This window comes from Deltaproteobacteria bacterium (assembly GCA_005879535.1).
Classification (GTDB): domain Bacteria; phylum Myxococcota; class Myxococcia; order Myxococcales; family 40CM-4-68-19; genus 40CM-4-68-19.
On the sequence record VBKI01000084.1, the window covers coordinates 1 to 56,850 of the forward strand.

At 68.1% G+C, this 56,850-nt stretch carries 51 protein-coding genes, 1 tRNA gene and 1 pseudogene (1 of these 53 only partly in view); 20 read left to right on the forward strand and 33 right to left on the reverse strand.

Features of this window, described 5'->3' with window-relative positions:
- From E6J58_19605 to E6J58_19625, 5 genes are all read left to right on the forward strand, one after another.
- On the forward strand, positions 1-743 hold a 743-nt coding region (locus E6J58_19605; protein TMB33810.1), incomplete at its 5' end, for a serine protein kinase.
- A gap of 141 nt (positions 744-884) precedes the next feature.
- Positions 885-1,544, forward strand: a complete 660-nt coding sequence (locus E6J58_19610; GenBank protein ID TMB33811.1) for a hypothetical protein — start codon at positions 885-887, stop codon at positions 1,542-1,544.
- 242 nt (positions 1,545-1,786) lie between these two features.
- On the forward strand, positions 1,787-2,896 hold the full coding sequence (locus E6J58_19615; protein TMB33812.1) for a DUF444 family protein: 1,110 nt from the start codon (positions 1,787-1,789) through the stop codon (positions 2,894-2,896).
- The gene (locus E6J58_19620) at positions 2,896-5,598 is read left to right on the forward strand and encodes a SpoVR family protein (GenBank protein TMB33813.1); all 2,703 of its coding nucleotides are present in this window, start codon (positions 2,896-2,898) and stop codon (positions 5,596-5,598) included. The genes E6J58_19615 and E6J58_19620 overlap by 1 nt, the downstream gene beginning before the upstream one ends.
- Positions 5,599-5,618: 20 nt before the next feature.
- Positions 5,619-6,095: a hypothetical protein gene (locus E6J58_19625; protein TMB33869.1), complete on the forward strand. Its 477-nt coding sequence runs from the start codon at positions 5,619-5,621 to the stop codon at positions 6,093-6,095.
- A gap of 6 nt (positions 6,096-6,101) precedes the next feature.
- Here E6J58_19625 and E6J58_19630 read toward each other — a convergent pair whose 3' ends face one another.
- The 3 genes and pseudogenes from E6J58_19630 to E6J58_19640 all read right to left on the reverse strand — a co-directional run bounded on the left by E6J58_19630 (position 6,102) and on the right by E6J58_19640 (position 9,728).
- A complete protein-coding gene (locus tag E6J58_19630) occupies positions 6,102-7,142 on the reverse strand; it encodes an ABC transporter permease (protein TMB33814.1) in 1,041 nt (346 codons plus the stop codon).
- Positions 7,139-8,050, reverse strand: coding sequence for an ABC transporter ATP-binding protein (locus E6J58_19635; protein ID TMB33815.1), 912 nt, complete (start codon positions 8,048-8,050; stop codon positions 7,139-7,141). The genes E6J58_19630 and E6J58_19635 overlap by 4 nt, the downstream gene beginning before the upstream one ends.
- A 2-nt stretch (positions 8,051-8,052) precedes the next feature.
- A pseudogene (locus tag E6J58_19640) lies at positions 8,053-9,728 on the reverse strand (DEAD/DEAH box helicase).
- 58 nt (positions 9,729-9,786) lie between these two features.
- Here E6J58_19640 and E6J58_19645 point away from each other — a divergent pair.
- Entirely contained in the window at positions 9,787-10,893 is a 1,107-nt protein-coding gene (locus E6J58_19645; protein TMB33816.1) for a sigma-70 family RNA polymerase sigma factor, read from the forward strand.
- Complete coding sequence (locus tag E6J58_19650) at positions 10,890-11,795, forward strand: hypothetical protein (GenBank protein ID TMB33817.1); 906 nt, start codon at positions 10,890-10,892, stop codon at positions 11,793-11,795. Before E6J58_19645 ends, E6J58_19650 begins: the two co-directional genes overlap by 4 nt.
- 3 nt (positions 11,796-11,798) lie before the next feature.
- Here the strand turns inward: E6J58_19650 and E6J58_19655 are convergent, their stop codons facing one another.
- Positions 11,799-12,527, reverse strand: coding sequence for a hypothetical protein (locus E6J58_19655; GenBank protein ID TMB33818.1), 729 nt, complete (start codon positions 12,525-12,527; stop codon positions 11,799-11,801).
- A gap of 20 nt (positions 12,528-12,547) precedes the next feature.
- Entirely contained in the window at positions 12,548-12,925 is a 378-nt protein-coding gene (locus E6J58_19660) for a hypothetical protein (protein TMB33819.1), read from the reverse strand.
- 108 nt (positions 12,926-13,033) lie between these two features.
- Here E6J58_19660 and E6J58_19665 point away from each other — a divergent pair, with 108 nt between their 5' ends.
- The 3 genes from E6J58_19665 (at position 13,034) to E6J58_19675 (ending at position 17,668) form a co-directional block, all read left to right on the forward strand.
- Complete coding sequence (locus tag E6J58_19665; GenBank protein ID TMB33820.1) at positions 13,034-13,774, forward strand: DUF4159 domain-containing protein; 741 nt, start codon at positions 13,034-13,036, stop codon at positions 13,772-13,774.
- A gap of 74 nt (positions 13,775-13,848) precedes the next feature.
- Entirely contained in the window at positions 13,849-16,041 is a 2,193-nt protein-coding gene (locus tag E6J58_19670; protein ID TMB33821.1) for a hypothetical protein, read from the forward strand.
- A gap of 49 nt (positions 16,042-16,090) precedes the next feature.
- Complete coding sequence (locus tag E6J58_19675) at positions 16,091-17,668, forward strand: tannase/feruloyl esterase family alpha/beta hydrolase (GenBank protein TMB33822.1); 1,578 nt, start codon at positions 16,091-16,093, stop codon at positions 17,666-17,668.
- Positions 17,669-17,671: 3 nt separating this feature from the next.
- On the opposite strand, the gene E6J58_19680 is transcribed toward E6J58_19675, so the two are convergent.
- Genes E6J58_19680 through E6J58_19695 form a run of 4 tightly spaced genes read right to left on the reverse strand, consistent with a single transcriptional unit; the run spans position 17,672 to position 21,542 of the window.
- Entirely contained in the window at positions 17,672-18,193 is a 522-nt protein-coding gene (locus E6J58_19680; protein ID TMB33823.1) for a gamma-glutamylcyclotransferase, read from the reverse strand.
- 13 nt (positions 18,194-18,206) lie between these two features.
- The gene (locus E6J58_19685) at positions 18,207-18,824 is read right to left on the reverse strand and encodes an ABC transporter substrate-binding protein (GenBank protein ID TMB33824.1); all 618 of its coding nucleotides are present in this window, start codon (positions 18,822-18,824) and stop codon (positions 18,207-18,209) included.
- Between the two features lie 51 nt (positions 18,825-18,875).
- A complete protein-coding gene (locus E6J58_19690) occupies positions 18,876-20,225 on the reverse strand; it encodes a TolC family protein (GenBank protein TMB33825.1) in 1,350 nt (449 codons plus the stop codon).
- Positions 20,226-21,542, reverse strand: a complete 1,317-nt coding sequence (locus E6J58_19695) for an inositol-3-phosphate synthase (GenBank protein ID TMB33870.1) — start codon at positions 21,540-21,542, stop codon at positions 20,226-20,228.
- Between the two features lie 157 nt (positions 21,543-21,699).
- Between E6J58_19695 and E6J58_19700 the strand changes: the two genes are divergently transcribed.
- From E6J58_19700 to E6J58_19710, 3 genes are all read left to right on the forward strand, one after another.
- On the forward strand, positions 21,700-21,957 hold the full coding sequence (locus E6J58_19700; protein ID TMB33826.1) for a hypothetical protein: 258 nt from the start codon (positions 21,700-21,702) through the stop codon (positions 21,955-21,957).
- Between the two features lie 109 nt (positions 21,958-22,066).
- Positions 22,067-23,263 (forward strand): hypothetical protein, encoded by a 1,197-nt coding sequence (locus tag E6J58_19705; protein ID TMB33827.1) that lies wholly within the window; start codon positions 22,067-22,069, stop codon positions 23,261-23,263.
- Positions 23,260-24,018, forward strand: coding sequence for a ferritin-like domain-containing protein (locus tag E6J58_19710; protein ID TMB33828.1), 759 nt, complete (start codon positions 23,260-23,262; stop codon positions 24,016-24,018). Before E6J58_19705 ends, E6J58_19710 begins: the two co-directional genes overlap by 4 nt.
- A gap of 3 nt (positions 24,019-24,021) precedes the next feature.
- On the opposite strand, the gene E6J58_19715 is transcribed toward E6J58_19710, so the two are convergent.
- On the reverse strand, positions 24,022-25,080 hold the full coding sequence (locus tag E6J58_19715) for a tartrate dehydrogenase (GenBank protein ID TMB33829.1): 1,059 nt from the start codon (positions 25,078-25,080) through the stop codon (positions 24,022-24,024).
- A gap of 18 nt (positions 25,081-25,098) precedes the next feature.
- A complete protein-coding gene (locus E6J58_19720) occupies positions 25,099-27,603 on the reverse strand; it encodes a U32 family peptidase (GenBank protein TMB33871.1) in 2,505 nt (834 codons plus the stop codon).
- A 191-nt stretch (positions 27,604-27,794) separates the two neighbouring features.
- Between E6J58_19720 and E6J58_19725 the strand changes: the two genes are divergently transcribed.
- Positions 27,795-28,112, forward strand: coding sequence for a hypothetical protein (locus tag E6J58_19725; GenBank protein TMB33830.1), 318 nt, complete (start codon positions 27,795-27,797; stop codon positions 28,110-28,112).
- Here E6J58_19725 and E6J58_19730 read toward each other — a convergent pair.
- The 6 genes from E6J58_19730 to E6J58_19755 all read right to left on the reverse strand — a co-directional run bounded on the left by E6J58_19730 (position 28,109) and on the right by E6J58_19755 (position 35,039).
- A complete protein-coding gene (locus tag E6J58_19730; protein ID TMB33831.1) occupies positions 28,109-31,750 on the reverse strand; it encodes a pyridine nucleotide-disulfide oxidoreductase in 3,642 nt (1,213 codons plus the stop codon). The two genes, E6J58_19725 and E6J58_19730, sit on opposite strands and share 4 nt — an antisense overlap.
- Positions 31,751-31,846: 96 nt before the next feature.
- Positions 31,847-32,083, reverse strand: a complete 237-nt coding sequence (locus E6J58_19735; protein TMB33832.1) for a hypothetical protein — start codon at positions 32,081-32,083, stop codon at positions 31,847-31,849.
- Between the two features lie 27 nt (positions 32,084-32,110).
- Positions 32,111-32,569, reverse strand: coding sequence for a transcriptional repressor (locus E6J58_19740; GenBank protein TMB33833.1), 459 nt, complete (start codon positions 32,567-32,569; stop codon positions 32,111-32,113).
- A complete protein-coding gene (locus E6J58_19745; GenBank protein ID TMB33834.1) occupies positions 32,566-33,132 on the reverse strand; it encodes a DUF3501 family protein in 567 nt (188 codons plus the stop codon). Before E6J58_19745 ends, E6J58_19740 begins: the two co-directional genes overlap by 4 nt.
- Positions 33,132-34,592 (reverse strand): hypothetical protein, encoded by a 1,461-nt coding sequence (locus E6J58_19750; protein TMB33835.1) that lies wholly within the window; start codon positions 34,590-34,592, stop codon positions 33,132-33,134. The genes E6J58_19745 and E6J58_19750 overlap by 1 nt, the downstream gene beginning before the upstream one ends.
- A gap of 18 nt (positions 34,593-34,610) precedes the next feature.
- Positions 34,611-35,039 carry a rubrerythrin gene (locus E6J58_19755; GenBank protein TMB33836.1) on the reverse strand — a complete coding sequence of 143 codons (429 nt, stop codon included), beginning with the start codon at positions 35,037-35,039 and terminating at the stop codon, positions 34,611-34,613.
- A gap of 129 nt (positions 35,040-35,168) precedes the next feature.
- Here E6J58_19755 and E6J58_19760 point away from each other — a divergent pair, with 129 nt between their 5' ends.
- On the forward strand, positions 35,169-36,509 hold the full coding sequence (locus E6J58_19760) for a hypothetical protein (GenBank protein ID TMB33837.1): 1,341 nt from the start codon (positions 35,169-35,171) through the stop codon (positions 36,507-36,509).
- A 187-nt stretch (positions 36,510-36,696) separates the two neighbouring features.
- Here the strand turns inward: E6J58_19760 and E6J58_19765 are convergent, their stop codons facing one another.
- From E6J58_19765 to E6J58_19790, 6 genes are all read right to left on the reverse strand, one after another.
- Positions 36,697-36,996: a hypothetical protein gene (locus tag E6J58_19765; GenBank protein TMB33838.1), complete on the reverse strand. Its 300-nt coding sequence runs from the start codon at positions 36,994-36,996 to the stop codon at positions 36,697-36,699.
- Between the two features lie 128 nt (positions 36,997-37,124).
- Complete coding sequence (locus tag E6J58_19770; GenBank protein ID TMB33839.1) at positions 37,125-38,453, reverse strand: methyltransferase; 1,329 nt, start codon at positions 38,451-38,453, stop codon at positions 37,125-37,127.
- On the reverse strand, positions 38,327-38,800 hold the full coding sequence (locus E6J58_19775; GenBank protein TMB33840.1) for a DUF721 domain-containing protein: 474 nt from the start codon (positions 38,798-38,800) through the stop codon (positions 38,327-38,329). Before E6J58_19775 ends, E6J58_19770 begins: the two co-directional genes overlap by 127 nt.
- Positions 38,797-39,153 carry a hypothetical protein gene (locus tag E6J58_19780; GenBank protein ID TMB33841.1) on the reverse strand — a complete coding sequence of 119 codons (357 nt, stop codon included), beginning with the start codon at positions 39,151-39,153 and terminating at the stop codon, positions 38,797-38,799. Before E6J58_19780 ends, E6J58_19775 begins: the two co-directional genes overlap by 4 nt.
- Entirely contained in the window at positions 39,095-39,979 is an 885-nt protein-coding gene (locus E6J58_19785) for an ATP-binding protein (protein ID TMB33842.1), read from the reverse strand. Before E6J58_19785 ends, E6J58_19780 begins: the two co-directional genes overlap by 59 nt.
- An 11-nt stretch (positions 39,980-39,990) precedes the next feature.
- A complete protein-coding gene (locus E6J58_19790) occupies positions 39,991-40,596 on the reverse strand; it encodes a hypothetical protein (GenBank protein TMB33843.1) in 606 nt (201 codons plus the stop codon).
- 304 nt (positions 40,597-40,900) lie between these two features.
- On the opposite strand from E6J58_19790, the gene E6J58_19795 reads away from it, so the two are divergent.
- Positions 40,901-42,238, forward strand: coding sequence for a HAMP domain-containing histidine kinase (locus tag E6J58_19795; GenBank protein ID TMB33844.1), 1,338 nt, complete (start codon positions 40,901-40,903; stop codon positions 42,236-42,238).
- Here the strand turns inward: E6J58_19795 and E6J58_19800 are convergent.
- Positions 42,216-42,512 (reverse strand): hypothetical protein, encoded by a 297-nt coding sequence (locus tag E6J58_19800; protein TMB33845.1) that lies wholly within the window; start codon positions 42,510-42,512, stop codon positions 42,216-42,218. The genes E6J58_19795 and E6J58_19800 overlap by 23 nt on opposite strands.
- Positions 42,513-42,641: 129 nt before the next feature.
- On the reverse strand, positions 42,642-45,905 hold the full coding sequence (locus E6J58_19805; GenBank protein ID TMB33846.1) for a vitamin B12-dependent ribonucleotide reductase: 3,264 nt from the start codon (positions 45,903-45,905) through the stop codon (positions 42,642-42,644).
- A gap of 349 nt (positions 45,906-46,254) precedes the next feature.
- Here E6J58_19805 and E6J58_19810 point away from each other — a divergent pair, with 349 nt between their 5' ends.
- Positions 46,255-47,235, forward strand: a complete 981-nt coding sequence (locus E6J58_19810; GenBank protein ID TMB33847.1) for a translation initiation factor 2 — start codon at positions 46,255-46,257, stop codon at positions 47,233-47,235.
- Positions 47,236-47,241: 6 nt separating this feature from the next.
- On the opposite strand, the gene E6J58_19815 is transcribed toward E6J58_19810, so the two are convergent.
- The 7 genes from E6J58_19815 to E6J58_19845 all read right to left on the reverse strand — a co-directional run bounded on the left by E6J58_19815 (position 47,242) and on the right by E6J58_19845 (position 53,512).
- Positions 47,242-47,904 carry an MBL fold metallo-hydrolase gene (locus E6J58_19815; GenBank protein ID TMB33848.1) on the reverse strand — a complete coding sequence of 221 codons (663 nt, stop codon included), beginning with the start codon at positions 47,902-47,904 and terminating at the stop codon, positions 47,242-47,244.
- Positions 47,901-48,650 (reverse strand): SDR family NAD(P)-dependent oxidoreductase, encoded by a 750-nt coding sequence (locus E6J58_19820; GenBank protein TMB33849.1) that lies wholly within the window; start codon positions 48,648-48,650, stop codon positions 47,901-47,903. Before E6J58_19820 ends, E6J58_19815 begins: the two co-directional genes overlap by 4 nt.
- A complete protein-coding gene (locus E6J58_19825) occupies positions 48,647-49,807 on the reverse strand; it encodes a Gfo/Idh/MocA family oxidoreductase (GenBank protein TMB33850.1) in 1,161 nt (386 codons plus the stop codon). The genes E6J58_19820 and E6J58_19825 overlap by 4 nt, the downstream gene beginning before the upstream one ends.
- Complete coding sequence (locus tag E6J58_19830) at positions 49,761-51,092, reverse strand: adenylate/guanylate cyclase domain-containing protein (protein ID TMB33851.1); 1,332 nt, start codon at positions 51,090-51,092, stop codon at positions 49,761-49,763. The genes E6J58_19825 and E6J58_19830 overlap by 47 nt, the downstream gene beginning before the upstream one ends.
- Positions 51,089-51,886, reverse strand: coding sequence for an adenylate/guanylate cyclase domain-containing protein (locus E6J58_19835; protein ID TMB33852.1), 798 nt, complete (start codon positions 51,884-51,886; stop codon positions 51,089-51,091). The genes E6J58_19830 and E6J58_19835 overlap by 4 nt, the downstream gene beginning before the upstream one ends.
- Positions 51,883-53,430: a GTP-binding protein gene (locus E6J58_19840; GenBank protein TMB33853.1), complete on the reverse strand. Its 1,548-nt coding sequence runs from the start codon at positions 53,428-53,430 to the stop codon at positions 51,883-51,885. Before E6J58_19840 ends, E6J58_19835 begins: the two co-directional genes overlap by 4 nt.
- Before the next feature lie 9 nt (positions 53,431-53,439).
- A tRNA-Ala gene (locus E6J58_19845) sits at positions 53,440-53,512 on the reverse strand.
- Positions 53,513-53,609: 97 nt separating this feature from the next.
- Between E6J58_19845 and E6J58_19850 the strand changes: the two genes are divergently transcribed.
- Positions 53,610-54,131, forward strand: coding sequence for a restriction endonuclease (locus tag E6J58_19850; protein TMB33854.1), 522 nt, complete (start codon positions 53,610-53,612; stop codon positions 54,129-54,131).
- Positions 54,132-54,196: 65 nt separating this feature from the next.
- Here the strand turns inward: E6J58_19850 and E6J58_19855 are convergent, their stop codons facing one another.
- Positions 54,197-55,306 (reverse strand): hypothetical protein, encoded by a 1,110-nt coding sequence (locus E6J58_19855; protein TMB33855.1) that lies wholly within the window; start codon positions 55,304-55,306, stop codon positions 54,197-54,199.
- 562 nt (positions 55,307-55,868) lie between these two features.
- Here E6J58_19855 and E6J58_19860 point away from each other — a divergent pair.
- Together E6J58_19860 and E6J58_19865 are read left to right on the forward strand one after the other, a co-directional pair.
- Positions 55,869-56,405, forward strand: a complete 537-nt coding sequence (locus E6J58_19860) for a Rieske 2Fe-2S domain-containing protein (protein TMB33856.1) — start codon at positions 55,869-55,871, stop codon at positions 56,403-56,405.
- Positions 56,402-56,850, forward strand: partial view of a DUF4405 domain-containing protein gene (locus tag E6J58_19865; GenBank protein TMB33872.1) — the 5' portion only. 340 nt of this gene lie beyond the right edge of the window; 449 of the gene's 789 nt are visible here — the first part of the coding sequence; the start codon lies at positions 56,402-56,404; its stop codon lies off the right edge, out of view. The genes E6J58_19860 and E6J58_19865 overlap by 4 nt, the downstream gene beginning before the upstream one ends.

Genomic DNA, 56,850 nt, shown 5'->3' on the forward strand with positions numbered 1-56,850 from the left:
ACAACATCAAGGAGCTGCGCAAGGAGGCGAACCGCGAGGGCATGGAAGGGATCAGCCCGCGGTACGTCCAGGACAAGATCTCCAACGCGCTGGTGAGCGACAAGGGAGAGGGCTGCGTCAATCCCTTCATGGTGCTCAACGAGCTGGAGAGCGGGCTCCGGCACCACTCGCTGATCTCCAGCGAGGAAGTGCGCAAGCGCGATCGCGAGCTGCTCTCGGTGGTGAAGGGCGAGTACGAGGACATCGTCAAGAACGAGGTCCAGCGGGCCATCTCCGCGGACGAAGACGCCATCGCCAAGCTCTGCGGCAACTACATCGACAACATCAAGGCGTACACGCAGCGGGAGAAGGTCCGGAACAAGTACACCGGCCAGTACGAAGAGCCGGACGAGCGGCTGATGCGGGCCATCGAGGAGAAGATCGACATTCCCGAGTCGCGCAAGGACGACTTCCGCCGCGAGATCATGAACTACATCGGCGCCCTGGCCATCGAGGGGAAGACCTTCAATTACCGGACCAACGAGCGGCTGCACAAGGCGCTGGAGCTGAAGCTCTTCGAGGACCAGAAAGACTCGATCAAGCTGAAGAACCTCGTCTCCTCGGTGGTGGACAAGGACACGCAGGAGAAGATCGACATCGTCAAGGATCGGATGATCAAGTCCTACGGGTACTGCGAGATCTGCTCCACCGACGTCCTCAACTTCGTGGCGTCGATCTTCGCCCGGGGCGATGCCAAGGACTGACGTTCGCGTCGTCTGGGCAGTGTGATGGGAGGACCTGTAGAGGCATCAGAGTCGCAGGTCCTCGACCGACGAGCCATCCGACGCTGGCTGCCGCGGGTCGGCGTCACCCTTGCGTTGCTGGTCGTTACGCCGACGTGTGCGGTGGAAGCCGCGTACCGGATCGAATTGCTGAATGTTCCGCGCCCGGTGCGACCCCGGCGCGAACTAGCGAAAATGGCTGCGGAAGCACTCTCGCTCGACTTGACGGGCTCGCCGGTCGCCGAGATCCGGCCAATCTGGCCTTGGCACGTTGCCGGCTTCCTCGCGGTGGCGTTCGGCAACGAATTTTTCCCTCTTGGGTCCCGGACCAGTCAGCAAACGCTCAAAAGCAGCAGCCTTCAACGAGCGCGAGCGGTTCCTACAACCACGCTTGTGTATGACACGTTGATTGCCGCCGGGATACCGCCGGACTTTTACCGGCGGTTTGCCCTCCAGATGTGGATTAGCCGCAACTGGACCGGCGCCGAGGCACTCGCCGCGTGGGCGGATTCCAATCGCATGGCCGAACGAGCCCGCCTCCTTTACGGGAAGGAATTGTCCTCACTCGACGCGGTGGAGTTGGCGGGTCTGGTCAGCTTCCTCCGTGCTCCCTTCCGGATGCGAAAGTCAGCCGGGGCCTGGTTCGCCGCACGCCGGGATCTGTTGCAGCGCATGGCCGATACCCAGCTCATCACCGAGTCCGCTCGGGCGGCCGCGGATCGCCTTCCCCTGCCTGCGCCTCCGTTGACCACACCCGCCTCCGATGCTGTAGATGGCCCTTGATTGGGCCTCCCGGCTTCGCCGTCGAGTGTCGAGGCACCTTCCGTAGGCCGAGGCACGCTGAATTTCATTGGCGGATGCTCCCTGCGTGCGTCCGTTCCGGCGAGGGGTCGGTCATGCGCGTGTGTCTTCAATGCATGAAGGACCGGGGCAGGCTTCCCGTCCCGTGAGCTGCTGCGCAACGCTCGGTACAACAACTTTGATCGGCCGCACTTGGGGGCTACACTGACCTGTGGAGGCCCCGGGTGCCGCTGAAGATCAAACAGGACCACAGCCGGTTTCGCGAGATCATCCGCGGGCGGATCAAGGAGAACCTTCGCAAGTACATCCAGAAGGGGGAGATGATCGGGAAGAAGGGGAAGGACCTGATCACCATCCCCGTCCCGTCCATCGACATCCCGCACTTCCGATACGGCCACAAGGACCAGGGCGGCGTCGGCCAAGGCGACGGCCAGCCCGGCACCGTGCTCGCTCCCGGAGCCGTGGAAGGCGACGGCAAGGGCAAGGCGGGGCAGGGCGAAGGACAGCACTCGCTGGAAGTCGATCTCTCGCTCGACGAGCTCGCCGACATCCTGGGCGAGGAGCTGGCGCTCCCGCGCATCCAGAGCAAGGGCAAGAAGAACCTCACCACGCCCAAGGTGAAGTACACGGGCGTGCACACGACCGGCCCCGAATCGCTTCGACACTTCAAGCGCACCTACAAGCAGGCGCTGAAGCGGAGCATCGCGTCCGGGACGTACAACCCGCTGATCCCGATCGTCATTCCGACCCGCGAGGACAAGAGGTACCGGAGCTGGCGGCTCACCGAGCTGCCGCAGTCCAATGCGGTAGTGATCTACATGATGGACGTCTCCGGCTCGATGGGCGACGAGCAGAAGGAGATCGTCCGCATCGAGAGCTTCTGGATCGACACCTGGCTGCGCGCCAACTACAAGGGCCTCGAGACCCGCTACATCATCCACGACGCGGTGGCGCGCGAGGTGGATCGCGAGACGTTCTTCCATACCCGCGAGTCCGGCGGGACGATGATCAGCTCCGCCTACAAGCTCTGCCGCGACATCATGGACGGGGAATACGATTCCGGCTCCTGGAACATCTACCCGTTCCATTTCTCCGACGGCGACAACTGGAGCGCAGACGACACGCGGACCTGCGTCTCGCTGCTCAAGGGCGAGATCCTGCCCAAGGTGAACCAGTTCGCGTACGGGCAGGTGGAGAGCCCCTACGGCAGCGGCCAGTTCATCAAGGATCTGCGCGAGGCCTTCGACGCGGTCGAGAACGTCGCGCTTTCCGAGATCGCCAACAAGGACGCCATCTACAACTCCATCAAGGACTTCCTCGGGAAGGGCTCTTAGTGAACGAGAACAAGGACACCCGCCTTCCACCGCACCTGAGTGACATCCAGCGCGAGATCGAGGGGTACGCGAAGGGGTTCGGGCTCGACTTCTACGAGACCATCTTCGAGGTCCTCGGCTACGACGAGATCAACATGGTGGCCGCCTACGGCGGCTTCCCCAACCGCTACCCGCACTGGCGGTTCGGGATGGAGTACGAGCAGCTCTCCAAGGGATACGAGTACGGCCTCTCGAAGATCTACGAGATGGTGATCAACAACAATCCCTCGTACGCATACCTGCTCGAGTCCAACATGGACGTGGACCAGAAGCTGGTGATGGCCCACGTCTACGGCCACGTCGACTTCTTCAAGAACAACTACTCGTTCCAGCACACCAACCGGAAGATGATGGACGAGATGGCGAACCACGCCACCAGGCTTCGCCGCATCATCGACAAGGTGGGTATCGAGCCGGTGGAGACGTTCATCGACCGGTGCTTCTCGCTGGAGAACCTGATCAATCAGCACGCGCCGCACTTTCCCGCCAAGAGCCGCGACGAGGTGGTCGAGCAGCCGATCGAGGTTCGCGGGTTCAAGACGGACCGCGAGTACATGTCGCACTTCATCAACCCGCAGGCCTTCCTCGACGAGCAGCGCAAGAAGCTCGAGGACGAGCGGGCACAGAAGAAGAAGTTTCCCGAGAAGCCGGAGCGCGACGTGCTGGCGTTCCTGATCGAGCACGCGCCGCTGGAGCGCTGGGAAGCGGACGTGCTCTCCGTGATTCGCGAGGAGGCGTATTACTTCGCGCCGCAAGGGCAGACGAAGATAGCAAACGAAGGCTGGGCATGTATCGAGAAACACTCGCGAATTTTCACTTCGCGAGGTCTGGTGACGATGGGCGAGTTGGTCGACGGACTGGCCGACAAGGTTTCGGACGGCGAGTGCGCGCGACGCGTATGCGACCGCAACATCATAAAGGACCATGCGACCGTCTCGATCCGCACGCGACGTGGCCTCAAGCTCACTGGCTCGAACAATCACCGCATCGTCGCGACCAATGGGTCGTGGGTTCGGCTTGATGAGCTTTCTATCGGCGCGCGAGTCCGGGTTTCGGGAGGCGCCGGCATCTGGCCGCACGACCGCATACCGCTGAGCTGGCGCCCTCCGCGGCGAATGACGCAAAAGGATGTCGCCGATCGCGCCGGCGTGTCACATCAGACCGTTGCTCGTGCGCTCTCGGGTCTGCGTATTCGCAAGAATCCCGAGCGCGTGGCGACCGCGCTGGCGCTCTATTCCAGCGCTGAGAACGTGGCTCTGCAGGAGCAGTTGCCTTCCAAACGTGAAGCGATCGCCGTGCCGGATGAGGTAAGCCCCGACCTGGGCGCATTCCTTGGGTACCTGGTCGGAGACGGCCACATCAGCCGGGTCAAACACCATCTCGGACTCACCACTGCGGACGTCGAGTGCATCGAGCACTTCGCATCTCTGGTCCACGGACTCTTCGGACTGCGTTGCATCGTGAAGTGGGATGATGGCCGGTACCGCGTGCTGGTTCATTCGGAGAATGTTTCTGACCTCCTCGTCGAGGAATTGGGTCTGACTCACGGCCCGAGTGCACGTCACAAGCAGGTCCCAGAGGCCGTTCTTCGGTCCCCAAAGGAAGTCGTCGCTCCGTTCCTTCGCGCGTACTTCGATTGCGATGGCTACGCCGGAAGGCAGGGCGTCATCCTCGGCACCTCCAGCGAGGTGATGAGCGAGCAAGTGCAACTCATCCTGTTGAACTTCGGCATTCTCAGCCGGCGCAGGCCACAGCAGGACGGGTGCTGGCACGTGGTGATCGTGGGCGCATCGGCCGAGAAGTTCCTCAACGAGATTGGCTTCGGTCTGTCCCGCAAGCAGCAGGCGCTCACCGACTACGTCCACCAGCGGAAGTGGTTCAAGGAAGAGAAGTGGGAAGACGAGATCGTCGAGATCACCCACGGTCGCGCGGACGTCTACGACATCTCCGTTGAGGAAACGCACCGCTACGCCGCCTGCGGGTTCATCAACCACAACTCGTACTGGCACTCGACGATCATGACCACCCGCGCCCTCAAGGACAGCGAGATCGTCGACTACGCCGACCACCACTCGGGCACCATGGGCACGCGCCCCGGCGCCATCAATCCGTACAAGCTTGGCATAGAGCTCTGGCGTTTCATCGAGGATCGCTGGAACAAGGGCCGCTTCGGCAAGGAATACGACGAGTGCGACGATCTCCGCGCCCGCCGGGCCTGGGACAAGAAGCTGGGCCTGGGCCGCCAGAAGATCTTCGAGGTCCGCAAGCACTACAACGACGTCACCTTCATCGACGAATTCCTCACCGCTGACTTCGCCGCCGAGCAGAAGCTGTTCGTCTACGGGTTCAACGAGAAGGCGAACCGCTGGGAGATCCTCGACCGCGAGTTCCAGAAGGTGAAGAAGAAGCTGCTCCAGCAGCTGACCAACTTCGGCCAGCCGATCATCGAGGTGATCGACGGCAATTTCGAGAACCGCGGCGAGCTCCTCCTCGCGCACCGCCACGACGGCGTCGATCTGCGCATCGACTACGCGAAGGACACGCTGGTCAACCTGCAGGCGATGTGGCGCCGGCCGGTAGGCATCGTCACCCGCGTCGACGGCAAGGGCGTGCTCATGCGCTTCGACGGCCGCGACCATACCGACCGCAAGGTCGAGCTCTGATGGAAGGGACCGGCCCCGTGATCGAGAAGGGGCTGCGGGGAGGCGTTGCCCGGGCGTTCAGCCTCACCGAGGACGTCGTCTACGCCGGCATGGGTATCCTGCTCGCATTCAGCGCGGCGGCGCTGCTCGTCTCCGGCGCCATCGAGCTCTGGCGCGCCACGATGGAGGGCGCGCCGCTCAAGGCCGTGATTGGGCTGCTCGACAGGACGCTGCTGGTGCTAATGCTCGTCGAGCTGCTCTACACCGTACGCGTCTCCTTCCGGCAGCATGCGCTGTTGCCGGAGCCGTTCCTGATTGTGGGTCTGATCGCGGCGACGCGCAGGATCCTCGTGGTCACGGCGGAGTTCTCGGTGAAGGGCGAGGCACAGCCCGGACGCTTTCGGGAAGGAATGGTGGAGATCGGCTTACTCACCGTGATGGTGGTGGCGCTGGTCGGATCCCTCCTGATGCTCCGCCGCCGCGAGCAAGCGGCAAGGCCTGTCGTCGTCGAGAGCTGATCGCAGTCACCTCCAGCGGAACACGCGCAACGCCGCGAAGAACGTGACCGCCGCGGTCAGCGCCAGAAGCCCGAGCTGCCCGGCGACGGCGACCACACCCGCGCCATCGATCATCACTGCCCTGACCGCGTCATTCAGGGCGGTCAGCGGCAACACCCGCAGGAAGGGCTGTACGGCGTCCGGAAAGCGCGCGGTGGAGAAGAAGACGCCGGAGCCCACGAACATCGGCAGCATCACCAGGTTGATGAGCCCGCTGACCGTCTGCGTATTCTGCGCCCGCGAGGCGACGAGCAAGCCGATCCCCGCGAACGCCAGCGCGCCCACGAGCGAGATCCCGAGCAGCAGAGGGATCGACCCGGCGACGCCCACGCGGAAGACGAGCCAGGCGAATCCCAGCAGGACCGGCAGCTCCAACAAGAGGAACAGCGCGCGCATCACCACGAACGACCAGAGAAACTGCGCGCGCGACATGGGCGTCGCCACCAGCCGCTTGAGCAGCTTCTTCGTCCGCATCTCCGTGACCACGTAACCGATGCCCCACATCCCCGCCGACATGAGGTTCATCCCGAGCAGCCCCGGGATGAGGAAGTCGATGTAGCGCGAGCCCGGCTCGGTCACCGGCTTGTCGATCGTCGCGGGAGACCCAGGTGGATGCAGCGCCGCGTCGGCGAGAGCGCGGGCCAGGCGGCTCTCTGGCCGCGCGGGATCGTAGAGATACGAGATCGGCGGGCCGGGCAGCACGACGAGGTCCACCTTGCCGGTGCGCAGCGCCTCCCGCGCCGCCGGTTCGTCGAGAGGGCGCGAACGGAGCTGCGGGTCGGAACGGAGGGCGCGGTCGAGCTCGGCGGACGCCACCGCGATGGCCGCCGGTTCGGCGGGACGGTTCCGGAACGCGATCCCCAGCGCGATGGAGAGCAGCAAGGGAAAGCCGAATGTCCAGAACACCGCTCCCGGCTCGCGGAAGAAGAGCCGCAGGCGGGCCAGGGTCAGCTCCCACAGGGCGGGGCTGATCGAGGCGGACCTCAAGCCGGCGGTCGGAGCGTTCATTCGCGCAGGCGCCTTCCGGTCAGGTGGACGAAGACGTCCTCGAGCGTCGCATGGTGCGTAGAGAGCCGCGTCAACCCGAGCGGCTCCGCGCGGGCGAGGATGGCCGGGAGCGCGACGTGGAGCTGCTCCACGGTGAGCGCCACGCCATCCGCGCTCCGCCGGGCGCTGCGCACGGAGGGGAGTCCGCTCCAGCCGTCGGTCTGCGTCGGACTCTCGGTAGCGAACTCGACGACCTGCTGGCCTCCGAGAGAAGCGATCAACTCTTGTGGCGTTCCGAGCGCGATCACCTTGCCCTTGTCGACGATGGCGACGCGGTCGCAGAGCCGCTCGGCCTCGTCCATGTAATGCGTCGTGAGCAGCACCGTCCTGCCGCGCGAGCGGAACCCGAGGACGACGTCCCAGAGCTGCCGCCGCGACTGCGGGTCCAGGCCCGTGGTGGGCTCGTCGAGGAAGAGCAGCTCCGGATCGCTGACCAGCGCACAGGCGACGGCGAGGCGCTGCTTCTGCCCGCCCGAGAGCCGTTCCGTCCACGATGCGCGCTTGTCGGACAATCCGACCAGCTCGAGCACTTCGTCGAGCGGGCGCCCGCGCAGATAGAACGAGCGGAACATGCGCAGGTTCTCCTCCACCGTCAGCTTGTCCGGCAGGTGCGTCTCCTGGAGGGAGACGCCCAGCCTCTGCCGGAGCGCGCGCTCGTCGCGCTCCCAGCGCATCCCCAGCACCTCGACGCTGCCTGCGGTGGGCTCGTTGAGGCCTTCGAGGATCTCCACCGTGGTCGTTTTTCCGGCGCCGTTGGGGCCGAGCAGGCCGAAGCACTCGCCGGCGCGCACTTCCAGATCGAGCCCGTCCACGGCAACGAGATCGCCGTACTTCTTCACCAGCCGTTCACAGCGGAGCGCGGACGCCACAGCTACCTGCGCCTCGGACGCGCGACCTCGATGCGGACCGGCTTGTCCTTGAGCGTGTTCCCGCTCGCCGCCACGTATGCGTCGCGCGCTTCGGGGCGGACGAGGACGTAGGCGTAGCGCGGCTTCACCTCCGCCGCGAGGGCGGTGTCGCGGGGCTGGCCGGCAAGCTGTGAAAGCGCCGACATCAAGCTCTCCGCCGTCCACCCCTGCTCGGAACCTTGCTCGACGTAGAGCTTGACCCGATCGCCCGCCGTGTCCGGTGCCGGCTCGCGCGCGCCGTGCGGCGCTGCTTCGAGGCGTGGTTTGCGGGGGTTGCGATCGCGCTTCCGCCGCGCTTCCTTCTGCTCCTTCTGCACCTTCTCGACCTGATGGCTCTCGAGGAGCTTCTCCCCGGCGGCGCGGATCTGCGCCTTCTCCATCCGGTGGTGGGTGAAGAAGTACCGCAGCGCATAGGCGACGAGCACGCGCCCGTCATCGCGCGCCGCCAGGTCCTGCGCCAGCGACAGGAACGCCTCGAAGGCGACGCCGCTCTGCATCGCCTCGCGCAACTCGCGCATGTGCTTGTTGGTCCAGAGGGCGCGCGCCTCGTCCGGCGCGGGCAGGCTCCGCACCTCGAAGACGATCCCGTACTTCTTCTCCAGCGCCGAGAGCGTGTTCAGCTCCGCTCCGGAGACCAGGCTGATGGCGGTGCCCTTCTTGCCGATGCGCCCGGTCCTGCCCACCCGGTGCAGGTACACCGCCGGATCCTCGGGGAGCGAATAGTTCAACACGTGGGAGAGGTCGCTGATGTCGATGCCGCGCGCGGCGATGTCCGTCGCCACCATGAACCGCACCTCGCCGCGCTTCACCTTGGCCACGCGTCGAGCCCGTTGCGGTTCAGCACGTTGGCGATGAGCTCGGTGTCGGTGCGCAGGTTGCAGAAGATGATCGCGCTCTCCGGGTCCTCGCGCTCGATCAGGTAGAGGAGGTTGCGCGGCTTCGGGTACTGGTCGACCAGGTGGTACAGCACGTTGTGGATGTGCTCCACCGTGAAGACGTCTCCCGAAAGCAGGATCGTCTCGGGGTTGCGCAGGTACTTCTGCGCGAGCTGGTCGATGTCCGGCGGAACGGTTGCGGAGAAGAGCAGCGTCTGGCGGTCGGACGGCAGCCGGTCGAGGATGCGCGTGACCTCCTCGTAGAAGCCGGCGGAGAGCATCTCGTCGGCTTCGTCCAGCACTGCGATGCGCGCAGTGTCCAGCTTGAGGTTCCCCCGGCGGATGTGGTCGTAGACCCGCCCGGGCGTTCCCACGATGACCTCTGCTCCCTCCGTCAGCGCGTCGGTCTGGGCGCCCATCCCGGCGCCCCCGTAGATGGCGACGACACGGAGGTCCTTGTACTTGCCCAGCGCTTCGATCTCCTGCGCGACTTGCAGCGCCAGCTCGCGCGTGTTGCAGAGCACCAGGGCCGACGCCTTGCGGGTGGCCGAGGGGATGCGCTCGAGCAACGGAATCCCGAACGCGGCCGTCTTCCCGGTGCCCGTCTTGCTTCGGCAGATCAGGTCGCGGCCGGCGAGGATCGGACCGAACACGGCCACCTGCACCGGCGTGGGGGTGGTGTATCCCCGTTCGGCGATTCCCTTGCGCAGCTCTTCGGAGATTGGAAGATCAGCGAAGCTTGTAGTGGCGACGTAATCGCTCATCGTCTGCTTGAAGAGGAAAAAGTTAGCCTGTATAGCACCGCACCTTCTCGGAATACAGATGAGTCCCAAGGCGAAAGCGCCGAAATCGAAGAGGCCCGGAAAGCCGCCAAAGGCTCGCGCGCCGCGAAAGGCGCGGAACGACCGGCAGGACAAGAAGCCGCAGGAGAAGGGGCCGCTCGAGCCGGAAGTCCTGGAGCCCGAAGCGGTCGAGGCCGAGCCCCCCGACGAAGGGCCGGCTGCAGAGAACACGCTGCCCGTTCCCGTCGAGCGCGACCTCGCGCGCGCCGACGCGCTGCAGAGATACATGGCGGAGGTGGCGAAGCACGCGCTGCTTTCGCGCGAGGAGGAGCACGAGCTGGCGGTGAAGTTCCAGCGCACGCACGACCCGGAGATCGCTTACCGGCTGGTGACCGCGAACCTGCGCCTGGTGGTGAAGATCGCCCACGAGTACCGGCGGGCGGCATTCAGCCTCCTGGACCTCATCCAGGAAGGAAATGTGGGCCTGATGCAAGCCGTACAGAAGTACGATCCCTTTCGCGGCGTGAAGCTCTCGTCGTACGCGGCGTGGTGGATTCGCGCCTACATCCTGCGATACCTGATGGACAACTGGCGCATGGTGAAGCTCGGGACCACGCAGGCGCAGCGCAAGCTCTTCTTCAACCTGCGCAAGGAGCAGGAGAAGCTGCTGGCGCAAGGGTTCGAGGCCGCTCCCAAGCTCCTCGCCGAAAGGCTCGACGTGACCGAGCAGGACGTGCGCGAGATGGACCAGCGGCTGTCGAACGACGAGTTCTCCATCGACGCGCCGGTGGCGGTGGGCGGGCAGGACGAAGGCCGTCAGACGCACGGCGACCGGCTGGTGCAAACGGCGCCTCCGGTCGACGAGCAGCTGGCCGACGAGGAGCTGCGGCGGATCTTCAAGGAGAAGCTGGCCGAGTTCGGCAAGACGCTCACCGCCGACAAGGACAGGTTCCTCTTCGAGAATCGCATCGCTCCGCCCGACGATCGCGAACCGATGACGCTGCAGCAGATCGGCGATCTCTGGGGCGTCACCCGCGAGCGCGCGCGGCAGCTGGAGGCGCGCCTGACGGACAGGCTGCGCGACTACCTTCGCCGCGAGCTGCCCGACTTCGCCCAGCTCTCGGTCACGCCCGCGGAGGAGTCATGAGCCCGGAGCGGGCGGGCCTCAAGCCCATGGCTGCCGTCAAACCCGCGGGAGAGCCACCGCCGTCCAAGGCACCCGCTGCGGCCGCGCGGAGGAGCTTGTCGGCCCGGCATCCATGGCTCGCTCCGCGGATCGCCATTCCCGTCGCCGCCGTCATCGTCGCCGTCCAGCTTCCTTTCCTCCACGCCGTTCTGCGCGGCGCCGCGCCGGTGGCGGTCGCCGTTCCCTACAAGGACAACTTCGACCGGGCGACTCTCGGCGATGCCTGGTGGTCCAACGGTGGTCTCTGGCGCATCGCCGACGGCCGCGTCTACTCTCCGGGCGTCGGCAACAATCCGCTCTGGCTGAAGGCCAGGCTGCCTCCGGACGTGCGCGTCGAATTCGACGTGCGCAGCGAAGGGCCCGACGGCGACATCAAGTGGGAGATGTACGGCGACGGCCGAAACCACTCCACGGGCTACATCTTCCTCTTCGGAGCCTGGCGCAACCGCGAGTCGCGGATCTGCAAGCTCGACGAGCATGCGCTGACGCAGGACGAGGCCCGGGCCCAGCTCGCGGCTACGGCGCGGCCATATCCGCGGCAGCGGGAGCTCATGGAAGCGATCCAGCAGCCCTTCGTCCAGTGGAGCGCGCGCAGGGACCTTACGCAGATGGAAAAGGGCGAGTACTGGCAGCGCGACACGCCGTTTGTCGTGAAGCGCGGCGACCTCAAGGTGGAGCGCGGCCGCACCTACCACGTCGTGGTCACCAAGCACGGCGGGAAGCTTCGGTGGGAGATGGACGGCCAGCTCGCGCTGGAGATGGACGACCCGGCTCCGCTCTCCGGAACGGGCCACGACCGCTTCGGCTTTTCGAGCTGGGCGAACGATACCTACTTCGACAACCTGAGCATCACGCCGCTCTGATGATCACTCCGGTTCGGGCAGTCCTTCTGCCGGGTCGGCGGCGGCGGCGCTTTCCGCTTGTGCCGCGCGCTCGTATACCGGCTGCCGCGCCGCGAGCGCCTTCTTCAGATCCTCGTCGTCCATCTCCCGCGTGCGCCCCTCCAGCTTCCTCCGTCTCCACTTCTCGCGCTGCAGGGCAAGGACGACGAGCGGAATGGCCAACGCCGCGATCAGCCCGAGCACCCAGCGGACGTCGTTCAGTCGCCAGAGGATCGCGCCGCGCTGATGAGGAGCCCAGCCGATGGTCGCGCCGAGGGCGGCGCAGCCCGCCGCGAAGAGCGGGGGGAGCAGGATCTCGATCTTGCGCTGCCGGGTGATCCCCAGGAACAGGCCGATGCTGCCCGCGACCGCCGCGACGGGAACCCAGGGCCCCTTCAGTGCGGCGACGCCGGCCCCCGCCGCAGCCGCGAAGAGTCCTCCGAGCAGCGCCGCCGTTCCCCACGCGTCTGCGACCACGCCGAAGAGCGCGGCGAGCACCGCGGCGATGACGGCCGTGACCGGTGCGACCCACGCATGTCCGACGCCTCGCAGCCCGAAGAACGCGCAAACAAAGACGCCCGCGGAGAGCATGGCCGCGTTCACAGCCCGTTGCCCGCGCGGCCCGAGAACGGTCGCGACCAGCGCCAACCCGAGCAGCACGTAGGCAACCCACGCTGGCGCACGCATCGCCGTGTCGGCGGCAGACTGGAGCATCTCCTGCAGCGCGTGCGTGGCTATTTCCCGTTGGTCGCGAAAAACATCAACATCAGCCCGAGCAGGATGACGAACGCCACCGCGGCGGCGATGGGACCGTGATCGATCTCGGTCCGGTCTAGCAGATCGCCCGCTTCCATCCGCGCCTGCGGCGTCGCGTCCTTGCTCTTCGCCACGCGCTTCGCTTCCGTCCGCGCTCCCTGGTAATCGCCGTCGGCGAACAGCTCGCGCGCCTTGGCCAGCTCCGGCGCCAGGGTTCCGTCCCCCACCCGCTTCGCGTCGGGAATGTAGTCGCGCTTCGGGGCCTCGGTGAACAGCGGCGGCGCCACCGGCGCGTCGTTGGCCGTTCCCGGGACCGTATTGCGCGTGGCGGTGACGGACTGGGTATTCTGTGCCATGTCACTCGAAGGTACCCGAGCATGCCTCTGGTCGCAAGGCGGGAATGCCGGTGAAATTGACCGGTTCTTGCAGTGATCCCGCGCGAATGCGGTTACCCTGCTCCATCGATGGCGAGCCGCCGGACATTGCTCGGACTTGGGCTTCTCCTGGCGGCGCGCCGCGTGCTCGCGTTCGGCGACGCCGCGCGGCTCACCTTCGCCCAGCTCCGCCACGGCGGTAGATGGGACCCGCGGCCCGACGGCCTTTCGCGGCTGTCCTGGGAGATTTCGAAGCGCACCAGCATCGAGACGTCTCCCGCCGTCAAGTCCATCGCCCTCGCCGATCCGGAGCTGTTCCGTTTCCCGTTCGCGGTCCTCTCCTCCGACCAGGCCTTTCCCGCGCCCGCCGACAACGAGATCGCCGAGCTGCGCAGATATCTCAGCTACGGCGGCTTCCTGATGATGGACGACGCGAGCGGTACGCGCGGTGGGGCATTCGAGCAATCCGCCCGCCAGCTCGTCTCGCGCATCGTTCCCGGCGCGCAGCTCGGCCGCGTCGCACGCGACCACGTCCTCTACAAGTCCTTCTACCTCCTCGATGGGCCTGCAGGCCGCGTCGCCACCACGGCCGACCTGGAGGCGCTCGAGCTGGGAGGACGGCTCGCCATCCTCTACTCCGGCAACGACCTGATCGGCGCGCTCGCGCGCGACTCGCTGGGCACCTGGGAATTCGAGATCACGCCGGGCGGTGAGCTGCAGCGCGAGAAGTCCATCCGCCTGGGCGTCAATATCGCCATGTATGCCCTCTGCCTCGACTACAAGGAAGACCAGGTGCACATCCCGTTCATCATGAAGCGGCGGAGGATCTGATCCCGGACACCGCCTACAACGCCTGGCGCATCACGTCTCTCTCCACGCTGCCGGGCTGGCTCCTCGCCTTGGCGATGATCGCGCTGGCCGGCGGAGTCTGGCTGTCGTTCCGCGGCTTTCGCAGCGAGCCTGCCGGCTACCGGCGCGTTGCGCTCCTCTCCTTCCGGCTGACGGCGGCGCTGCTCGTGCTCATCCTGCTTCTCGAGCCGGGCATCGAGCTGCGCGCGGAGAGCCGTGTCCGTGCGCGCGTCGCGCTCCTCTTCGACACCAGCCGGTCGATGAAGTTTCCCGCTTCTCCCGCGGGTCCGACGCGTGCCGAGGAGCTGCGGCGCTGGGCCGCGCAGCACGAGGCGGACCTGGCGCAGCTCGGTTCCCGGTTCCAGGTGGACGTCTACGGATTCGACAAGGAGCTGCAGCCCGCCGACCCGGGCAGGCTTCCGGCCGATCCGCAGGGTCCTTCTACCGACATTCTCGGGGGTCTGATCGCGGCGGCCTCGGGGGGCAGCGGAGGCCGGCCGCTCGCGGGTCTGTTCGTTGCCAGCGACGGGGCGGACAACGCGGAGTTGTCCCAGGGCGTCACGCAGACCGCAGGCGCGGAGCTGCGCCGGCTGAACGTTCCGGTCTTCGCGCTCCCGGTCGGGGCGCAGGCTCTCAAGGACCTGGCGGTGGAGAGGATCGCCGTCGACGACTTCGCCTTCGTGCGCAACCAGGTGACCGTCGACGTCGTGGTCACCGCGCGCGGTTTCGGGTCCACCGACGTGCCGATCGTGCTGCGCCGCGAGGGCCAGGTGGTCGCTCAAAAGACGGTGCACGTCGACGGCAGCCGCACGCGGTACGAGGTCAAGCTGGCGTTCGTTCCCGACCGCACCGGCAAGTTCGCGTTCACCGTCAGCGCTCCGGTCTACGAGGGCGAGGCCATCGCGCAGAACAACTCGCGCTCGTTCGTCCTCAAGGTGATTCGCGACCGCGTGCGCGTCCTGCTGGTGGTCGGCCGGCCCTCGTGGGACGTGCGCTTTCTCCGGCAGCTCTTGAAGAAGAACCCGAACGTGGACCTGATCAGCTTCTTCATCCTCCGGACGCCCGGAGACGATCCGCACAGCTCGCAGGACGAGCTCTCGCTCATTCCCTTCCCCACGCAGGAGATCTTCCAGGAGCAGCTCAAGACGTTCGACCTGGTGATCTTCCAGAACTTCAACCATCGCCCGTACCGGATGTCGCAGTACCTCGACGGAATCGCCGCCTACGTCCGCGACGGCGGCGCATTCGCGATGATCGGCGGCGATCAGAGCTTCTCCGCCGGCGACTACGCCGGAACGCCCATCGAGGACGTGCTGCCGATCACCTTGCTTCCTTCGGGACCGACGGCCGTCGACGAGACGCCGGCGCAGGTGCGCTTGACCGATGCCGGCCGGCGCCATCCCGTCACCGAGCTCGCCACCAGCGGCGCGCAGAACGAGTTGGTCTGGGCCGCGCTGCCCAGGTTGCCCGGCCTGAACACCATCGGCCCGCTCAAGGGCGGCGCACAGACGCTGCTGCAATCGGCAGAGGGGCGGCCCGTGCTCGTCGTCGGAGAAGCCGGGCGCGGCCGGGTGCTGGCGCTGCTCTCCGACTCCTCGTGGTTCTGGAGCTTCGTCGCCGCCGGCGCCCAGCAGGGACCGCGCGCGTACGAAACGTTCTGGCACTCGGCGATCCGCTGGTTGGTGCGCGACCCGGCGCTGACGCCCATGCGGGTGACCGCGGAGCGCCTCTCGTTCGAGCCGGGAAGCGAGCCGCCCGCCCTCGACGTGCAAGTGCGGGGCAGCGATTACGGAGCGGCCGCGGGCGCACAGATCGCGGTGGTGACGTCCTCGGCGACGGACCCTTCGCCGCGTCCGATGGGCGCCGCGCTCGCCGGCCCGGACGGAAGCGCGCGGGTCGTCCTGCCCCCGCTGCCGCCGGGCGCGTACAAGGCGACGGCGACCGCCAAGCGCGGCGACGGCACCGCCATCGGCGAAGCGGAGGACGCGTTCGTGGTGGCACCCGCGTCGCGCGAGCTGGTCGAGGCCGCTCCTCGGCCGGACGTCCTGCAAGCCCTGGCGGCGGCGACCAAGGGGCGCGTGCTCGCTGCCTCCGATGCGCTCGCCACGTTGCCCTGGCGCGACCCCGAGCGCGTCGAGGTCGGACAGCGCACCAGCAAGCCGCTCTGGGACAACTGGAAGGTCCTTGCGCTGCTCTGCCTCGTGGTTGGGGCGGAGTGGACGCTTCGCCGCCGCTGGGGCTACGCGTAGCCGGCGGTCGTGCAAACAATCCGGAAGGCTTCCGCCGGAGGTCTCCCGCATGCAGAAGGCGCTCCTCCTTGCCATCGGGCTCGCCGCATTGCCCGTCCGCGCCCAGCACGCCTGCCCGCAGGACCTGGAAGCGTGGCGCCAGCTGCTCGGCGCGGAGTGGATCGACTGTCATGCCGTCGCCGATCTCACCACCACCAACAATCCGTACACCGATCCGCAGAGCCTGACCGGCATGGGCTATCCGCCGCCTGGTTCCGGCACCTTGAACTCGAAGTACACGGCGCCGACTTCACCGCCGGTGGGTGGAATCCAGATCGACGGCTACTTCCCCGACGCCTGCGACGCCTTCCAGCAGGAGCCCGCCCTGACCGCGAAGAATGGCGCGCCTTTCATCCAGGGGTGCACGCCCCCGCCGACGGTCGGCCAGACCTGCTTTGCCGACTGTCATCACGACGCGCAGTTCGTGATCCGCATTCCCGACGGCTGGGACGGACATCTGCTCACGGCGGGAACCCCGGGCATCCGCGACGCCTTTGCCAGCGACTTCATCCTCTCCGACTACGCCTTGGAGAAGAGCTGGGCGTACGTGTCGCAGGACAAGGGGAACATGGGCGCGAACTTCTTCCGTCAAGGCGGAGGCGCGCCGTGGCAGCCTGGGGCCGCGATTCAGGAGTGGACGTCGCGCATGCGGCAGGCGACCGCGGCCGCTCGCGCGCTGCTGACCTCGATCGCGCCGCAGTATGGCGTCTCTGGCGTCACCCGCTCGTACGCCGCCGGAATCTCCAACGGTGGCTACCAGACGCGGCGCGCGATCGAGACTGACGGCAACGGCAAGGACCGCCTCTACGACGGCGGAGTCGACTGGGAGGGCACGCTGTTCCTCTCCTCGCTTCCCGCGGCGATCCAGACGCAGACGCCGACGACCGGCTTCAACTTGTTCACCTACCTGCCGACCTCGCTCGCGCAGTACCCGGGCGACATCCTCGGCGTGCCCGCGGCTGTCGACGCGCTCGCGGCGGTTGGCTTCAATCCGGAATCCCAGCCCCTCTGGGCCTATCACTGGGGCATCTACTGGGGCCTGACGCAGAAGATCTACCGGTTGGAGTTCGATCCCGAGTTCACCGCGTACACCTGCTCGGGCGTCGGGACGCCGTGCGTGATGCCGCCCGCGCAGGCGGTTGGCCCCACCGACCCCGACGCGTCCTACGACTACCGCCAGCGCGTTCTGCAGAATCCTGCGCTCGCGCAGCGGGTCCAGGCGGTCGCCAACACGGGCGATCTGCAGCATCCGCTCATCACGCTTCACGGCGATCAGGACGCGCTCTTGCCCATCGCCACCGACTCCGACCTGTACGTGCAGCTCGTTGCACAGAAACGCCGCTCGCAGCGGCATCGCTACTACGTCGTGCGGGGCGGGAACCACGTCGACCCGCAATACGACGATCATGCCGGAGTGGATGCGTACGGCGACACCGTGCTGCGGCCGATCCTGCCGTGTGCGCGCGCCGCCGTCGATGCGCTCACCGCGTGGGTGGAGAAGGGCGTCTCGCCCCCTGCGAGCCACACCATCGCGAGGCCACAGGGCGCGACTCCGGATCAGCTCGCCAACGAGTGCTCGCTGCAGTAACCGCTACCGCTTCTGCTCGACCTTCAGGCCGACCCGACCCGGAGGCGGCTGCGGGGTCCCAGCGGCCTGCCGGCGCAGGAGCTCGACCCAGCTCTCCGGCAGCCCGCGCTCCTGGGCGCCCTCGATCAGGTACTCGAGGAGCCTTCCGCTGGCGGGTCCTTCCTCGCCCCGCTTCTCCGGCCGCGCGACGTACGCCTTCGCTGCGATGCGCTTTCCCTCCGCCTCGACGAAGACGTCGATCTCCTCGGAGAGGCCGGTCGAGACGCCTTCCTTGCGCAGCACTGCTTCCTTTGCCGGCAGCGGGATCTCGAACAGGACGCCGTGGACCTCGCCGTCCTTGTCCTCGGCCAGGTTGGCGACCCGGCCGCCCCAGAACCGGCTCTCGACGTCGAACGCGAGGCGGTACCCGCGCAGAACCGCAGCGACGCCGCGCGCGAACAGGCGCGCATCGACGCCGTGCTCCGCCGCCCATTCGCCGATGTGTCGTTTCGACAGAGCGGAGCCGTAGGCGAAGTACCGGTGCATGACCGACAGTCTACTACCCGGAGGCCGGCTTCGTCTCCTCGGCCTCGAGCGCCTTGCGCTTGCGGTCCAGCGCGGCAATCACGTCGTTGAGGGTCTTCTTGGCAAGAATCTTCGCGACCTGCTCGCGGTACGTCTCGACCAGCGACACCCCCTCGGTGATCACGTCCACCGCCCGCCACCCCTTCGGGCGCTTCTCCATCACGTAGTCGATCGCCGCGGTGTCCTCGCCGGAGTTGACCTTGGTGTGCACCACGGTCTTGCCGCCCTGCACGTCCTCGCCGGTGACCTCGCTGCGGATGCGATCGACGTCGGTGCTCTTGCCCTGGCGCATCTTCGCCAGGTAGTTCGCCTCCATCGCTCCCTTCAGCGCGGCGGTGTAGCGGCTGCGATCGGCGGGCTTGATCTCGTCCCACTTCTTGCCCAGCGTCGACCTGGCGAGCGCGTCGAAGTCGATCAGCTCGCTCACCGCCTTGCGCGCCTGCTCGCGGGCCCGTGTGCGCGCCTGCCCTTCGGACTTGAACCAGGTGCTGAGCGCCGACCGCACCTTGTCCTGCGTTCTCTGTACGGCCGCGCTGGCGGAGCCGGGGGGCACGGCGGCGACGATGAGGGCGATGGCGAGCGACGTCACGATGGCCTCCTCCGACCTTCGACGGGCTCCAAATCTAAACCTTCAATGCCTGGCTCAGGGTCCGAGCGGAGCCCCGACCGCCTTTTCCAGCGCTGCCCAGGCGAGTTGCGCGTCGTAGAGCGCCTTCAGCCGCTCGCCGTCGGCGCGCGTGTAGAGCAGCGTTCCTTCGAGAAGCTCCCGGGCGTCCCCTAGTCCCGAGTCGAAGGCGACTCCGGCCTGCGTCGAGAGTTGCTTTCCGATGTCCGTCTCCTTCGAGTACCGCTGCACGCGGACGCGCGCTTCCGCCAGGTCGCCGAAGGCCTGTTGCATCTCGAGGCGCACGAGCTGCTGCGATCCCAACTGCATCGCGACCGCCTCCTGCAGATCGGCTTGCGCCTGGCGGAGGCGGGCGAGCTTCTGCGGCACGTCGAAGGTGCCCTGCATACCTAGCGCGATGTAACCCGATGACTCGTGGTACGGGTTGTAGACGAATGGCGACGACGGATTGCTCGCGTTGGTCGTCTCGGTGAGCCGGAACCCGCCCACCAAGCCAACGTCCGGCCACATCCGCGCCTTTTCAAGGTCGACGAGAGCCTGCCGCGCCCCGACGCCCTCGTTCGCGGCGCGCGTCTCCGGGCGCTGTTGCAGCGCGCGGCGCAGAAGCTCGTCCGGATTCGGAGTCTGCGGAGCGTCGGGAAGATCCTGCTGCGCGATGGCCAGTTCTTCCGCCGGCTGTGCGCCGACCAGTAGCCGCAGCCCCGTCAGCGCCAAGTCGCGGTTCTTCAACGCCGAGGCGTGCTGCGCCTCGATCTCCTCAGCGAGGTAATCAAGCTTCATGGCATCGGCGCGACTGATCTGCTCGCTCTTCGCCGCCAGCAGCTTCTGCGCCGTCTTCTGCGCGTCCTTGACCCGGTCGCGGACCTTCTGGACCGCCGTGTCCGCGTTGCGCGCGGTCTGGTAACCCCAGTACGCGCGCGCGACGTCGTAGACGGACTGGTCGCGCGCCCGCTGCACCAGCGCTTCGTTGGCGTTGACGAGGTGGCCCGCCGCCGACTTGCCCGCGGTCCACTTCCCGAATGTCCAGAGCGGCAGGATGGCCTGCACCTCCGCGTGCGCCGTGATGCCCTGCTCGCCGTGGAACCAGCCGCCAGTGCTGCCCGGGGTCAGGTTGCCGGGATCAGTTGCGTTGTCCGAGTCGCGGGCGAGCCGCCGCTCCGGCGTGGGACCGGCGACGTACGCCGTGGTCTGGAAGTTGGGAAAGAACGCCCAAGCCGCTTCGTCGCGCTTCCCCCGCGCGTTCTCCAGCTGCGCCACGGCCTGCATCGCGCGGGGATCGTTCTTGCGCGCGCGCTCCTGGAGCTCGCGCAGCGTCAGCCCCCTGGGAGCCGCTGCCTGCGCGACCAGCAGGACCATGAGCGAGATCATCTACTCGTTCGTGTAGTCCGAGCCGAGGTAGTTGATCAACTCTTCGCCCACCAGGTATCGCAGGTTGTTCTCTAGCCGGACCTTCTGCACGAAGAGATCGTGCTCGGGGTACACGCTCGCGGCGTGCTGCGGGCTCTTGAAGTAGAAGCTGAGCCACTCCTGGATGCCCTTCATCCCGGCGCGGGCGGCCAGGTCACCGAAGAGAGCGAGGTCGAGCACGATGGGCGCCGCGAGAATCGAGTCGCGGCAGAGGAAGTTCACCTTGATCTGCATCGGGTAGCCCATCCACCCGACGATGTCGATGTTGTCCCAGCCCTCTTTGTTGTCGCCGCGCGGCTTGTAGTAATGGATCGACACCTTGTGTTGCAGGTCCTTGTAGAGCTCCGGGTAGCGCTCCGGCTCGAGGATCTGCTCCAGCACGGAGAGCTTCGAGACTTCCTTGGTCTTGAAGTTCGCCGGATCGTCCAGCACCTCGCCGTCGCGATTGCCGAGGATGTTGGTCGAGAACCAACCCTCCATCCCCAGCATGCGCGCCTTGAGACCCGGGGCGATGATGGTCTTCATCAGCGTCTGACCGGTCTTGAAGTCCTTGCCGCCGACGGCGACTCCGCGCTTCTCGGCCAGCTCGACCAGGGCGGGAAAGTCGCAGGACATGTTCGGGGCGCCGTTCAGGTACGGCACGCCAGCCGAGATCGCCGCGTACGCATAGATCTGCGACGGGTAGATGTTCGGATGGTCCGCGTCCAGCGCCTTCTCGAACGCGGCGATGCTCTGATGCTCGGATCCGGCCTCCTGGTACGCCTCGGTCGACGCGCACCACACCATCACCGCGCGGGTGCACTTGTTCTTGTCCATGAAGCCGCGGATGTCCTGGATGAGCTGGTTCGCGAGCTCGCGCTTCGTGCCGCGCTTGACGTTCGCGCCTTCCAGCCGCTTCACCACGTTCTTGTCGAACACCGCCGGCATGGGCCGGATCTTCGAAAGCGTCGGCTGCAGTTGCGCGAGATGCTCGGGCGAGAGCACCTTCGCCTTCACCGCCGCCGTGTACGCGTCGTCCGGAATCGGGTCCCAGCCGCCGAACACCAGATCCTGCAGGCGCGCGAGCGGGACCAGGTCCTTGATCATCGCCCAGCGCTTCTCGCTGCGCTTGCCGAGGCGGACGTGCGCCATCTGGGTCAGCGATCCGATGGGCTTGCCCAGTCCCGCCTTGACGGCCTCGACGCCGGCGATGAATGTCGTGGCCACGGCGCCCATGCCCGGCAAGAGGACCGCGAGCTTGCCGTCCGCAGGGGCCACCTTCGACTTGAACTGATCCATCCGCTTCATCTCCGGAGCAGGGCCGCGCCGCTTGGCGCGGTGCGGCGCACCATAAGGGCGCGACGCGAGGGTGTAAAGGGCTTTCTCGCCCGTCTGTGGGCCGGTCTCGCGATCGGGACCGATGCATCCGGCGCGCGGCCACGGCATCATGCGTGCCATGGCAAAGAAAAAGCTGCCGCGCATCGAAGTCGGGTTCCAGGCGTTCGAAAAAGGAGCCGAAGAGGAGTTCGGCGCCGTGCGGCAGGTGCGCCCGCAGGAGCTCGTCATCTACATCGAAGACGCCGGCGATACCGTGATTCCGCTGTCGGCGGTCAGCGAGGTCATCGAGGGGAAGGTCATCGTCGACCCGCAGAAGCTCGACGATGGCGTCCGCCGCGCGATCGCCGCCGCGCACCGCGACGAAGACTACCCGTAGAAGCCCGCCCGCTCCGCGTCCCGCCGGGTGAAGCGCAGGGCGTCGGGTTGCGCGCGCCGATCGGCGTCCACACGGTACGGGCCCGCTGCATTCCCACAGGAGCCCACCCGTGACCCTCGACCTCGTCAAGGAACGTGGCATCCCGCTCGACGACCAATCCTTGAGCTGGAAGGAGATGGTCGGCCGTCCCTACAGCAAGCTCGACGTCGACGCCTTCACGCGCGTCCGCGTCATCCTCATGAACGGAATCGAGAGCGAGCAGCTCCGGTTCCTGCATGTCGCCGCGCGCATGAACCGCGAGCTGCGCGAGCCGCTGGCGCGGATCCGGCGGATCGAGCAGCAACAGCAGACGCTGGTGAACTGGCTCCATCCAGCGGACCAGTCGCCCCTCGAGACCACGCTGGGCTACGAGCAGGTCGCCATCGAGCTCACCGCCGACATCGCGCAGAAGGAACCGGATCCGTATCTGGCGCAGACGCACCGATTCGGGCTCCTCGAAGACTTCGACCATCTGTACCGATACGCAGCGCTCTACGACCGCCTGGAAGGCGGCGATGCGAACAACATCACGCAGTCGTACACGGACATTCGACCCGGCCGGCCGACGATGGTCGAGCACCGGCATCCGCTCGACGACCTGCGCAGGCCGTACGATCCGGCCACGGCGCATCCCCTCTCCAAGCTGCACGCCTATACCCTGGTCGCGGCCGAGCACCAGACGCACGACTACTACATGCACGTCGGGCCGCTCTTCAGCGACCCGATCGCCCGTCAGCTCTACGCCGAGATCGCCTCGATCGAGGAGCAGCACGTCACCCAGTACGAGTCGCTGATTCCTCCCGAGGAGAGCTGGCTCACCAAGTGGCTCCTCCATGAGGCCACCGAGGTCTACACCTACTGGAGCTGCCTCGGACAGGAGACCCATCCGCGGATCAAGCTGATCTGGGAGCGGATGCTGCAGTTCGAGCTGGGGCAGCTGCGCTTCGTCCGCGAGCTCTTCGAGTCGCGGGAGCGGCGCGATGCAAGTGAAGTGATCCCCAACCAGCTTCCCTCCCCGATCCGCTGGACGGAGCACCGCGCGTTCATCCGCGAGACGTTGAAGCAGGAGGTCAACCTGCGTGCTTCCGGGGCGGACTACGTGCAGGCTGCGGAGGAGCCGCGGCGGAGCCTCGAGCGGCGCGAGCGGCTGAACAAGGACGGCAGTCCTTCCGAAGCGGTCGCCAACGGCTACGTCTGGCGTCCCGGAACGGAGCTGTCGCCTCGGGCGCGCGACCTGGCGCAGTCCCAGCAAAGGAGCCTGCAATGAGCGACGCATTCGACACGGGCATGAACCGAACGGGGATCGCGACCTCGCCGATCGAAGCTCCGAAGACCATCCAGGGAGCGGTGGAGGGTAGGGGTCCGGCCGTGGACGGAGCGGCCGCGGCGCTGATGCGGTCCACTTGCGCCCGGGAAGCCGAGCCCATCGGTACGGTCCCGCCGCCGGCTTCGCTCAAGGGCGCGGCGAAGACCGTGCTCAAGGCGCTGCAGGGAGAGAAGGCCAGCGTGTTCATCGACAAGCTCGGCGAGCGCCTCGCGTTCGAACGGATCGGCGCGCGGCTCTACGAGGTCGTGCTGATCAAGGCGGAAGCGTACCCCACGTGGCCCGGGGGGCCGAGCCGGGAGGAGTTGCTGGAAATCCAGCGCGACGAGCTCTCTCACTTCGGCCTCTTGCAGAGTTGCATCGAGAAGCTGGGCGCGGATCCCACCGCCATGACGCCATCCGCCGACATCGCCGCGAATCTCTCGAAGGGCATTCCCCAGGTCCTGGCGGATCCGCGCACCGATTTGCGCCAGTGTCTCGAAGGCCTCCTCGTGGCAGAGCTCGCCGACAACGCCTGCTGGGAGTCGCTGATCGAGCTCGCGCAGGAGGCGGGACAGGACGAGATGGTGCGCGCCTTCGAGGCCGCCCTGCAGCGCGAAGAGCTGCACCTCGGCCGCGTCAAGGGATGGCTCAAGCAGGGCGTCGCTGCGGCCCTCGGCGCGAAACGATCGCCGGACCAACCCGCGGCGCGGCACTGATCGTCAGCGAACCGCTTCCGCGATGGCCTTTCCCATCTCGGAGGTGCTCGCCTTCCCGCCCATGTCGCGGGTGCGCGGGCCTTCGCGGATGACGGTCTCGATCGCCCGCACTACGGCGTCGCCGGCCTGCTTGTGGCCGAGGTGCTCGAGCATCATCGCGCCCGACCAGATCTGCCCGACCGGATTCGCGATTCCCTGGCCGGCGATGTCGGGTGCGGAGCCATGCACGGGCTCGAACATCGACGGGTACTCGCCCTCGGGATTGAGGTTGGCGGATGGGGCGATCCCGATGGTTCCGGTCACCCCCGGTCCCAGGTCGGAGAGGATGTCGCCGAACAGGTTGGAGCCGACCACCACGTCGAAGCGATCCGGCCTTTGCACGAAATGCGCGCAGAGGATGTCGATGTGGAACTGGTCGACGCGCACGTCGGGGTAGTGCGCCGACATCGCTTTCACCCTCTCGTCCCAGAACGGCATCGTGATGGCGATCCCGTTCGACTTCGTCGCCGAGGTGAGGTGCTTCTTCGGGCGCGAGCGGGCCAGCTCGAAGGCGTAGCGCAGGATCCGGTCGACGCCCCTGCGGGTGAACACGGATTCCTGGATCACCGTCTCGTTCTCGGTACCCTCGAACATCCGGCCGCCGACCGACGAGTACTCGCCCTCGTTGTTCTCGCGCACCACCCAGAAGTCGATGTCGCCAGGTTTGCGATCGCGCAGCGGGGAAGGGACGCCGTCCATCAGCCGGACCGGACGGACGTTCGCGTACTGGTGGAAGCTGCGACGGATGGGGATGAGCAGACCCCAGAGGGAGACGTGATCGGGCACGCCCGGGAACCCGACCGCTCCGAGGAAGATCGCATCGTGCTTGCGGATCTGCGCGATGCCGTCCTCCGGCATCATCTTCCCATGCTTCTGGTACCACTCGCAGCTCCAGGGAAACTGGTCCCAGCGGAACTCGATGCCGTACTTCGACGCGGCGGCGTCCAGCACGCGAATGCCCTCGGGCACGACCTCGTTGCCGATCCCGTCTCCGGGAATGACCGCGATGCGATGCTTCGCCATCTGTCTCTCCCTCTGGCTTCAAACGTGCGGCTGGGTGACGACCACCAGCGTTCCCGCCGAGACGCCATACTTCTCGAGCGCCCCGACCTGCGCGATCACCTGCGGGCCGGTCCGTTTGCCGGCCAGCAGCGCCGCGTAGGCGCGCAGCACCCGCTCGGTCTCCGCCTCGCTCTCGCGGACGAGCTCGACCCGGAACCGGCGCACTCCCGCGGCGAGGAGCTGCGGCAGACATGCAGCGGCGCTTTGCGCCCGCGCGTTGAATACGGTGTTCCGGCATCCTACGTCGACGATCACCGGGTGCTCCATGCCGAGGCCGTCGCGGAGGCGGATCAGGTGCTTCTCACAAGGACGGCCGCAGTCGCGGTAGTCGTGACCGTTGGAGAGCAGGTGCGAGTAGACGCAGTGCTCGTTGTGAAACAGCGGCAGATGCTGATGGATGGTCACTTCCAGGCGCTCCGCCGGAACGCCGGAGGCGAGATCGAGAAGCTGGGCGAGATCGAGATCGTACGCCGGCGTCAGCGTCGACAGTCCCAGCCCGAGCAGGGTCCGCGCGGTCAGCGCGTTGGTGGCGTTCAGGGAGAAGTCACCGTGCACCGTTTCGGTGTGCGGATTGCGGCGGAAGTGCTCGACCGCGCCGAGATGGCGGGCGAGGATGCCGTCCGGGCGCAGCCGTTCGAATCGGCGGTCGTAGCCCTCCTCACCCGGCTTCTGCACGCGTGGGGTGGCGACGATGACCTTGGCGCCCCTGGCGCGCGCCCGTTCTACGGCCACGCCCAGGCCGACCAGCTCCATGAAATCGAGTTGCAGCTCGTCGAAACCGAGGCGCAGCGCGACCTCAACCTGGCCGAGGGTGCGGAGCAAGGGGATCAGCTTCGGGGCACCAGAAGAGCCGTTTGCGGAAAGCGGTGCGACCACGGCGTCCGGATCCAGTCCGGTCCGCACGTGGCGCGCCGGTTGCGGCGGCGGGCTGCCCACGAGAGCTTGCACGACGGCGCGGCGCAACCGCTTCAGCTCCGACGGCGGCATCGCGAGCGCGCCCTCCAGCTCGAGCTCGAGGCGGCGCAGCTCGAACCCGGTCTCGCCGAATGCACAGAGCTTCTCGCGCACGAGCCCCTCGTGGAGGGGGTTGACTCGCGCGAGCTGCAGAGGCATCGCGCTCTCGACGCGGGCGGCGCGGCCGAGATCGTCGCGAGCGGTGACGATCAGCGCGGTCCCTGCCGCTCCGCGTACGCTCAGCGTGAGGCCGACTTTTCTTTCCCGAGCCGCGACGCGCTTCATCTTCCGCGTCACTTCGGCGTCCTTGGCCTTCCAGACGACGTCGCCGGCCTTCACCAGTCGCAGATCGAGAGAACCCTGGTCGGGGCCGCCGAAGAGCATCCGCAGCAGTCCAGGCGCCACCACGTCGCACGCATGCAGTCCGCCGCGAGGCTCGTCGTCCTCCGGCTTTCCCTGGTCGAAAAGGATGCGATCGCCGGCCTTCAGCTCCGGTGCGTCCGGTTCCGCACGCACGACCACGCGACCCGCCCGGGCGTGGACCTCCTCGACGCGCCCGACGAGCACGCCGCGGTGCCCGGGATAGAGGCCGTGCACCAGCGCCTGGTGGTCGGAGCCGCGGAAAAAGCCGTGCGAGAAGCTGCGCGAGAAGCTGTAGCGAAGCTCCTCCTCGTCCCTCTTCTGCAGCGGATATGGGCGGTGCTCGAGGGCGGCATCGAGGGCGCGGCGGTACTTGTCCACCGCGTTCGCGACGTACTCCGGCCCCTTCATCCGGCCTTCGATCTTGAAGCAGCAGACTCCAGCGTCGATCAGCTGGGGAAGTAGATCGTACGCGGCGAGATCCCGAGGCGAGAGCAGGTACTTGAGCTGCTCGTCGCCGCGCGCCGTCTCCACCTTGCCGTCGACGACGAGGTCGTACGGCATCCGGCAGCTCTGGGCGCATTGGCCGCGATTCGCGCTCCGGTGCTGGAGCGCCTCGCTCGTCAGGCACTGGCCGCTCCAGCTCACGCAGAGCGCTCCGTGGACGAAGCATTCGAGCTCGAGGTCGGTGCCCATGGCCATCGTCCGGATCTCATCGATGGACAGCTCGCGCGGAAGGACCACGCGGGTGACGCCGAGCGACTTCGCGATCGCCGCCGCTTCCGCCGACGAGACCGTCATCTGGGTCGAAGCGTGGAGCGGCAGCTCCGGGCAGACCTCGTGCGCGAGACGCGCGATGCCGAGATCCTGGACGAGGATCGCGTCGGCGCCGGCGCGGGCGATGTCCGCGAGGGCCGCCTCCGCCACGGGCAGCTCGCGATCGAACACCAAAGTGTTGAACGTGACGAAGCCCTTCACGCCCCGCGCGCGCAAAAAATCGAAGATGCGCGGGAGGTCCGCGACGGCGAAGTTGTCGGCGCGGGCGCGAGCGTTGAAGCCGCCGCGCAGCCCGAAGTAGACGGCGTCGGCCCCGGCCGCCACCGCCGCTCGCAGGCTCTCTTCGTCGCCGGCGGGTGCGAGCAACTCGGGTCTTGGAGGTGCTTTCGTCATCTGCGCGGGGGCCTTTCTTCTCATCGCGCGAGTGCCATGGAACAACCCAAACATCAAGCCGGCAGGCGGGCTTGCGCGGTGCGGCTTGCCTGCCCGGCTGCTTGCTGGGAAACAGGACGGGGACGGAAACCGGCGCTCTTCTCCAGCAATGGTTATGGTTTTTCAGAGGCGCCAGCCGGCGCGGGTGGAACATGGCGGATGTTGAAAACGAGAACGAAGAGACCCTGACTTGTGGTGTTTGCCGCAAGGTGGGTCAGTTCACCGCGCCCGTGTCCGTGATCCTCGTGTTCGCGCCCGCAATGGCGAAGCCGTATCCGCTGATCCCTGCCGAGGACTACCGCGTCTGCAGCGCCTGCGACGCGATCTTCACGCTGGTGAATCGCGCCGTGGATGCGCATCCGACGACGCGCGCCGCGGGGCCGTGGTCGCGTGCCATCGTCGTCTTCAGCGACGGACATGGCGTGGACGTCAAGGCCAAGCGCCAAGGCCAGCAAGTCGCCCTCGCTTAAACCCTGCGCAGGTTGGTTTGCTCGAGCAGGTAGTCCAGCCAGAGCGCGGAGAGCTTTTCGTGGAGGGAGTTTCCGCGCAGGCGCATGCGGAGGTTGTCCCAGTCCATCAGGTCCATGGGCTGGTCCTGATCGAAGCAGGAGAAGACGAAGGATTCCTTGCCGGTTTGCGGGTCGCGGTGCTTGCACAGGCACTGCGCGCAGATCTCCTTCATCATGCACTGCATCGGCGAGTTGATCGACGCGATCCCCACGTGGTCGGCCGGCAATAGCGTCTTGACCTCGTTGTGCCGGGCCCGTGCTACCGCCGCCATCATCCGGTCCGAGCCGATGGCGATGATCCGGCGGACGTTGGTGAACGGGATCGGCGGGTCGCCCAGGGCGCCGGTGGCGTAGGCCACCATCGCTTCCACCATGTTGCCGGAGAAGGCGCGGTCCTGCGCGCGACGGGCCTTGGGAGGCTTGCTCCCCTTGTCGACGGACCAGACGACGACGTCGGTGGCTTCCTCGATCTCGTCGCGCTTGAACACGTCCTGCGCGTGGCGGTAGCCGGCGAAGTACACCACGCGGCAGCCGTTGGCGCGCAGGGCCTTCGAGATGCTGAACAGGACCGCGTTGCCCAAGCCGCCGCCGCAGAGCACGACGTCCTCGCCCTTCGGGATGGTTGAAGGCGCTCCGGTCGGGCCCATCACCACCACCGGCTCGCCGGGCCTGAGGGCCGCGACCAACCGCGAAGACGATCCCATCTCCAGCACGATCAACGAGAGAAGGCCTCGCGCGCGGTCGACCCAGGCGCCGGTGAGCGCAAGGCCTTCCATCTGCAGCCGGGTCCCGTCCACTACGGGCGCCAGGGTCTCGAAGTCCTGCAGCCGGTAGAACTGGCCCGGCTGGAACCCGCGCGCAGCCGCCGGAGCGCGGACGATCACTTCCACGATGGTCGGCGTCAGGCGCTTGATCTCGTGCACCCGGGCCCGCAGATCGCTGTCGAGGCGCGCGGTCAGCGCGGCCCAGACCGGCTGCGCGCTTCCGTCCGCGCGCTCGAGCTGGTGCGCGAAGAGCCGGGCGATGTGCGGATAGCCGTCCTTCGCCGACGCCATCGCCTTCACCACGCTGCCCGCGTAGGCGGGATGGTTGTCGCCGAAGAAGCTGACGTAGCGTCCGCCGCTCGAATGGCTGGTGAAGAACCCGATCGCGCCGGTCAGGTCGTCGGTCACTTCGGCGGGAACGAGCTTTCCATTCTCGATCCGGAACGAGCTGAAGGCCGAGTGCTCCGGGTCCACCTCGAATCGGCCTGGCGCCTCCTTCTCCACGGTGGTGTTCGGGCCCGTGCCCGCCGCGACGCAGACCGTCCGCGCAGGAAGCGTCACCTCCGCGCCGGAGCGCAGCGTGAACTTGACCGCCTCGACCGCGCCGTGGGAGTCGGGTACGGCCTCGACCGGCGAGAGTCCCTCGGCGAAGGCGATGCCTTCCTCGAGGGCCTTGATCACCTCCTCGTGGTTCAGCCGGTACGCGGGAGAATCGTTCAGCGTCTTGCGGTACGCGATGGTGACGCCGCCCCACGCCTTCACCAGCCTCGCAAAGTCGGGCTCGTCGTTCGCCGCGGCGGCGCGCTCGCGCTCGCGCCGGACCTCGCGGCCGTGCTCCAGCGCTTCGGCGTAGATGTGCCGCTCTTCCGGATCGAGCACGGAGAAGACCATCTCCTCGCCGGCCGACTCGCAGAGCTTCTCGTGCCGATCGAGGAGCTTCTCCACCTGGATGGGGTAGTACGCCGCGAGCTCGGTGGCCGCGTCGATCGCCGTCAAGCCTCCGCCGATGACCACGGCCGGCAGCCTTACTTGAAGACTCGCCAGCGACCCCTTCTTGAACGCGCCCGTCAGCTGCAGCGCCATGAGGAAGTCGCTCGCCTTGCGCACCCCGCGGATCAGGTTGTTCTTCAGCCCGATGACCGTGGGCTTGCCGGCGCCGGCAGCGAGGGCGATGTGGTGGAACCCGTACCGATCGAACGCGTCCTCCAGCGTGACGGTGCCGCCGAACCGCGTCCCGCCGTAGAGGCGGAAGTGCGTCCGTCGCGCCAGGTTCAGGTGCAGGATGTCGAGGAACGTCTTGTCCCAGCGCACGGTGATGCCGTACTCGGAGACGCCGCCGAATCCGGACGTCACCCGCTCGTCGAGCGCCGTACCGAACGCGTCGTCGATCCGCTCGATGGGACCGGCGATCAGGTGCTCCGCGATCGGCTCGATCTTGAGCCCGTCGATGCCGACGACGCCGAACCCCTCGTTCAGGAGATGGTGCGCGAGCGTGTAGCCGGCGGGGCCCATGCCGACCACCAGCACGTTCACGCCGGAGTAGGGCCGCGGGTGCTGCCGCTCGAACCGCAGCGGGTTCCACCGGGTGAGCAGGCTCCAGATCTCGAATCCCCAGCGGATGCGCAGGACGTCGCTCAGGACGCGCGTCTCGATCTGCGGAATGTTCACCGGATCCTGCTTCTGGTACACGCAGGCCTTCATGCAGTCGTTGCAGATGCGGTGCCCCGTCCCTGGCGCCATCGGATTGTCGATGCAGACCAGCGCCAGCGCGGAGAGGAAATCGCCCTCCCGGGCCGCGGTGTGCATTTCGGAGATGCGCTCCTCGAGCGGGCACCCGGTCAGCGGCGTTCCCAGCGGGTTCTTGCGGTAGCGGGGTGAATCCTTCTCCGCGAAACCCTTCGCGCAGGAGTCCTTCTCGCGCTCGTGACAGTAGATGCAGTAGTCGATCTCGCTGCGGACCTCGCGGGCGGACATGCGCGGGTCGGTGAGGCGGAACCCATCCCGCCGGCGCTGGTGCTCCTCATGGCCGGCGAGGATCTCGGGCCGGTCGGCGCGCGGCCGCCGCAGCGGGACCAGCTGCTGGAAGTCGAGCGGGCGAGGAAGTCGGAGGAACACCCAATCCGGCCGCTCCTCTTGCAGCGAGAGCGCGTAGAGCCAGCGGTCGAACAAGTCGAGCAGCTTGCGCGCGAGTCCGACGTCCTCGCCCGCGTATTTCGCGCCGGGCAGCCCCGCGTCGGCGAGGCCGCGGTGCAGTGCGCCGCAGAGGTCATGCCAGGCGAGGAGCTGCGGCGACCCAGGCTGCGCGCTCTCCACCTCGAGCAGCGTCTCGATGACGATCGCGACCAGGAGCTCCGCGTCGTTCCTGGCGAACGACGCGCGCGGATCGCGGCAGGCCGCGGCGGCGAGCAGCGGGCGGACTTCCGCATCGAGAGCGGAGAAATCGGAGGCTCGAGGCCGGTCCTTGGGCCCTTTCCTGAACACCCGCCGCTGGACGAAGTCGCGCTTGACCCGGAAGAGCGGTGCTTCGCGGCCGGCGGCCTCGCGCAGCCTCTTCAGATCCCTTTCTACGCCGAAGAGCCGTCCGAGAAACCGCGACACCTGCGCGCCGGTCTCGAGGAGCAGGGCACTCTCCTCGGGCCCGCGCAGCGGCACGCTTCCCTCGCGATGCGCCCGGTAGCGTGCGAACAGGGCGGAGTCCGCTTCCTGCAGGAAGTCGTCGAACGCGCGTGTCAGGTCGGCCAGGCGTCTGGTGTCGTGCAGGTCGGCAGAACGGAACCCCGGGATCCCGAGCTGCAGGTCCGGGGTCTCAGGATTTGCGAACAGGGCTCTTTCCATCGGGCGAAGCGATCTTGCCAGAACCCGTCGCTCGGTCGCATCGGGAAAGTGGCCACACTCCGCCGCCGCGTACCCGATGTGCTCTGGCCGCTTACATCAGCGCTTCTGCGGCTGGCACCGCGTGGCCGCTGCGATGTCCGTGACCGCGACCCGCTCGTGGGTCCGAAACACGGCGTAGTCCTCGTGGTTCTCCGTCACCACGTCGGTGACCACGTCGATGAACCTTTCGCCGTCGCGCAGCGCGACTGCCACCGGCCGATGCACGAGGACCGCTTCTTCCAGGACGTCGATGAAGCTGCAGCGCCCGACGGAGTCCTGGCAGATGACGGCCACGCTTCGAAGATAAGCGATCCGACCCGTTCACGCCCGCGGGCGGCGTCCCTGGCAGTCGGGGCAGAGGCCCTCCGCCTGCACGCGGACGGCGCGGACGTCGAACCCTTGCGCGTCGCGCACCCGGAGGCGGTCCAGCTCGCTGTCGTGGAGGTCGCGCACCTTCTTGCAGGAGGTGCAGACCAGGTGGTGGTGCGGATGTCCTGCCCCGCTGCCAGGCAGCGCGGATTCGTACCGGGCTTGCTCGTGCAACGGATTCACGTCGACGACGGCGCCGATGGCCTTGAGCGCCTCCAGGTTCTTGTAGACCGTGGCGAGCGAGAGCGTGGGAATCCGCCGTTGCACGGCCTTGTGCAGCTGCTCGGCGCTCGGGTGCTCCCGCGAGGAGGCGAGCGCCTCGAAGATCGCAAGCCGCTGGTGCGTCACGGAGAGCCCGTGCGTCCGGCAGTACTGGGCGAACGTCTCGACGTCGTTCCGCTGCTTCTTCACGTCAGATCCTGGGCCAGCGAACGCCGCACCGCATCGGGCAGCGTGGCGCGATGGCCATACGAGGGATGGTCAATCACCAGAGCGGCCGGTCCGCGCAAGAGCGCGGGGGCGTCGGGCACCTTGAAGCGCACGTACTGCACCGACGAGACGCGCCCTGGCTCCTCGCGATTCGGCTCCAGCTCACCCTTCACGCGGGTGTCGCCGACCTCCAGCCAGACGTGGTCGCGCAGCCCGAAGAGCCGGGCAAGCCGCTCCTTCACGTCGGCGTCGCTGCCGGTCAGCTCGATCATCAGCGTCGCCGACAACTCGCCGGCGCCGGGCAGCATGCTGTTGAACCCCTCCACCTCCTCGGCCACCTGGGCGGCGTCGGTGATGCGCTCGATCCGGAGGATCTCCTGCACCTGGAACTTCACGGTGATCCGATTCTCGAAGACGAACGTCATCTCCGGACCGACCTGGACGCGCCGATCCTTCTTGGCGGCGATCACCTCCTTGCGGAAGCGGTCGCGTACGCCTTCGTAGACGGGAAGGGGCCAGAGATCCTTCGGATTCAGCGGTTGCATCAGGTGGGTTTCGCTCCGGGCAGGTCGCCCTGTTTCGGGTTGTCGGTCCGCGGCGAGCGCAGCGGCTCGCCGGCATAGGCGGCGCTCAGGATCCGCACCGGGTGGTACGAAGGCCGCCCCGTCTTCTGCTTCAACTGCAGTCCCGCCAGAGGGCAGTCGCTGGAGACGACTTCCGGCTCGGCGTTCTCCACCCGCTGCGCGGCGCCCTCGGCCACCTTCAGGCTGTCGGCAAAGAACTCGCTCTTCATCCCCCATGTCCCGTCCATGCCGCAGCAGCGGTCGACGAGCGTCACGTCGCCTCCGGCCCACTTGAGCAGGTCCCGGCCGCGGTAGCCGAAGTTCTGCACGCGGTTGTGGCAGGCGACGTGAAAGGCGACCTTTCCGACCGCGCCCGGCGGCGGCTTCGGCAGCTTCTTCGCGCGCGCCTGCTGCAGGACGAAATCGCTCAGATCCATCACTGCGGCCGCCACCTCGCGCCCCTCGGCCGTGGGCACCAACTCGGGATACTCGGTGCGCAGCATCAGGGTGCAGGACGGACCCGGCGTTACGATCTTGCGGCCGGCGCGGACGGAGGGAAGCAGCGATTCCACGTTCCGGCGGGCGAGCGTGCGCGCTCCTTCCAGATCGCCGCCATCGATCTTCGGCATTCCGCAGCAGACCTGTTCGGGGCACTCGACGTCGCAACCTGCCCTCTCCAGGACGTCGACGGCCGCCTTGGCGATGGCCGGATCGTTGTAGTTCACGTAGCAGGTCGCGAAGAGGGCCACCGGCGTCTCGCCGGAAGCGACGGGCGCGCGGCGCGCCCACCAGGTGGCGAACGTCTCCTCGGCGTAGGTGGGGAGCTGACGCTCCCTGGCGATGCCGATGGTCTTGTCCATCAGCATCCGGTTGAAGGCATTGTGCGCGGCGGCGTTCGCGAGCGGCGCGATCTTCGTCATCACGCTTCCGACCAGGTCGGTCGCGCCGAGGAAACGCTCGCGGAGCGCGATGCCCTCGTCCTTTGCCCAGAGCATCTTCGCCCGCAGCATCAGTTTGGGAAAATCGACGGCGAACTCGTGCGGCGGCACATACGGGCACTTCGGGAAACAGAGCTTGCACTCGTAGCAGAGCTCCACCACCCGCCGGTGGTCCTTGTCCCCGAGAAGGTTCACCGGGTTCTCGGTGGACACCGTCACGTGCTTGAGGAGCTCCGCGGCCTCGTGCTCCTCGATGATCTTGCCACCCTCGATGTGCTTGCCTTCCGCCTCCTCGCGATGCGGATCGAGCTCGTCGACGCGCCGGAAGAGGACGTCGAACGAGGGGCAGAGGTTGAAGCACAACCGGCAGCCGTTGCAGATCTCGAACACGCGATGGAGCTCGGACTCCATGTGCGTGCCGTCCCAGAACTGTGGGTTGTCGTACGCCATCCCGTGGGGGTCGGCGGCGGGCCAGTCCTGCTGGCCGGCGATCGGCAGCCTCATCCGGTGCCCCTCGAGGACTTATCCCTCGGCCTTGACCTGCTGCAGGCCCTTGGCGAAGCGCCCGGCGTGAGCCTTCTCGGCCTTGGCGAGCGTCTCGAACCACTCGGCGATCTCGGCGAAGCCTTCCTCCCGCGCCTGCTTGGCGAATCCCGGGTACATCTGCGTGTACTCGTACGTCTCACCCGCCACGGCAGCCTTCAGGTTCTTCTCGGTGTCGCCGATAGGCTCTCCGGTCGCCGGATCGCCGACCTCCTGCAGGTACTCGAGATGGCCGTGGGCGTGGCCGGTCTCGCCTTCGGCGGTGTCCCGGAAGAGACCGGCGAGGTCCGGACGGCCTTCGACGTCGGCCTGCTTGGCGAAGTAGATATAGCGGCGGTTCGCCTGGCTCTCGCCGGCGAAAGCGGCCTTGAGGTTCTCGTGCGTCTTGCTGTTCCTCAAATTGGGCATGCGTGGATCCCTCTGTGCAGGAGAAGTTGTGGAGTTGGAGAATCATTCTCCAAAAAGGATTCGCACCGTCAAGGCAAAATCGTTCTTGAAGGTGGACCGTAGCGTCCGCCTGGTTACACACTGATCGCGATGGCGGACGAGAGCGCGAACCGACGCCTCAAGATCGAAGCCCATGACGCGAGCCGCGTCGAGTGGTCGATGTACATTCCGCTGCCCCGGGATCGGGAGATCAGCGAGGCCGAGGTTTCCTTCCGGCTCGAGTTTCCCGAGAACGTCTACGTCCCGCACGACGGATGGGAACAGCTGCAGATCCTCGCCCGCCTCTCCAGCCCCGACGAGGAATCCGCAGCTCCCGAGCCCCTCACCGTCGACGGCCTGCGCCGCTCGGCGCTGGGCGTCGCCCGCCGCCTCAAGCTCTTGCGCGAGAGCATCCCCCGCGCGGCTGTGGCGCACTCGCTCAATCCGATACCCGTCGCGCCGTCGCTCGCCGGGGAGCTGGAGCACATCCTCGACCAGGCCGTCGGCACCCTCGGGCATGCGCGCGCCATCTTCGGTCCGCGGGCTGACGACCCGCCCGAGCTCGGCCGCGAGCGGGCTCTCGCCGACGAGTTCCTCTCCGGCCAGCTCCTGGAGCTGCTCACCGTCGCCGAGGAAACCTGCGCCCGCATGCTCGCGCCGGCCGGCCTGCCCGGCTATCGGGCGGTGGCGCAGAAGCTGCGTGGGCGGGTGGCGGACACCCTCTCCGCCGAGCTCCACGAGCGGGAGCGGAGGGGCGAGATGCTCCCCGACGGCGAGGACGTGGAGGCGCTCGCGCTCTTCCTCGACCGCGCGGCCCAGCTCAAGAAGCATTTCCAGGAAGTGCTCTTCCTCGAGCCCGAGACGAAGATGATCGACGAAGCGGTGCGCAATTGGGTGGGACTCTCGGGCGCCGCGACTGCCTTCATCATCTACTTCGGGCTGCAGGCGCTCCAGACCAGCGCCGCCGCGGGCCTCGGGCTCTGGACGCTGATGACCGTGGGCGCGGTCGCCTACGCTCTCAAGGACCGGGCCAAGGAGCTGACGCGGCAGTGGCTGGCCGGGAAGCTCTCCCATCTCTACGCCAACCGCGTCCTGGCGCTGCGGGAACCGCAGAAGTTCGACCGCAGCCGCAACGTCGTGCTGCGGGCGCGCGAATCGCTGGCGCAGGCGCGCGTCGCCCGCCCCGACCCGCTCAACCCGGGCGGCGGCGCGGTGCAACGGCTGGTGACGCTCGACTACAGGCAGCGGGCGCGGGTGACGCGCCTCAAGGGTCCTTCGGCGCCGGCGTTCGAGCGGCTCAAGATCGTCTTCCGCTACGATCTCGCGCCCATCCTCACTCGCCTCGATGACTCGGTGAAGCGGGTGCCGGTCCCCGCCGGCGAGGGCGTCAGGTTCGCGGACGCCCCCAGGNNNNTTCAACTCCCGCGGGGGTGGAGAAGCGCGAAGCGCTGATCGTGCTCAACCGCCGCGGGATCGCGCGCATCGTTCCCGAGGGGACCGCCCAGCCGGTGCCGCCCGCCGAGCTCGAGCTCCCGGAGCTCGACGACAACGGAGTGGAGCTGCTGCCGCAGGCCTGAACGCAGAGGGCGCCGGTCCGTCGTGGACCCGCGCCCTCGCATGAACGTCCTGTGCGCACGAGCTATGACAGGTTGTCGTTCACCAGTTTCGTCATCTCGAACATCGAAACGGTCCTCTTTCCCCCGAACACCTCGCGGAGCTGCTCGTCCGCGTTGATGTTCCGCTTCTCCTTCTTGTCCTGCAGGTTGTTCCTCTTCACGTACTGCCAGAGCTTCTTCACCACTTCGGTGCGCGGCAGCGGTTTGTCCCCCACGATTTTCGCGAGCGCCGCGCTGGGCTGCATGGCCTTCATGAAGGCGGCGTTGGGCTTGCGTGCGGTCTTCTTGGCGGACTTCTTCGAGGCGGCTTTCTTGGCGGCCATCCGGTGTTTCCTCCCATGGGGGAGCGGTCTCCCCTCGAAAAACCAGCGCACTCTGACAGAACCGGATCGGCTCCGTCCAGCGATTTCTCCCTCTGGAAGGAACGAATCTTCCCCTTGGCGCGGCCGCGTCAGCGAGCCCTCGGCCGCGAGATCCGCAGCAGGGAGGCGCCCTCGCGGCGCAACAGGAGCGTCAGCGCGGCGTTTTTCGGGGCCGCCCGCGGAAGCCACTCCCGCTCCTGCTTCTCGCTGGCGAGGATCAAAGCTTCGCCGCCCGGCGCGAGGAGACGGGCGCCGTCCCCCAGCTCGCGCGCAGCGACGGAAGGACCCGCCGAGGCGGACAGCTCACCCACTACCAGAGGGAAGCTCTCCGGCAGAAGGCCGTCTGCGGGGAGCAGCGTCTCGCGGACGGCAACGTCGAGGCGCAGGCGGCGGGCGTTTCGCCGCAGGAATGCGGTGTCGAGCAGATCGCGGTCCTGGGCGAGCACCTCGCAGGACGTGTAGCGAGACTTAAGGTGAAGTGGGAGAGCTCCATACCCGGCGCGGAACGCCAGCGCTCGGGCCGGCGCGGTGCGCGGCAGCGACTCCGCGAGAAGGGAGAGAAGACGGAAGTGAACGGGATCTTCCGAAGCGTCGTACGGCCGGGAGAGCCGCAGCCCCGCGAATTCCGTCTCGTCCCGCGCGTAGACCTCTTCGTCGGCAAGGTCGATGGCCGCCGGGGCGGCAGGCAGCGCAAAGACGTCGTGCCTCGCGCCCCTTCCCACGTGGACGAGCCCGGTGAGCCCAAGCGCGAGCACGACCGCGGACAGATCGCGGATGATCACGGCGCGAACTTCGGCGCCGAGCGCGCGGCCTCCCTCGAGCAGGTAGCGGATCGCGCGCGGGCCGATGCGCGCCGGGACGTTGCACAGCACCCAATCGAATCGTTCGCGGGCGAGCTCGCGGTAGCCGAGCCCGGGCCGCACTTCGACGTTCTGGAGGCCGAGCTCGCTCGCGTTGTGCGCGGCGGCCGCCACCGCGAGCAGGTCCCGGTCGACCAGGACGCATCGGGTCGACGGCCAGCGGGCCGCGACCGGAAGGCCGAGCGCGCCATATCCGCAGCCGAGATCGAGCAAAGACGCCGGCGGATCGGCAGGCAGATGCCGCAAGAGCAGCAGGGTGCCTTCGTCGACGGCCTGCGAGGCGAAGACGTCCCATGGAACGTCCAGCGCAAGCCGCGGAAAGCCGGGCGCCGCCGCAACCACCCTCCCCCGCGCGTAGGGGCCGAGCGCCTTGCGCGCGAGAGCGCTCGGCGCGGGCAGCACCGCAGGGCCGCCGGCGCGCCGCCTCTTCTTCACGGACGCCTTCGATGTGCTGCCTCCGCCGCTCTCAGCAGCGCCTCGCGCAGGTCGGGTTCGAGACGCGACGGCCCCAGGACGCGCGAGGGCTCCGCGGCAGCTCGTACGAGCGGCGCGGCACAGACTCCGGCGCGCCGGCGTGCCTGGTCGAGGGCGCCCTCATGGGCGAGCCCGAACTGGAGCGCGCGCACGGTGTTCTTGCCGAGCTTCCGGTTCAGTCTTTCGAGGAGCATCACCCGCGCCGCGTCGAGCTGGTCGCGCCAGCGGTGGTCCTGCACGAGAACGTGCAACGTGCCGCCGCAGAGGACGGTGGGCTGCGCCCGCGCCGCGATCTGTCTTCCGACGGCGCTCTCCCAGAGCTCCGGGCCCACCCCGCGGGGCAGCCGCCTCGCCATGCCCGCCTCCCGCAGCGCCCGGTGCAGGATGCCGGAGAGCTGTTCAGACCTTCCGCAGGGCGCGAACTGCGTCACCTGCGTCTCCGCAGAAGAGCCAGCCGCATGGCGGCGACGATCTCCTCGATCACGTAGGGGCGCTCGACCACCGGAACGGCGGCCGGCTCGGACGCCTCGCCGCGACGGCGCGAGAGGATCAGCGCCAGTCTCCGCGACGCCGACCGCTCGCGCATCTCGGCCAGGGCTTCGTCCTCCAGCGAAGGCCAGTTGCGATCCTCGAGCAGCACCACGTCGGCGCGATCGAGCGCGCGGAGCGCCTGCGAAGGAGCGTGCGCAATGCCGACCCACGCCGGCAACAGCCGCTTCAGTCGCTCAGCTTCGTGCAGGTCGCGTCCGACGAGCAAGAGTCTCCGCTGCGCTGCGTGCGTCATGCTGGTCCTTCCGCTGGTCCGGTCCATCGACATCGATGAAATCGCACACTTCGTGGAGCCGGCTGAAAATCCGCGGTCCCACGCGTTGCTCGAGATTTTCGGCGCTCTGTCCGTCCGCCTTGAACTGCCAGTCGAGAGTGCCCGGGCGCGGATAGTTCGTCGCGAGCAACGTGGGGCGCCTGGCGTTGTAGCGAACGCTGAGGACCTCGTCGAGGACGCCCTGCTCGAACTCGCGGTTCTTGCCGCCCTTGCCGATCTCGTCGATGGCCAGTACGTCCACGGCACGCAGCGGCTCGAGCCACTCGCGCGAGGAGAGACCGCGCGAGAAGCCGTCGCGGATGTCGGAAAGGAGCAGGAAGAATTCTTCGTAGCGACCGCGAACGGACTTCTTCGCCGCCAGCTCGCGCAGAATCGCCGCGAGGAGATGCGTCTTTCCGCTTCCTGGAGGCCCGCAGAAAAGGAGCGCGCGTTGGCCCGCGGCCGCCGGGACGAATTCGTCCACGAAACGACGTGCACGAGCGAGCGCGATCTTCTGATCCGGGCTGATTCCCGCATAACCAGCCAGTGTCCGATTGAGGAACTTGGGCGGCAGCCGGAGCCCGGTGAGCAGCGCGAGCCGCCGGGGATCGGCGCCGCAGGCGCAGCCGCGCAGCACGTCGTACCCGCGGTCGTCGCGCGCATAGAGGCGGCCCTGGCCATGGCAGGACGGGCATCCGGCCGTACACGAGCAGGCCGCGGCCACCGCCTTGTCCTCGCGCTGCTGGAAGCTGAAGCCTTCTCCGCCACAGAGGGCGCAGACCGGCTTTGCCGCTGCGGGTTCCGCCATCGATGCTGCTCCTAGAGGAGGAACGCGCGCGGCGGCACGCCGAGGCGCTCACTGGATGCAGACAGAAGCATGAGCTGCAGGCTGCGCTGATAGCGGCGCCGGGTCATCGCCGGCGGACGCGGAGCGATGCGCGAGCGGAGCGCGGATCCGGCCTGCAGCGCCGCCGCGCGGGGCAGCTCGCGCAGCGCCGCCTTCAGCGCGGCCACCGCGGCGGTCCAGTAGCCGTCTCCGCCTTCCTGCGCGAGGAGATGCTCGGCGCGCTCCGCAAGGGAGTGCCACGCGGCGCGCGCGGCGAGGCCGGGCGCCTGCGCCGCGGCGCGCAGCTGGCCGCTGAGACCCTCGGTCGCCGGAGCCGGGGGCTTGCGGCGCGCCGAGATCCGCTGCAGCGCCGGAGCGATCACCTGGAGCGAGAGCGCCGTATCCACTGCGCCGCGCACGGTGGAGCGCGTCCGCAGCCGCGCGGCCTTGCGGACCTCCCCCAGCACCGCGGCGAGAGGAACTTCGGCGGCGTACCAGCCGAGGGCGAGCTGCGCATCGGCAGGCGACAGGAGCAGGCCGCGCCCCCGGACCCTTGCGAGCTCTTCCGCGATGGCCTCGACGTATTGTCTGGCAGTCAAGCCGTTTACCCCTCTCGGTCGCCGTGCCAGGTTGCAGGAGGGGTCCGACACCGCCGCAGCAAAAGCGGTCATCCCCTCGCTGCGCTGGCGTGCTAGCACTGCCGCTAACCACGCGTCAAGACTCAGGAAACGTGCCGGAAGGAGCACAGCTTTTCCACAGCGTGCGGGGACCGTTCGGGCGCGTAACGCAAGCTGCTTTTGGCGCCGTCCACAGCCGGTGATCAAGTCCGCCCCCGGGCCTGTGGAAGGGGGAGGGGGAAAGCTTGGCCAAACGCCCCTGCCTGGTTGAGAATCGACCTCCCGGATGCTTACCGACGACGCCAGCCGCGGTCGCCTCCTCACCGAGTCGAGCACGCGCGCGTTCTCCGGCCTTCGCACCCGCGCGATGGAAACGCTCGCCCGCATCCGCGCCATCGCGCTCGCGGCGTTCGGTCTCGTCGCCGTCACCTTCTCCATCGCCGGCGATCCGGAATCGCGCGCCGAGCTCTGGCCGCTGCTCGGGTACGCGTTGAGCGGATACCTGCTCTTGCGCTGGCGACGGGGCGGCGGCTGGCGCGAGCACTTGACGATGGCCTCGCCGATGTTCGACGTGGCCTTCATGTTCCTGCTGCTCTGGACCATCGGCCCGCGAGCGGACAGCCAGATCTTCAATGCCGGTTGGACCGTCGGCGTGTTTGCGCTGCTGGTCGCCTTGTCCGCGCTCTCGCTGCGGTCGCCGCTGATCTCCGCCACCGCGGCGCTGGCGTTCGGATTGCTCGCCGCGCTCCAGGTCCGCGCAGGAGTCGCCTGGGCGAGCATCGCCATGAGCGGAGTCGTGCTCGCGCTCGTCGCCATGGTTTCCGCCGCCGTCGTGCGCGAGCTGGACCGCCTGGTCGCGCGGCTCGTCGTCAACGAGGTCAGCCACGAAGAGCTGCGGCGCGCGCAGGGCGAAGCGGAGACGCTCACCCATCTTCTCGTGCACGACATGAAGGGGCCGCTCACCGGCCTCATCGGTCTGGCCGAGGTGGTGGCGAGCGAGATCAAGGGACCGCTGCAAGCCGACGTGAAGATGATCGAGCAGCAGGGACGCCGGCTGCAGGCGATGGTGGGCGACCTGCTCGCCATCGCCAAGCTCGAGCGCGGCGTGCTCACTTCCGCGCCGGAGACCGTCGACCTCTCGGCGCTGCTCATCTCGCTGGCCAACGCGTACGCCGCCAGCGCGCGCAACGCCGGCGCGCAGATCAGCGCCCGGGTGGAGCCGGGACTGTGCGCGATGCTTCACCGTGAAATGGTCCACCGCTTCTTCGACAACCTGGTGCTGAACGCTCTCGACTTCGTGCGCCCGGGCGGACGCATCGAGGTGGCCGCCTCGCAGGATGGGCCCGAGTTGACGCTGGCGGTGCGCAACACCGGCGAACCGGTGCCACCGGAAGCGCGAGGCAGGTTGTTCCAGAAAGGCGTCGTCCAGCGTGGGTCGCGGCAGAAGCACAACCTCGGGCTGGGCCTCTACCTCTGCCGCCTGGTCGCGGTGGCGCACGACGGCTCGATTGCGCTGCGCGACGAGCCGGGATGGGCGACATCGTTCGTCGCGCGCCTGCCGGTCGAGGCGCGGCGGGCGGCGCTCGATCTGAGGGCGCCGATCAGCCGCGTTGGGAACGCCTGAACAGCGGGATCACCTTGGCGAGGGCGCCTTCCTCGTCAGGGGCGGCGCTCGGCATCCGGTCGCCCACGTCGTCGTGCAGGGAGAGGTATCCCTCGCGCTGGCAAAGCGTAGCGATGGCCTCGACGAGCTCGCGGCGAACGTCGCGCGGCAGCGCCTCGAGGTAGCCGAGCATCTCGATTCCCTCTGGCGAGATGCCGTACTCCGGCTTCCAGCCCCTTCCGTCCATCCTCGCCCCCGTGTAGGGAAAGGTCGGCACGGGCAAAAGAGGGCGCATCCCTGCCGAGGTACTGGCGAGGGAGCAGGCGGCTGCCAGTAAAAGAGCGGCGGACCCTTGAGGATCCGCCGCCCGGCGCTCGTCAGCGTAAGGGGGGTTACGCGTTTGCGAGCAGCCCAATCGATTTGATTACGAGCAACCCATGGAGTTGCCGCAATTCAGGCATTTGTAACAGGTGCCGTTGCGCACGGTGATATGTCCGCAGGTGTCGCAGAACGGCGCATCGCCGGAGAGCTTGCCGAGCAGCTCGTCCTGGGCCCGCGCCGCCGCGCGCGCTGGATCTGGCGGGTCCGACTTCTGCGCCGCCTTCGCCGCCCTGGCCGGGCTCGCGGCAGCCGGCGGCATCGGGTCCGCCGTCTGCGCGCTCTTCGGCGTCTCCGCGGCTTCCTCCGGCGTGACGTGCGCCAGGTCGTCGCGCTTCAGGTACTCGACGCCGAGCGCGCGGAACACGTAGTCGATCACCGAGGTGGCGAACTTGACCCGGTCGTGGCCCTGCACCGGACCCTGCGGCTCGAAGCGGGTGAACACGAACTGCTCCACCAGCACGTCCAGCGGCACCCCGTACTGCAGGGCGATGGAGACGAGCATCGCGAAGCAGTTCATCACGCTGCGCAGCGCCGCCCCCTCCTTGTGCATGTCGATGAAGATCTCGCCCAGCTCTCCACTCTCGTACTCGCCGGTCCGCAGGAACACCTTGTTCCCACCGACCTTGGCCTCCTGCGTGATCCCGTGCCGCTTGGGGGGCAGCCGGCGCCGCACGCTGGCCGCGAGCTGCACTGGCGCGGGCGCGGTCTTCGCCTGGAAGGCGGCTTCCGCCATGCGCTCGGTCTGCTCCACCGTCAGGTCGGGGATCAGCTTGCGCAGGGCCTGCGCCATCTCCTTTGCGTCCTTCGGCAAAGGGAGCTTCGCGGCGACGTCTCCGGCGCTGAGCGGCTGCGACAGCTTCGAGCCGTCGCGGTAGAGCGCGATGGCTTTGAGTCCGAGGCGCCAGGACTCCCAGTGGATGCGCTCGACCTCCTCGACCGTCCCGTCGTGCGGGAGGTTGATGGTCTTGCTGATGGCGCCGGAGAGGAACGGCTGCACCGCGGCCATCATCCGGACGTGGCCCATCGGCTCGATGTAGCGGGTTCCCAATGGCCCGCACCGGTTCGCGCAGTCGAAGACGGGATGATCTTCCGCCTTCAGGAAGGGGGCGCCTTCGACGGTCTGCCGGCCGCAGACGATCAGCGTGGCCTTGTCGATCTGCTCGTCGGTGTAGCCGAGCTTTGCGAGCAGCTGTTTGCCCTTGCTGCCGGCGTCGAGGCCGAGGCGCTGCAGCGCCGCCGCCCCGAGAACGTGCGAGGCGAACGCCGCGCGCAGGTCGAATACGGACTCGAGCGACTTCTCCACCCTGGCGACCTCCGCCGGCAGAAGGCCGCGCGCCTCCAACTCTGCGGGCGCGAACTCCGGTACGCTCTTGAGCGTCGCCGTGCCGCGGACGTAGTCGACGATGGCCTGCACCTGCGCCGGAGCGTAGCCGAGCTTCTTCAGCGCTCGCGGCACGGACTGGTTCACGATCTTGAAGCTGCCGCCGCCCGCCAGCTTCTTGAACTTGATCAGCGCGAAGTCGGGCTCGACGCCGGTGGTGTCGCAATCCATCAAGAGCCCGATGGTGCCCGTCGGCGCGAGCACCGTCGCCTGCGCGTTGCGATAGCCGTGCTGCTCGCCGAGCTGCACGGCGCGGTTCCAGGCGTCGTGCGCCGCATCCATCAACTCGCGCGGCGCGAGGGCGTGATCGATGTTCGCCACCGAATCGCGATGCAGGCGCATCACCTCCAGCATGCTCTCGCGATTCAGCGCGTATCCCTGGAACGGCCCTTTCGCGGCCGCCATCTCCGCGGACAGGGCATACGCTTCGCCGGTCATGATGGCGGTGATCGATGCGGCCACTGCGCGGCCTGCGTCGGAGTCGTAAGGCAGGCCCTCGACCATCAGCAGCGTCCCCAGGTTTGCGTACCCGAGCCCGAGCGGCCGGAACTGGTGGCTGCGCTCCGCGATCCGCTTGGTGGGATAGCTGGCGAGATCGACCGCGATCTCCTGCGCAAGGAAGAAGATGCGGCAGGCGTGCCTGTATGCCTCGACGTCGAACCTCCCCGTCTTCTCGTCGAGGAACTTGAGCAGGTTGAGGCTGGCGAGGTTGCAGGCGGTGTCGTCGAGGAAGACGAACTCGCTGCATGGGTTGGAGGCGTAGATCCGGTCGGTGGCCTTGCAGGTGTGCCATTTGTTGATCGTGTCGTCGAACTGCAGCCCCGGATCGGCGCACTTCCATGCCGCCTCGGCCATCTCCCGCCAGAGCTCTCGCGCGGAGAGGCGCTCGACCACCTCTTGCGTGGTGCGGGTGGTCGTCTCCCAGACCGCGTCCTTGCTCACGGCCTCGACGAACCGATCGCTGACGCGGACGGAGTTGTTCGCGTTCTGGCCCGAGACGGTGCGGTAGGCGTCGCCGTTGAAGTCCGCGGAGTAGCCTGCAGCGATCAGCGCCGCGACCTTCTTCTCCTCGCGCGCCTTCCACTGGATGAACTCGCGGATCTCGGGGTGGTCGACGTTCAGCACCACCATCTTCGCCGCGCGTCGGGTGATTCCGCCCGACTTGGTGGCGCCGGCGGCCTTGTCGAGCACCTCGAGGAAGCTCATCAGGCCCGAGCTGGTGCCCCCGCCGGAGAGCCGCTCCATCTTGCCGCGCAGCTTCGAGAAGTTCGTCCCGCTGCCGGAGCCGTACTTGAAGACCCGCGCCTCGTCGTGAACCAGGCTGAAGATGGAGTCGAGATCGTCTTTGCAGCTCTGGATGAAGCAGGCGGAGACCTGGGGCCGCGTGTACGCGTCCTCGGTCATGTACGCCCGCCCGCTGGCGAGATCCACGGCGTAGTTTCCGCCGCTGCCCTTGATCCGGTACTCGTGCCAGAGCCCGCAGTTGAACCACACCGGGCTGTTGAAGGCGCCGATCTGGTGCACCAGCATGTAGGTGAGCTCGGCCTCGAACGCCTCGGCGTCGGCGGCGGAGGCGAAATAGCCGCCCATCTCCTCGCCGGCGGTGCGCAGCGTATGCGCGACCCTGCGCACGAGCTGGCGCACCGATTCCTCGGCGCCGCTGCCCGTCGGAACTCCGGCCTTGCGGAAATACTTGGAGACCGCGACGTCGGTGGCGAGCTGCGACCAGCCGGCCGGAACTTCCGCGTCGTCCATCTTGAAGACGACTTCGCCGTCGGCGCCCGAGATCTTCGCCGGGCGCCGCGTCCACTCGACCGCGTCGAGCACCTCCATTGCGGTCATCGCATCCTTCGTGACGCGACGCGTCACGGCCAGTCCCTTGGCCTTGCGGGAGGGTCTCGGACCCTCCGAGCGGGGAGCGGTCATGGACGCACCTGCAGGCAGGGCGGACAAGGCTGCGGGATCATTCTTGCCGGGCTTCGCCATCGATGTTTTCCCCTCCAGTTCCACAGTCGCGGTCGCGATGCGGAAGTGTGGGCAGAGTGCGGCAAACGGGACTCGCTTGTCAATCGCGGACCACTACGTATTGTGGTGACGCGATGCACAATGCGCAATGCTTAGTAGGTTTCCCACAGCTTGTGGATCGCTTTCACACAGGCCCAAGAGACCGGATGCCGGATCGTTTCACGCGCTTCGCACAGCGCCGCGCCGTCCTTCCCTTGTGTCCAAGTTGTGGTAGGAAGGCGCCCCCTTTCGCAAAGCACCGGGTGTTCACATGAAGACTCTGACCGAGTTCAGCGGGACCCTGATCCGCATGGCCGCGAAGGCGGAAGCGGAAGCCCGCAAGAGCCTGCCAAAGGAGCTGACCCGCGTCGCGCCGGCGCCCGCGGTCTCCGAGGGCGTGACCGCAAAGCCGAACGAGAACGCCTCCGCCGTGCTGACCGATCCCGGTGCAGACAGCACGACCGGCGCGGCCGCGCTCGGTCTCGCGGAACAGGCTGCCGGTCAGAGCGACGCCGTGATCGGCACCGCCGACGAGCCGCACATCGAAAAGCCCGGCGAGGCGGGCACGACCGAGGACCTGATGCAGCCCGGTGCGGCCGCCGAGGAAGCGCGCGAAGAGGCCGCCGCCGACCAAGACCTTTCCGGGCAAGGGGAACCGGATTTGAAGAACACGCCCGGAGGCGCGAAGCCTTCCGAGGTCGAGGCCGACGAGGAAGGCCAGCCCAAGGCGGAGCTCGAGGCGGAGACCAGCGCCGTCAAGGAGCTTCTCGACAAGGCGGTCGGCGAGGCGACGGGCACCACCGGCGAGCGGCTGGATCGGCTGCGCGAGGCGGTGAAAGCCACCGGCCGACAGGCGGAGCGCGTCCGACTGGTGCGCGTCTTCGGCGCCGACGAGCAGGTCCAGGGCGCGAAGAGGATCGGCGACCACCAGTACGTCGTCGACTTGATGCCGCAGTCGATGAAGCAGAGCTTCGAGCGCGACGAGCGCGGCGGCCGCCGCGGACCCCGCAGGCCCTCCGGCGGCGGCAAGAAGGGCGCGGAGGGATCGCTCGAGGGCAGCTTCTCGATGGAATCGGTGATGCAGGACCGCCGCAACGAGCGCGGCCCCGGCGGTACCGGCCGCGGCCGAGGACCGGGCGGACGCGGCGGCCCCGGGGGTGGACGCGGCGGCCGATCCGGCGGCGGCGGCGGACGGCCCGGCGGCGGGCGTGGGCCCGGGGGCCCCAAGCCGGGCGGCGTCACCAAGCACTGAGCGCAGTCAGGAGAGTGGGGCGCTGTTGTACGCCAGCGCCTCGGCCATCCGCGCAGGCTTCGACGGGCGCGGCTCGCGCATCGCGGCGACGAACTTCTCGCGGCCCATGAGGATGCGCCCGTTGGTGCGCCGCTCCTCGCCGATGGAGGACGAGGCCCGCCGGTTGTAATCGTGGCCGGGCCAGATCTCGGTGGCGTCGGGCAGCGTGAGCAGCCGCTGGACCGAGGCCCACTCCTGCTCGGCTTCGCCCGTCGGCAGATCGGTGCGGCCGGTCGCGCCGATGAGAAGGGTGTCCGCGGAGAGCACCCGTCCCGGCAAGAGGAATACCAGCGAGTCGGCGGTATGCCCGGGCGAAGCCCAGACGGCGACGGCGAGATTTCCGACGCGGAGCACGCTGCCTTCGCCGAGCGGCACCCGCACGGCGGCCGCCGGCGCGCCGGCCGTCTTCGCTCCCGTCTTCCGGGAAAGCTCCTTCGATGCCGAGAGATGGTCGGCGTGCGTGTGCGTGTCGGCAGCGTAGGCGAGGCGGAGCCGGAGAGCGCCGAGCCGGCGGAGATAATCGTCGGCGCGCTCGAGCACCGGATCGACGATCATCGCCTCGCCCGAATCCACGACGAGGTAGCTGCGGCACTCGGAGTCGACGCCGTTCAGCTCCTCGAAGACCGTCATGAGCGGTGGACCTTGGTCAAGGAGGCCTGCGCGGTCGGCGTCAGCACCAGCTCGGAGATGTTGACGTGCGCCGGGCGCGTCGCGGCCCAGACGATGGCGTCGGCGACGTCGTCCGCGCTGAGCGGGGTCATTCCCTGGTACACGGCCTTCGCTTTCTGGTCGTCGCCGAGCCTCACGTTGGAGAACTCCGTCTCGGCCAGGCCGGGATCGATCTCGGTGACCCGGATGTTGGTCCCGCTCAGCTCCAGGCGCAGCGTCTCCGAGATCACCCGCACCGAATGCTTGCTGGCGGCGTAGACCGCGCCGCCTTCGTACACGCCGCGCGCGGCATACGATCCGAGGTTGATGATGTGCCCCCTGCGGGCGGCGATCATGCGCGGGAGGAAGGCGCGCGTGACTCGCACGAGGCCGATCACGTTGGTCTCCACCATCCCGAGCAGATCCTCCTCCGTGACCTTCTCGACCGGATCGCGGCCGAGGGCGAGGCCCGCGTTGTTGAGCAGGATCTCCGGCGTCTCCGCCGCCGCGCAGAAGACGTCGATGCTCTCCTTCGAGCGCACGTCGAGCGGCCGCGCCTCGGCGCTGGGCGCGCCGCACTCGCGGCATTTCCGGGCCACTTCCCGCAGCCGCTCCACCCGGCGCGCGCCGAGATGGAGAGGATGCCCGAGGGCAGCGAAGCGCAGCGCGGTGGCCGCGCCGAAGCCCGAGCTGGCGCCGGTGATCACCACCAGCCCCTTGTCGCTCATAGCGAGGTCACGTCGACGGAGAGCGGCAGCTCGCGGCTGCCCTCCGCGCTCGACCGGTAGCAGGTCTCGATGATCTGGATGCAGGCCACGGCCTCGCGCAGCTCGCGGTTGACGAAGTCTCCCCCGCGCATCGCCGTCTTGAACTGGTCGAACATCGAGTTGAACCAGCGGGTGTGCGAGGCGTCCATCCAGTCGCTCTCGATCATGCCCTTCTCCACCGCGGGCTTTGCGCCCCCCTTGCCCGTCGTGAGCTCCCAGTCGTCGTCGTCGATCACCAGCGCCCCGTCCGAGCCCTGCAGCGAATAGACCACCTTCCGGACGCCCGCAGTCCAGGTGAGAAAGGTGTGCGCGAATCCGTTGGGGAAGGTGAGGACAGCGTTGAGGTTGTCCTCGGTGTCCCACTGCCGGTCGAGTGTCAGCGTCTTGGCGGTGACGTGGGTGGGGAGCGAACCGAGCCACGCGAAGGTCAGGTAGAAGCTGTGCGATCCGTGGTCCATGGCGATGCCGCCGCCTGCGAGCTTGCGGTCGCGCCGCCAGTCCGTCTTCCATTCGGGGACGCCCTTGGCGTGCGTGGTGCGGAAGGTGTTCAGCGTGACTGCGCGCACGGTGCCGATGCGGCCCGACTGGACGACCTGCTGGGCGAACTTCACCACCGGCGCGTGCTTGTAGTTGTGCGCGGGAAACACCACCCGCCGGTGCGCGCGGGCGGCGTCGACCAGCGACCGCGCCTCGGCCATGCTGGCGGTGAGCGGCTTCTCGCAGAGCACGTGCACGCCGCGCTCCAGCGCCAGAAGCGCGATCTCCGCGTGCGCATGCGGCGGAGTAGCCACGTCGATGAAGTCGAGCTGCGTCTCCCTGGCGAGCAGGGCGCGGAAGTCCGGATAGAGACGCGCTTGCGGAGCGGCGGCGCGCGCCGCCTCCAGGCGCGCCGGGCAGACGTCGGCGATGGCGACGATCTCGACGTCGGACCGCTGCCGATACGCCGGATGATGGCCCTTCCCGGAGATGAACCCGAAGCCGGCGATCGCACCTTTGAGCATCCACTTACCTCCCGGTTCGCGCGCGCGTGTACCAGACAAAGGAGTTGTGGAAAAGGCCCTTGGCCACCGGTCAGCGGACTTCGGCGACCTTGGCGTTCTGGCGTCGCCGGAGCGCATCGCGCGCTTCGGCGGACCCGCACGCGCGCGCCTCCGCGGCGCCCGCAAGAAGGGCTCCGGCTTCCCCGCCGGTGACGAGCGCCAGCCGGCGCACCGCCGTTCTCCTCGCCGCGCAACTGGCGTGCGGATCGAGCAGGTCGGCGCGGGCCACGGTGAGGCGATCCTCGTCGGTGGCTGCGCCGCTCACCTCGAGGACGTGCAGCGCATCGTCGCGAGACCTCGCCCGCTCCGAGGAAAGCAGCTCTCGCAGAGCGGGCGCGGCGGCGCGGCCCATCTGTTCCCCGAGGAGCTTCAACAGCGGCGGGCGCCAGACCGGAGGAAACGCTTCCGAGTCGAGGAGGTCGGCGAGCGCCGCGATCGCGCCAGCGTCGAGGGAACGCGGATCGCGCTTGGCGGCGGCCGCGAAATCGGCGAAGGCCGGGCCGAGCTGACCCAAGGCGTGCTCCGCCTTCCCGCGCACGATCTGCACTTCCGGATCGTTCGCGCGCGGCGAATCGGCCAGCCGGTCGAGCTCCGCGAGCGCCGCCATCGGCTCGCGCGACTCCAGCAGCGCGGCCGCGCGCGCCAGCGGATCGTTCTCCGCGGCGCCGGAAACGTGCTCGCCGGCGGCAGCCGCCACCAGCAGCAGGCCCGCAGCAGTCCAGACCGCGCGCTTGCGGGCGAAGTCGAGTAGGGACTCCGCCGCCATCCGCAGGCGAACGGCGCGGGCCGGATCGGGAAGCCTGCGCAGGCGCGCCAGCGCGCGCCCTCCGTACGGAGCGATCGGGTCGGTGCCGCGCATCGCGCGGCGGAGCCGGATCCTGCCGCCGCCGTGGAGCGGGACCTCCCCGACCACCTCCGTCGCCGCTTCCGTCTTGTTCATCGACAGGTACACGGCATCGGTGAGGACGACTTCGCCGGCTTCCGCCCGCGCTTCCGCCTCCAGCGCGAGCTGCATGGCCTCCCCGTGCACGTCGCCGCGCGAGCGCCGGACCTCGCCCTGGCTGAGCGCGATGCGGATCTCGATCCGGTCGCCGGGCAGGGCGCGGGCGTTCCAGGCAGCGAGGCGATCCTGCATCGCCATGGCGCAGAGGACCGCGTCGGTGGGAGAGAGGAAGGCGGCGACGAGCGCGTCCCCCAGACCCTTCACCTTGTGCCCGTGGTATCCGCGGACCACCGGCAGCAGCAAGGCGTCGTGGAGCGCGAGCATCCGCGCGTTCTCCTCGCGCGTCTGCCGGCTGGTGCGCTCGGTGAAGCCCTTCATGTCCGAGAGCAGCAGGACGAGGTTCTTCTCCGCCCGCTTCACGGTAGCGCTCCGAGCCGTGCCAGCGCGAAGAACGCCGTTGCCACCGCCATCATCGCCGCCAGGCCCGCGCCGATGAACACGCGCAGCTTGTCGGGCAGCGTCGGCAGCGCCTCTTCCGCCTGCCGCGCCGCGGCCTGCGCGGCCGCCCGCAGATGGCGGGAGACTTCGCCCCGGGCCTCCGTTCCGTCCGGCGAGGGCAGAGGGCCGAGCTCCGGCAGCGGGGAGAGCGCTGTGACCAGCCGGAAGACGCGGATCGCCTCGGGCACGCCCTTCAGCCACCGCTCTCCGGCGTCCTCCGCCTTGATCTCCGCCCGGTTCATCGACAGCCAGGCCGACTCGCCGATCAGCACCTCGCCGGGGCCGGCCACCGCCTCGATGCGGGAAGCAATGTTCACCGGCTCACCAAAGACGTCGCCGCCGGTCATCCGCACCTCGCCGAGGTGGACGGCGACCCTCGCCTGGAGCTGGCGCTCGGGCGGGACCGATGCATCGAAGCGGCGCACCCGCTCCATCAGCGCCGCCGCACAGAGCACCGCCTTGGTGGGCGAGTCGAAGGCGACCAGGAACGTGCCGCCGATCTGCTTGACGCGGCGCCCCCCGAATCGGCGGAAGGCGGGATCCACCAGCGCGGCGTGCAACCGCAGCATCCTTTGGGATTCTTCCCAGGTGAGCGCGCCGAGCCGCTCCGCGTATCCGCAGAGGCCGGCGAAGACGATGGCGAGGTTCTGCGACTTCACGTCGGAGAAGGTAGGGAGTGGTGGCCATTGCGGAACCCCGTGCAGCAGCGGACCTATTTACGTTTCGACAGCGGAGCGACCGGCGCGGTCGGCGCCCACGTCCAGGAGGGATGCCGACCCGTCGCGTAGCTCAGATTCCATTCGCTCTTGAACAGTGCGATGGGGTTCTGGTCGCGATCCTCGACGCAAAGCGCGTCGACCTCCGCCTCGAACCGCGCCGCGTCGAAGCCCGGCCCGCTCACCCAGCGCGCCACCTGGTACGGCAGCCTCTCCATCATCAGATCCGCCCCGTATTCGTGCAAAAGGCGATATTGCAGGACCTCGAGCTGCAGCGCGCCGACGGCGCCGACGATCGGGTCGCGCATGCCTCCGCCGCGGGCGTGGAAGATCTGGATGGCCCCTTCCTGCGAGAGCTGCTCGAGGCCCTTCTCGAACTGCTTGCGCTTGAGCGCGTCCTTTGCCCGCACACGGGCGAAGATCTCTGGAGAGAAGCGCGGCAGCTCCGCGTACTCGAAGGCCGGACCTTCGGAGAGCGTGTCGCCGATGCGCAGCGTTCCGGTATCGAACAGCCCGATCACGTCGCCGGGCCAGGCCTCCTCGATCACCTGCCGGTCCGCGCCGAAGAGCTGGTGCGGCATCGAGAGGCGGACCGGCTTCTCCTCGCGGGGGAGGCGCGCATCCATGCCGCGGTAGAACCGGCCGGAGCACACCCGCAAGAACGCGAGCCGGTCCCGGTGCGCGGGGTCCATGTTCGCCTGGATCTTGAAGACGAATCCGGAGAAGCGCGGCTCCATGGGATCGACCGCCGCGCCGTCGACGCGAATCCGCGGGCCGGGTGCGGGAGCCAGGCGCACGAACGCGTCGAGGAACTCGTCCACCCCGACCTCGGTCATCGCCGACCCGAAGAAGGCCGGCGACAGCTCGCCACGCAGCACCTTGGCGTGATCGAAGGGATCGCCCGCGGCCTCCAGGAGCTCGATCTCCTCGCGGACCTTCCCGGGCACATCCCCGCCGACGACCTGGCGCTGCCAGGTCGGATCGAAGAGCTCCGCCACGCCCTTGAAGTCCTGGCCCTGCCCGAGCGGCCAGGTGATGGGGCAGGTCCGGATGCCCAGCACCTCCTCTACCTCGTGGAGGTTGTCGAACGGCTCGCGGCCGAGCCGGTCGAGCTTGTTCACGAACGTGAAGATCGGGATTCCGCGCCGGCGGCAGACCTGGAAGAGCTTGCGGGTCTGGGCCTCGACTCCCTTGGCGCTGTCGATCAGCATCACCGCGGCATCGGCGGCAGCGAGCGTCCGGTAGGTGTCTTCGGAGAAGTCCTGGTGGCCCGGCGTGTCGAGCAGGTTGATGCGGAAGCCGCGGTGCTCGAACTGCAGCACCGAGCTCGTCACCGAGATCCCGCGCTGCCGCTCCAGCTCCATCCAGTCGGAGGTGACATGCCTCTGGGCGCCGCGCGCCTTCACCGCTCCGGCGAGGTGGATGGCGCCGCCGTGGAGGAGCAGCTTCTCGGTGAGCGTCGTCTTCCCGGCGTCCGGATGGGAGATGATTGCAAACGTCCGGCGACGCGCCGTTTCCGCTTTGAGCTTCTCTTCAGGCTGCATGTACTGGAATGGACCTGACCGGGATCGAACCGGTGACCTCTAGAGTGCGATTCTAGCGCTCTCCCAGCTGAGCTACAGGCCCGCAGTCCGGCGGCGAGGGACGGGGCTTGTACCGTTGGCGCCCAGCCCTGTCAAGGACAGCTTGACTCGCGGGCAGCGGCAGGAGCAGACGGAAGCGCATGGGGATCCTCATCGTCGCGGTCGTCGCTACGGCGGTGGGATTTCTCCTCATCCTCCTCATCGGCCGCGGGCAGCCCGTCTCGCCGGCGGCGCCGGAGAACCTGGCGCGCGAAGGCCACGGCGCGATGGCGTGGGTGCGCGGGTTCGGCATCGAGGGCTTCCAGCGGCTGCTGCTGACCCTGTTCACCGAGATGGGGTTCCATCCGGAGCGGAGCGAGCGGGGCTCGGGCACGGTCGATCTGTTCGCCAACGATCCGACGCCGATCCGCGGCGGACGGCTGTACGTCCATGGGCTGCTCGGTCAGCCGGGGGTGCCCACCGACGCGGACGAGGTGCGCAACATGATCGACACGGCGCGCGCGGAGTTCGTCGGCAAGGGCGTGCTGGTGACGCTGGGGACGTTCACCTCCGACGCGCGCGACGCGGCGAAAGGGAACCCCATCGATCTCTTGGACGGCGACGAGCTGGGCCGGCTGGTCCGCAAGCACATGCCGCAGGCCTTCGCGCAGCGAAAAATTTAAAAAAAATAAAAACCCCGGCGGGCCGCAACGGCCGCCCGCCGGGGAGTGGAAGAACGGGACCCGGACTACTGGTCGAACGACATGACCTGCAGGTGCGAGGCCTGCCAGTCAGCGGTCGGGTCGTACGAGAACGACATCGGCGTCCGGTACTGCAGCACGATGATGTGCTCGCCGGCCGCGAGCATCGTGTAGAACGTGCCCGAGGTGCTCGCGTAGACCGTGTTGCCCACCACCTGCTGCGATCCCTGCATGACCTTTCCATCGATCAGCAGCCGCGTGACGATGGCGCCGTTGGGCGGCACCGACAGCGTCCAGGCGATCGCCGCCGGGCCCGCGTTGGCAGTTGTCAGCGGGAGCGTGAGACCCGGGACCGGGCGCCAGGTGTTGTCCGGCGTGCTGTTCCAGGTCGCCGAGTTCACCGAGGTGATGTTGGGCACGCTGGCAGGACCCGCGGGGCCTTCGGGACCCTGCGGACCCGTGGGACCCGTCGCCCCCGTCGCGCCCGTCGCGCCCGTGGCGCCCGTGGCGCCAGCCGGACCTTGCGGGCCCTCAGGACCCTGCGGACCGGTGGCGCCCTGCGGGCCCTGCGGGCCAGCGGGACCCTGCGCACCCTGCGGACCAGCGGGACCCGCGGGGCCGGGAGGACCGTCATGACCCATCGGGCCGGCCGGGCCCTCGACGCCGATCGGACCTTGCGGGCCGGACGCGCCAGTGGCGCCAGCGGGACCCTGCGGGCCGGCCGCGCCGGTGGCGCCAGCGGGACCCTGCGGGCCTACGGCGCCAGCGACGCCTGCCGGGCCCTGCGGACCGGCAGCGCCGGCGGGACCAGCAGGGCCTTGCGGACCGGTGGCGCCAGGCGCACCCGCGGGGCCAGCCGGACCCATCAGGCCTACCGCACCCGCCGGGCCCATCGGACCTGCGTCGCCAGGGCTGCCTGCCGGACCCTGCGGGCCAGCGGGGCCTGCCTCGTTCCAGTACAGGGACGTCTCACCCGAGCGGCATGATTCGCCAGAGGCGACCACCCGCGGGTTGCCCTGTCTGTCGAGGCAGGCATAGATGACGCCATCCGGGCCGACGACGGGTGGCGGCCTCAGGCGTGCTGCAAACGCCGTCGAGGGCGCAAGGAGCGCCAGCCCGACGAAGAGCGCCCAGGACCGGATTAGGTTGGTCAGCATTTTCACCCTCACTGTGGAACTGCGGCCATGCTGGCAAGGGCTCGCACGGTGCGTCAATGACACCCGCGGGTCTCAAGTGAGGCTGCCGGGGCGCCGCTGAGGGCGTGGTGTGGAGGGTGATCGAAGCTGGAGAAATGCGGGCGCGTGTGCGCTGTCGCACAAAATTCAGTCGCGCCGGAAACTTGACGAGCTCACTCCTGCATGCGGCGCAGGATCTGGTCCTTCCGTCCTTCCCGGATCAGACGATCGTTCTTCCGCGCCTCGTCGAAGCTCAGGTACGTGAAGTACCCCACGAGCAGCAGCATGAAGACGATGGGGATGTTGTCGGGGACGGAGACGATCGCCCAGAAGTTCAAGAGCGGGCCCATGGCGCGCGACTATAGCGCATCTCATGATCTGCACAGCCTCAAAACGCAGCCGCAGAGCCGCAGCTTTCGGGGCGGCAGGGGTTGGTCAACGTGCGGCAACCTGTCGCACGTGCGCCTCGACTCCTTGACCGCTCGCGATCGTTCGTGTCAGGAAGTGTCCTCTCTTCTCAGCGGCTTGCAACAGAGGGAGATGAATGCCGGGCGGGAATCCAGGCATCTCCGAAGCAGAGAGCGGAAATTTCATCTGGTCGAGGCGCGATCTCCTCTCGCTCGCGGGATGGGGCGCCATCCTCACCTGCTTCGCCGCCGCCGGCGGCGCCATCCTGCGTCTGCTCTTCCCTCGCGTTCTCTTCGAGCCGCCCACCAGCTTCAAGGCCGGCTACCCCACCGAGTACACGGTCGGCGACGTCTCCGAGAAGTGGATGAAGTCGCAGCGCGTCTGGGTCGTGCGGCTGCCGAACACGATCTACGCGCTGCTCGGCATCTGCACGCACCTCGGTTGCACGCCCCGCTGGCTCGGACCCGAGAACAAGTTCAAGTGCCCCTGCCACGGATCGGGGTACACGAAGGACGGCGTGAACTTCGAAGGCCCGACGCCGCGGCCGCTCGAGCGGGTGAAGATCACGCTCGGCGACGACGGCCAGCTCGTCGTCGACAAGGCGTTTCGCTATCGGTACGAGCTGGGCCAGTGGGACGACCCGAACGCGTTCGTCAAGTACAGCGGAGCCTGAACGTGCCCGAACCCGAGAAGCGCAGGACATCGCTCGGCGAGATCGTCACCAACAACTACGTCTGGCGATCGATCTTCCGCCACGGCTACGCGGACACCCCGCGCAACCGCGTGCTGCAGGTCAGCGCCAACGTCTGGCTGCATCTGCATCCCTCGAAGATGCGGCGGCACGGGATCCGCTACCGCCATACCTGGTGCGCCGGCGGGCTCACCTTCCTTCTCTATCTCTGCACGGTGGTGACCGGCGTGGTGCTGATGTTCTACTACCGGCCCACCGGCGAGTACGCGTACTGGGACATCAAGTACCTCGACTTCGACGTTCCCTTCGGAATGATCATGCGCAACATGCACCGCTGGGCGGCGCACGGCATGGTCATCTTCATCTGGCTGCACATGTTCCGGGTCTTCATGACCGGCAGTTACAAGCCTCCCCGGGAGTTCAACTG

What these genes read in the sequence shown, in the direction of transcription:
- E6J58_19630 (TMB33814.1), bottom strand. Translation starts at nt 7,142, where the DNA reads ATGAACGCTCCGACCGCCGGCTTGAGGTCCGCCTCGATCAGCCCCGCC.
- E6J58_19645 (TMB33816.1), top strand. Translation starts at nt 9,787, where the DNA reads ATGAGTCCCAAGGCGAAAGCGCCGAAATCGAAGAGGCCCGGAAAGCCG.
- E6J58_19650 (TMB33817.1), top strand. Translation starts at nt 10,890, where the DNA reads ATGAGCCCGGAGCGGGCGGGCCTCAAGCCCATGGCTGCCGTCAAACCC.
- E6J58_19655 (TMB33818.1), bottom strand. Translation starts at nt 12,527, where the DNA reads ATGCTCCAGTCTGCCGCCGACACGGCGATGCGTGCGCCAGCGTGGGTT.
- E6J58_19660 (TMB33819.1), bottom strand. Translation starts at nt 12,925, where the DNA reads ATGGCACAGAATACCCAGTCCGTCACCGCCACGCGCAATACGGTCCCG.
- E6J58_19665 (TMB33820.1), top strand. Translation starts at nt 13,034, where the DNA reads ATGGCGAGCCGCCGGACATTGCTCGGACTTGGGCTTCTCCTGGCGGCG.
- E6J58_19670 (TMB33821.1), top strand. Translation starts at nt 13,849, where the DNA reads ATGATCGCGCTGGCCGGCGGAGTCTGGCTGTCGTTCCGCGGCTTTCGC.
- E6J58_19675 (TMB33822.1), top strand. Translation starts at nt 16,091, where the DNA reads ATGCAGAAGGCGCTCCTCCTTGCCATCGGGCTCGCCGCATTGCCCGTC.
- E6J58_19680 (TMB33823.1), bottom strand. Translation starts at nt 18,193, where the DNA reads ATGCACCGGTACTTCGCCTACGGCTCCGCTCTGTCGAAACGACACATC.
- E6J58_19690 (TMB33825.1), bottom strand. Translation starts at nt 20,225, where the DNA reads ATGATCTCGCTCATGGTCCTGCTGGTCGCGCAGGCAGCGGCTCCCAGG.
- E6J58_19695 (TMB33870.1), bottom strand. Translation starts at nt 21,542, where the DNA reads ATGGATCAGTTCAAGTCGAAGGTGGCCCCTGCGGACGGCAAGCTCGCG.
- E6J58_19700 (TMB33826.1), top strand. Translation starts at nt 21,700, where the DNA reads ATGGCAAAGAAAAAGCTGCCGCGCATCGAAGTCGGGTTCCAGGCGTTC.
- E6J58_19710 (TMB33828.1), top strand. Translation starts at nt 23,260, where the DNA reads ATGAGCGACGCATTCGACACGGGCATGAACCGAACGGGGATCGCGACC.
- E6J58_19715 (TMB33829.1), bottom strand. Translation starts at nt 25,080, where the DNA reads ATGGCGAAGCATCGCATCGCGGTCATTCCCGGAGACGGGATCGGCAAC.
- E6J58_19720 (TMB33871.1), bottom strand. Translation starts at nt 27,603, where the DNA reads ATGACGAAAGCACCTCCAAGACCCGAGTTGCTCGCACCCGCCGGCGAC.
- E6J58_19725 (TMB33830.1), top strand. Translation starts at nt 27,795, where the DNA reads ATGGCGGATGTTGAAAACGAGAACGAAGAGACCCTGACTTGTGGTGTT.
- E6J58_19730 (TMB33831.1), bottom strand. Translation starts at nt 31,750, where the DNA reads ATGGAAAGAGCCCTGTTCGCAAATCCTGAGACCCCGGACCTGCAGCTC.
- E6J58_19745 (TMB33834.1), bottom strand. Translation starts at nt 33,132, where the DNA reads ATGCAACCGCTGAATCCGAAGGATCTCTGGCCCCTTCCCGTCTACGAA.
- E6J58_19750 (TMB33835.1), bottom strand. Translation starts at nt 34,592, where the DNA reads ATGAGGCTGCCGATCGCCGGCCAGCAGGACTGGCCCGCCGCCGACCCC.
- E6J58_19755 (TMB33836.1), bottom strand. Translation starts at nt 35,039, where the DNA reads ATGCCCAATTTGAGGAACAGCAAGACGCACGAGAACCTCAAGGCCGCT.
- E6J58_19765 (TMB33838.1), bottom strand. Translation starts at nt 36,996, where the DNA reads ATGGCCGCCAAGAAAGCCGCCTCGAAGAAGTCCGCCAAGAAGACCGCA.
- E6J58_19780 (TMB33841.1), bottom strand. Translation starts at nt 39,153, where the DNA reads ATGACGCACGCAGCGCAGCGGAGACTCTTGCTCGTCGGACGCGACCTG.
- E6J58_19785 (TMB33842.1), bottom strand. Translation starts at nt 39,979, where the DNA reads ATGGCGGAACCCGCAGCGGCAAAGCCGGTCTGCGCCCTCTGTGGCGGA.
- E6J58_19795 (TMB33844.1), top strand. Translation starts at nt 40,901, where the DNA reads ATGCTTACCGACGACGCCAGCCGCGGTCGCCTCCTCACCGAGTCGAGC.
- E6J58_19800 (TMB33845.1), bottom strand. Translation starts at nt 42,512, where the DNA reads ATGCGCCCTCTTTTGCCCGTGCCGACCTTTCCCTACACGGGGGCGAGG.
- E6J58_19805 (TMB33846.1), bottom strand. Translation starts at nt 45,905, where the DNA reads ATGACCGCTCCCCGCTCGGAGGGTCCGAGACCCTCCCGCAAGGCCAAG.
- E6J58_19810 (TMB33847.1), top strand. Translation starts at nt 46,255, where the DNA reads ATGAAGACTCTGACCGAGTTCAGCGGGACCCTGATCCGCATGGCCGCG.
- E6J58_19815 (TMB33848.1), bottom strand. Translation starts at nt 47,904, where the DNA reads ATGACGGTCTTCGAGGAGCTGAACGGCGTCGACTCCGAGTGCCGCAGC.
- E6J58_19820 (TMB33849.1), bottom strand. Translation starts at nt 48,650, where the DNA reads ATGAGCGACAAGGGGCTGGTGGTGATCACCGGCGCCAGCTCGGGCTTC.
- E6J58_19825 (TMB33850.1), bottom strand. Translation starts at nt 49,807, where the DNA reads ATGCGCTCCGGCGACGCCAGAACGCCAAGGTCGCCGAAGTCCGCTGAC.
- E6J58_19840 (TMB33853.1), bottom strand. Translation starts at nt 53,430, where the DNA reads ATGCAGCCTGAAGAGAAGCTCAAAGCGGAAACGGCGCGTCGCCGGACG.
- E6J58_19850 (TMB33854.1), top strand. Translation starts at nt 53,610, where the DNA reads ATGGGGATCCTCATCGTCGCGGTCGTCGCTACGGCGGTGGGATTTCTC.
- E6J58_19855 (TMB33855.1), bottom strand. Translation starts at nt 55,306, where the DNA reads ATGCTGACCAACCTAATCCGGTCCTGGGCGCTCTTCGTCGGGCTGGCG.
- E6J58_19860 (TMB33856.1), top strand. Translation starts at nt 55,869, where the DNA reads ATGCCGGGCGGGAATCCAGGCATCTCCGAAGCAGAGAGCGGAAATTTC.